At 50.7% G+C, this 57,671-nt stretch carries 44 protein-coding genes and 1 pseudogene (1 of these 45 running past the window's edge); 32 read left to right on the top strand and 13 right to left on the bottom strand.

The features are described 5' to 3' along the window. From ACFQ2I_RS07035 to ACFQ2I_RS06980, 12 genes are all read left to right on the top strand, one after another. Positions 1 to 763: the 3' portion of an IS110 family transposase gene (locus tag ACFQ2I_RS07035; RefSeq protein WP_377563084.1), read on the top strand. The gene continues 473 nt to the left of window position 1, outside the view; 763 of the gene's 1,236 nt are visible here — the last part of the coding sequence; the start codon falls outside the window, past its left edge; it ends in the stop codon at positions 761 to 763. Positions 764 to 899: 136 nt separating this feature from the next. Then, on the top strand, positions 900 to 1,589 hold the full coding sequence (locus ACFQ2I_RS07030; RefSeq protein ID WP_377563082.1) for a hypothetical protein: 690 nt from the start codon (positions 900 to 902) through the stop codon (positions 1,587 to 1,589). Positions 1,590 to 1,767: 178 nt separating this feature from the next. Further along, a complete protein-coding gene (locus ACFQ2I_RS07025) occupies positions 1,768 to 2,151 on the top strand; it encodes a hypothetical protein (RefSeq protein ID WP_377563080.1) in 384 nt (127 codons plus the stop codon). A 342-nt stretch (positions 2,152 to 2,493) separates the two neighbouring features. Further along, complete coding sequence (locus ACFQ2I_RS07020; protein WP_377563078.1) at positions 2,494 to 2,688, top strand: hypothetical protein; 195 nt, start codon at positions 2,494 to 2,496, stop codon at positions 2,686 to 2,688. Then, positions 2,685 to 2,912, top strand: a complete 228-nt coding sequence (locus ACFQ2I_RS07015; RefSeq protein ID WP_377563076.1) for a hypothetical protein — start codon at positions 2,685 to 2,687, stop codon at positions 2,910 to 2,912. Before ACFQ2I_RS07020 ends, ACFQ2I_RS07015 begins: the two co-directional genes overlap by 4 nt. A 495-nt stretch (positions 2,913 to 3,407) precedes the next feature. Then, positions 3,408 to 3,914, top strand: a complete 507-nt coding sequence (locus tag ACFQ2I_RS07010; protein ID WP_377563074.1) for a hypothetical protein — start codon at positions 3,408 to 3,410, stop codon at positions 3,912 to 3,914. Further along, positions 3,899 to 4,288, top strand: coding sequence for a hypothetical protein (locus tag ACFQ2I_RS07005; RefSeq protein ID WP_377563072.1), 390 nt, complete (start codon positions 3,899 to 3,901; stop codon positions 4,286 to 4,288). The genes ACFQ2I_RS07010 and ACFQ2I_RS07005 overlap by 16 nt, the downstream gene beginning before the upstream one ends. Before the next feature lie 274 nt (positions 4,289 to 4,562). After that, entirely contained in the window at positions 4,563 to 4,802 is a 240-nt protein-coding gene (locus tag ACFQ2I_RS07000; RefSeq protein WP_377563069.1) for a hypothetical protein, read from the top strand. Positions 4,803 to 4,902: 100 nt separating this feature from the next. Beyond that, positions 4,903 to 5,952, top strand: a complete 1,050-nt coding sequence (locus tag ACFQ2I_RS06995) for an RHS repeat-associated core domain-containing protein (RefSeq protein ID WP_377563067.1) — start codon at positions 4,903 to 4,905, stop codon at positions 5,950 to 5,952. A gap of 15 nt (positions 5,953 to 5,967) precedes the next feature. Then, the gene (locus ACFQ2I_RS06990; RefSeq protein ID WP_377563065.1) at positions 5,968 to 6,288 is read left to right on the top strand and encodes a hypothetical protein; all 321 of its coding nucleotides are present in this window, start codon (positions 5,968 to 5,970) and stop codon (positions 6,286 to 6,288) included. An 856-nt stretch (positions 6,289 to 7,144) separates the two neighbouring features. Beyond that, positions 7,145 to 7,528: a hypothetical protein gene (locus tag ACFQ2I_RS06985; RefSeq protein ID WP_377563063.1), complete on the top strand. Its 384-nt coding sequence runs from the start codon at positions 7,145 to 7,147 to the stop codon at positions 7,526 to 7,528. Positions 7,529 to 7,760: 232 nt separating this feature from the next. Next, on the top strand, positions 7,761 to 8,258 hold the full coding sequence (locus ACFQ2I_RS06980; protein ID WP_377563061.1) for an RNA-guided endonuclease InsQ/TnpB family protein: 498 nt from the start codon (positions 7,761 to 7,763) through the stop codon (positions 8,256 to 8,258). A 49-nt stretch (positions 8,259 to 8,307) separates the two neighbouring features. On the opposite strand, the gene ACFQ2I_RS06975 is transcribed toward ACFQ2I_RS06980, so the two are convergent. Continuing rightward, positions 8,308 to 9,576: a carboxylate--amine ligase gene (locus ACFQ2I_RS06975; RefSeq protein WP_377563059.1), complete on the bottom strand. Its 1,269-nt coding sequence runs from the start codon at positions 9,574 to 9,576 to the stop codon at positions 8,308 to 8,310. Between the two features lie 270 nt (positions 9,577 to 9,846). Here ACFQ2I_RS06975 and ACFQ2I_RS06970 point away from each other — a divergent pair, with 270 nt between their 5' ends. Further along, the gene (locus tag ACFQ2I_RS06970; protein WP_377563057.1) at positions 9,847 to 14,316 is read left to right on the top strand and encodes a LuxR C-terminal-related transcriptional regulator; all 4,470 of its coding nucleotides are present in this window, start codon (positions 9,847 to 9,849) and stop codon (positions 14,314 to 14,316) included. A 501-nt stretch (positions 14,317 to 14,817) separates the two neighbouring features. Further along, entirely contained in the window at positions 14,818 to 15,561 is a 744-nt protein-coding gene (locus ACFQ2I_RS06965) for a YggS family pyridoxal phosphate-dependent enzyme (RefSeq protein ID WP_377563055.1), read from the top strand. Between the two features lie 35 nt (positions 15,562 to 15,596). Here the strand turns inward: ACFQ2I_RS06965 and pdxR are convergent, their stop codons facing one another. After that, complete coding sequence (gene pdxR / locus ACFQ2I_RS06960) at positions 15,597 to 17,030, bottom strand: MocR-like pyridoxine biosynthesis transcription factor PdxR (protein WP_377563053.1); 1,434 nt, start codon at positions 17,028 to 17,030, stop codon at positions 15,597 to 15,599. 235 nt (positions 17,031 to 17,265) lie between these two features. Between pdxR and ACFQ2I_RS06955 the strand changes: the two genes are divergently transcribed. After that, on the top strand, positions 17,266 to 17,634 hold the full coding sequence (locus ACFQ2I_RS06955) for a CidA/LrgA family protein (protein ID WP_377563051.1): 369 nt from the start codon (positions 17,266 to 17,268) through the stop codon (positions 17,632 to 17,634). Continuing rightward, a complete protein-coding gene (locus tag ACFQ2I_RS06950; protein ID WP_377563049.1) occupies positions 17,609 to 18,304 on the top strand; it encodes an LrgB family protein in 696 nt (231 codons plus the stop codon). Before ACFQ2I_RS06955 ends, ACFQ2I_RS06950 begins: the two co-directional genes overlap by 26 nt. A 944-nt stretch (positions 18,305 to 19,248) precedes the next feature. Here ACFQ2I_RS06950 and ACFQ2I_RS06945 read toward each other — a convergent pair. From ACFQ2I_RS06945 to ACFQ2I_RS06935, 3 genes are read right to left on the bottom strand one after another with little or no spacing between them, the layout of a single operon-like run. Continuing rightward, entirely contained in the window at positions 19,249 to 20,334 is a 1,086-nt protein-coding gene (locus ACFQ2I_RS06945) for an acyl-CoA dehydrogenase (RefSeq protein WP_377563048.1), read from the bottom strand. A 41-nt stretch (positions 20,335 to 20,375) separates the two neighbouring features. After that, on the bottom strand, positions 20,376 to 21,665 hold the full coding sequence (locus tag ACFQ2I_RS06940; protein WP_377563046.1) for a response regulator: 1,290 nt from the start codon (positions 21,663 to 21,665) through the stop codon (positions 20,376 to 20,378). Next, the gene (locus tag ACFQ2I_RS06935) at positions 21,640 to 23,598 is read right to left on the bottom strand and encodes a sensor histidine kinase (RefSeq protein ID WP_377563044.1); all 1,959 of its coding nucleotides are present in this window, start codon (positions 23,596 to 23,598) and stop codon (positions 21,640 to 21,642) included. Before ACFQ2I_RS06935 ends, ACFQ2I_RS06940 begins: the two co-directional genes overlap by 26 nt. Positions 23,599 to 23,719: 121 nt before the next feature. On the opposite strand from ACFQ2I_RS06935, the gene ACFQ2I_RS06930 reads away from it, so the two are divergent. The 6 genes from ACFQ2I_RS06930 (at position 23,720) to ACFQ2I_RS06905 (ending at position 32,999) form a co-directional block, all read left to right on the top strand. After that, the gene (locus ACFQ2I_RS06930) at positions 23,720 to 24,616 is read left to right on the top strand and encodes an ABC transporter permease (protein ID WP_377563042.1); all 897 of its coding nucleotides are present in this window, start codon (positions 23,720 to 23,722) and stop codon (positions 24,614 to 24,616) included. Then, positions 24,613 to 25,533, top strand: a complete 921-nt coding sequence (locus ACFQ2I_RS06925; RefSeq protein ID WP_377563040.1) for a carbohydrate ABC transporter permease — start codon at positions 24,613 to 24,615, stop codon at positions 25,531 to 25,533. The genes ACFQ2I_RS06930 and ACFQ2I_RS06925 overlap by 4 nt, the downstream gene beginning before the upstream one ends. Before the next feature lie 119 nt (positions 25,534 to 25,652). Further along, positions 25,653 to 27,404 (top strand): extracellular solute-binding protein, encoded by a 1,752-nt coding sequence (locus ACFQ2I_RS06920; RefSeq protein ID WP_377563038.1) that lies wholly within the window; start codon positions 25,653 to 25,655, stop codon positions 27,402 to 27,404. A gap of 33 nt (positions 27,405 to 27,437) precedes the next feature. Beyond that, the gene (locus ACFQ2I_RS06915) at positions 27,438 to 30,449 is read left to right on the top strand and encodes a discoidin domain-containing protein (RefSeq protein ID WP_377563036.1); all 3,012 of its coding nucleotides are present in this window, start codon (positions 27,438 to 27,440) and stop codon (positions 30,447 to 30,449) included. 107 nt (positions 30,450 to 30,556) lie between these two features. Next, positions 30,557 to 31,828, top strand: a complete 1,272-nt coding sequence (locus ACFQ2I_RS06910) for a sialidase family protein (RefSeq protein ID WP_377563034.1) — start codon at positions 30,557 to 30,559, stop codon at positions 31,826 to 31,828. A gap of 79 nt (positions 31,829 to 31,907) precedes the next feature. Further along, a complete protein-coding gene (locus ACFQ2I_RS06905) occupies positions 31,908 to 32,999 on the top strand; it encodes a sialate O-acetylesterase (RefSeq protein ID WP_377563032.1) in 1,092 nt (363 codons plus the stop codon). Between the two features lie 201 nt (positions 33,000 to 33,200). Here ACFQ2I_RS06905 and ACFQ2I_RS06900 read toward each other — a convergent pair whose 3' ends face one another. Next, entirely contained in the window at positions 33,201 to 33,482 is a 282-nt protein-coding gene (locus tag ACFQ2I_RS06900; RefSeq protein ID WP_377563031.1) for an alpha/beta-type small acid-soluble spore protein, read from the bottom strand. A 161-nt stretch (positions 33,483 to 33,643) separates the two neighbouring features. On the opposite strand from ACFQ2I_RS06900, the gene ACFQ2I_RS06895 reads away from it, so the two are divergent. Further along, entirely contained in the window at positions 33,644 to 34,930 is a 1,287-nt protein-coding gene (locus ACFQ2I_RS06895; protein ID WP_377563029.1) for a mechanosensitive ion channel family protein, read from the top strand. Here the strand turns inward: ACFQ2I_RS06895 and ACFQ2I_RS06890 are convergent. Beyond that, positions 34,927 to 35,988: a YeiH family protein gene (locus ACFQ2I_RS06890; protein WP_377563027.1), complete on the bottom strand. Its 1,062-nt coding sequence runs from the start codon at positions 35,986 to 35,988 to the stop codon at positions 34,927 to 34,929. The two genes, ACFQ2I_RS06895 and ACFQ2I_RS06890, sit on opposite strands and share 4 nt — an antisense overlap. A 118-nt stretch (positions 35,989 to 36,106) precedes the next feature. Between ACFQ2I_RS06890 and ACFQ2I_RS06885 the strand changes: the two genes are divergently transcribed. Continuing rightward, positions 36,107 to 36,997 carry a LysR family transcriptional regulator gene (locus ACFQ2I_RS06885; protein WP_377563024.1) on the top strand — a complete coding sequence of 297 codons (891 nt, stop codon included), beginning with the start codon at positions 36,107 to 36,109 and terminating at the stop codon, positions 36,995 to 36,997. Positions 36,998 to 37,420: 423 nt separating this feature from the next. Further along, positions 37,421 to 38,371, top strand: coding sequence for an alpha/beta hydrolase (locus tag ACFQ2I_RS06880; protein ID WP_377563022.1), 951 nt, complete (start codon positions 37,421 to 37,423; stop codon positions 38,369 to 38,371). A gap of 199 nt (positions 38,372 to 38,570) precedes the next feature. On the opposite strand, the gene ACFQ2I_RS06875 is transcribed toward ACFQ2I_RS06880, so the two are convergent. From ACFQ2I_RS06875 to ACFQ2I_RS06850, 6 genes are all read right to left on the bottom strand, one after another. Beyond that, positions 38,571 to 40,322, bottom strand: coding sequence for a hypothetical protein (locus ACFQ2I_RS06875; protein ID WP_377563020.1), 1,752 nt, complete (start codon positions 40,320 to 40,322; stop codon positions 38,571 to 38,573). Positions 40,323 to 40,329: 7 nt separating this feature from the next. Beyond that, on the bottom strand, positions 40,330 to 41,946 hold the full coding sequence (locus tag ACFQ2I_RS06870; RefSeq protein ID WP_377563018.1) for an extracellular solute-binding protein: 1,617 nt from the start codon (positions 41,944 to 41,946) through the stop codon (positions 40,330 to 40,332). 68 nt (positions 41,947 to 42,014) lie between these two features. After that, the gene (locus ACFQ2I_RS06865; RefSeq protein WP_377563016.1) at positions 42,015 to 42,884 is read right to left on the bottom strand and encodes a carbohydrate ABC transporter permease; all 870 of its coding nucleotides are present in this window, start codon (positions 42,882 to 42,884) and stop codon (positions 42,015 to 42,017) included. A 24-nt stretch (positions 42,885 to 42,908) separates the two neighbouring features. Next, positions 42,909 to 43,778 (bottom strand): ABC transporter permease, encoded by an 870-nt coding sequence (locus ACFQ2I_RS06860; RefSeq protein ID WP_377563157.1) that lies wholly within the window; start codon positions 43,776 to 43,778, stop codon positions 42,909 to 42,911. Positions 43,779 to 44,070: 292 nt separating this feature from the next. Then, positions 44,071 to 46,392 (bottom strand): helix-turn-helix domain-containing protein, encoded by a 2,322-nt coding sequence (locus ACFQ2I_RS06855; RefSeq protein WP_377563014.1) that lies wholly within the window; start codon positions 46,390 to 46,392, stop codon positions 44,071 to 44,073. Positions 46,393 to 46,510: 118 nt separating this feature from the next. Continuing rightward, positions 46,511 to 47,092, bottom strand: coding sequence for a GNAT family N-acetyltransferase (locus tag ACFQ2I_RS06850; RefSeq protein WP_377563012.1), 582 nt, complete (start codon positions 47,090 to 47,092; stop codon positions 46,511 to 46,513). Positions 47,093 to 47,299: 207 nt separating this feature from the next. Here ACFQ2I_RS06850 and ACFQ2I_RS06845 point away from each other — a divergent pair, with 207 nt between their 5' ends. The 7 genes and pseudogenes from ACFQ2I_RS06845 to ACFQ2I_RS06815 all read left to right on the top strand — a co-directional run. Beyond that, positions 47,300 to 48,730 (top strand): AGE family epimerase/isomerase, encoded by a 1,431-nt coding sequence (locus ACFQ2I_RS06845; protein ID WP_377563009.1) that lies wholly within the window; start codon positions 47,300 to 47,302, stop codon positions 48,728 to 48,730. Between the two features lie 190 nt (positions 48,731 to 48,920). Further along, positions 48,921 to 49,934 (top strand): annotated as a pseudogene (locus ACFQ2I_RS06840) (leucine-rich repeat domain-containing protein); the annotation flags it as partial. A gap of 393 nt (positions 49,935 to 50,327) precedes the next feature. Then, the gene (locus ACFQ2I_RS06835) at positions 50,328 to 53,651 is read left to right on the top strand and encodes an immunoglobulin-like domain-containing protein (protein ID WP_377563155.1); all 3,324 of its coding nucleotides are present in this window, start codon (positions 50,328 to 50,330) and stop codon (positions 53,649 to 53,651) included. 177 nt (positions 53,652 to 53,828) lie between these two features. Beyond that, on the top strand, positions 53,829 to 55,058 hold the full coding sequence (locus ACFQ2I_RS06830) for a sensor histidine kinase (protein WP_377563007.1): 1,230 nt from the start codon (positions 53,829 to 53,831) through the stop codon (positions 55,056 to 55,058). Further along, a complete protein-coding gene (locus ACFQ2I_RS06825; protein ID WP_377563005.1) occupies positions 55,055 to 55,687 on the top strand; it encodes a response regulator transcription factor in 633 nt (210 codons plus the stop codon). Before ACFQ2I_RS06830 ends, ACFQ2I_RS06825 begins: the two co-directional genes overlap by 4 nt. A 114-nt stretch (positions 55,688 to 55,801) precedes the next feature. Then, on the top strand, positions 55,802 to 56,890 hold the full coding sequence (locus tag ACFQ2I_RS06820) for a DNA alkylation repair protein (RefSeq protein ID WP_377563003.1): 1,089 nt from the start codon (positions 55,802 to 55,804) through the stop codon (positions 56,888 to 56,890). Positions 56,891 to 57,428: 538 nt separating this feature from the next. Further along, on the top strand, positions 57,429 to 57,671 hold a 243-nt coding region (locus tag ACFQ2I_RS06815; protein ID WP_377563001.1), incomplete at its 3' end, for a DUF4372 domain-containing protein.

Below are 57,671 nucleotides of genomic sequence, written 5' to 3'. Positions count from 1 at the left end.
TCATCAGCAACTAGGCTACCATTACCCAAGCTACAAGAAGTTCTTCTCCGAGGTTGACGGTAAAACAGCATTAGCGTTTTGGCACAAGTATCCATCCCCCTCCCGTTTATCAGGCGTGGGGGTGGAGGAACTGGCAACGTATCTCCGCAAGCTGAGCAACTATGCTTTATCGACCAAGAAAGCTGAGCAGATACTAACGCTAATAGCGGAGGATGGCGATACAAGCCGAGATTTCCAAGACAAGCGTGATTTTATTGTCAGAGGGCTTGTTCGTAACATCCGATTCTATGAGCGTGAATTGAACCGTATCGAACGAGAAATCGAAAGCCTGATGAAACAGCTAGGCTTCCAATTGGAAACAATGACAGGCATAGAACTGGTTACAGCGGCGGAACTGGTGTCGGAGATTGGGGATATTCACCGTTTTGCTTCACCGGATAAACTGGCGCGATTTGCAGGAATTGCTCCAATAATGAAAGGTTCAGGTAACAAGGTAGGTTATTATAAAAGCAAGCAAGGCAACAGAGAACTACATGACATCTTCAAAGCCCTTGCCATTCGGCAAATCGCGGTTACTCGTACCAAGAAAGAGCCGCGCAATCCTTACTTCCATGCTTATTATGAGCAGAAGATGGCGGCAGGAAAGACCAAGCAACAAGCGATAGTCTGCATCATGCGGAAACTCGTCAATGTCGTGTACTTCCTGATGAAAACCAAGAAGGTATACGAAATTCCAGTAGTACCCAGTCAAGAAGCGGCATGATATAATCTTTCTAACGGGGCGGCGATTGTGCAAGAACAGTCTGCCGCCCATTTTATCGCCCATTGTACGGTTTATTAACTAGGATACGTATAAGGGAGATATTTGGAATCCTCAGAGTCAGAATGGATATGCTTATGTGCATAATAATCCGTTGATTTATACTGATCCTAGTGGGTATGTTGCTGAATCTCAGGAATTGTTTGATATTAACTTGAAAATAAATCAACACAAAACGAATTGGCACCATTATAATAGTCTCTATATAAATTCAGTCGGAAGTATTAAGAGTTACTACAAGAGTTTAATGGATGCTAATAGTGCAGCAGCTGATTTACTAAGAGAGGAAAACTCACATTTAGAAGGGATATTAAAAGCTACACAATCAGTTCAAACAGTTCAGATACTCACATATAGCAGGTATATAATTAGTGATGGAACCAAAGACTCAATAACTGTAAGGGTAGATGGTAATAATACCGTATACTATGCTTTACCGCGAGATTCTATTTCAACTGGTGAAAGTATACATGTTCAGAGTAAAGCTAATGAAGAGTATGGTAATCAATCTAAAAAAATTGCTGGTATTATGAAATTACCATCAGATGGGATGAAGAAAATTCCAATCATGACACCTGCCGATATTTTACTTCAAGTAGTAGGTACAGCAGAAGTTCCTACTGAAGGTACAACTACAACCATGGCGAGTATCGAACAGTTGAATGAAGATTACATTGCTACATTTGTAACTCAAGGTGGTAAAGTTGTAGATTTTGTGCCATGGAGAGACCAATATTTCGGAACTAAAAGACCTGCTGACATAAAGTGATACTTTCTGAAGAGAGCTTATGTTTCTCTTCAGCTTATTAAAAAATCATTGATTTGAGGTGGTTTTTATGAGAAGGACTCTCCTGAAACTATTCATAGTTTCATTATGGCTAATTACATTAAATGCATGTAGCTTCACTAATAGTCCAAGTAGCCAATATCGTGAAGTAACCTCAATTGTGAAACAAAAATATGTAACTGATGATGGAAAGTTAATTATAGTAGTGAAGAATAATACAGATGTTAAGAAAAAAAGATCTGTAGAAATAAATAATGAAGAGTTATGGCGTTCAATGAAAATAGATGATTACGTAACATTACGTCTTGACGATAAGATCTACTTGAAGTCTATTAATAGAAAATTAGTATACGATAAGTTGACTGGGGTTGTGTCTAAGAAGTTCAAGGACAACGGGAACTATTTTGTAGAGTTTCAATTTAATGAGATCGGTAGACATTTTCAAAACTATAGTTTAGAGAAATGGAGTACATTTAAAGAAAAACAACGAGTAGTGTTTAAAGTTAATAGTAATGGTGATCCTACTACTTTGATTATTCAATGAGTATGATTTTTACGAGCAGGTGGCGAACGGATCGGCAAGACGTATCTGCAGGCAAATGATCATGACAACGGTTGGAAACCCACGCCGGGCGCAGGCAGGACAGAACCGGGTGTGCAGCCGAAGACGCTAAGGTGAAGTCTCTGTCTCGGTTATAGGTTCTGCGAGCGCTCAAGCAATGATTCAGGGAGGCTATCTAGTCTTAACATTCAAAGCTGGTGCTAATGGGAAATTAGGAGCCCAAGCTACGCTTACCGCAGGTGTTCTGCAGGTGATGTTGGAAAAAGAACTGCAACTGCAAGCTATGCTAGACAGTTACCGTATTTCACTATTGCTGAAGGTGCATTGAGTTATGATGTTGATGAAGGCACACTTCAGGGAATGGTAGGTGGTGGGGTAGGTGTCGCTGCAGAAATTCCAATTTATACTGGAGACTATTTACTTGGATATGAAGTTGTCGAATTTAAATTTAAGCTACTCTCTCCATCATATCCAATGACTGTATCCGAATGGGAAGAGCATTTAGGAGGAAGCAGATGATGGGAAAAATTATAGCGGTTATGTTTGTAATACCATTCATCCTATTGTCTTTGCTGAGCATCTTTTTTCCTGAAATTGCAGTGCGGACTACTGCGTTAAATACATTGAAAAAGAAGCCTTCAAAAGGAGCGGTGAATCGTTATAAAAAATCTGGCTATGTGATGCTTATTGGTAGTATAGTTTTAATCGTGCTAATTATTATGGATAAAGTTAGATTGGGCTAAACAAGTATAAAATTAATAACCACATGTGTGAACTGTAACCCGTAAGATGGACGCCTTGAAAAAAAAAGCGACCTCTTACGGTTATTTGTTTTAATCTGAGTTACGAAAGCTCATAAAATTAGGCGCTGTGGTACCTAACCGACGCGCTGGGCTGTACACTTAGCATGATAGAGCAGAACGGACGGGTATTGTTATGTTATCGCTATGATGAATTCGGCATATGCTGGACGACAATAAATTCGACCCGAACTGGCTAGGTTTGGACAACCTGTTCGGCTACACCGGATTAGGGTATGATTATTCCAGCGGCCTCACGTATGCAAGAGCTCGGTATTACCAGCCGGAGATCGGGCGCGGTTTATTAGTGAGGATACGTATAAGGGGGAACTGACGAATCCGCTGAGTCAGAACCTGTATACTTATGTGCATAATAATCCATTGAGGTATGTTGATCCGAGTGGGCATAAGGTTGAGATGTACGTCGGAGATCATGAAGTGGCTGCAGGACGGTATCATTTAAGTATAATTATATTTATTGATGAAGAAAGTGAGTATTGGAATACTGCGAATTTTCAGGATAATTTTGATCAGGAAAGGGGTATGCAGTATATGACTATAGGAGCAGGGCAATCGAGGTTGCTAAATCCGAAACTAAAAGCTGATATTAATAGACCAAAGGATAAGGATCTTAGTATTAAAACGGATATGATAAAACTGGGTGAACAGGAAGATGACCAAGAATTAATATATTTCGTGGAACTTTTCGACAACTTCATCGAAAATTCAAAACTGAAACCAATTGACTATGATTTGTTCCCGAGAAGCGGAGGTAGTGGTTACAATTCAAATTCATTTGTAACTGGTTTCTTGCAAGCGGCAGGATACAAAATCGAAAAACCAGATAGGATTCTCCCTGGATTTGGAAAGCCTGTTCAGGTCGAATATTTCAGTGAACCAGAAGAACCAGAAGAACAAGAGAAACCTTGGTGGAAAATATGGTAAAGAAAATAATTTTTGTAATCGTTCTAATTCTAATTGCTGCCCTACTTATTGCAGGTATACGACTTGTATTCAACCCTTTAACACGATCAGAGGACACAATACGACAAAAAATGTTGTCTCAATTCCCAGTGGGAACACATATGGACGATATTATTCAATTCGCAAATCATAAGAAAGATTGGTCAGATGTTAAAATAAGTTATATAAATGGTTATAGCATCGATCGCGGAGAGGAAGTAGGTAAAAAGCGTATATCGGTTCATATTGGAGAATATCAGATTTTTTTTGTCACAGATGTAGAAGTCTTTTTTGGATTTAATGAAAACTCTGAATTAATTGATATTAGAGTTAGAAAAACAATAGATTCTTTATAAACAGAGGTGAGGCTGTCGTAATCATTACAAAATTGTATAGTTATTGATACTATTTGCCACATGTGAGCTTTGAGCTATAACCCGTAAAAGGTCATTTTTTAAAGTGTCCATCTTACGGGTTGTAGTTCATAACTCCATGTGGTTTCTTTGTGTAAAGAGAAGACAAAATGAAGACTACAAGTGGTGAACCAAGACATATATCCTTAACCTACGAGAATTAACGATCTTACAAATTAATTCAAAGAAGTTTCGCTTCGACGGCAACGGCAACCGAATGAGAATGACGATCGATTACGTCGCCGGTCCGAAAGGGAATAACGGGAACAGCAACGGCAATGGCAACGGTAATGGCCCAGCCAACTGCCATGTGGTGCCGCCGGGCTTCATACCGCCGGGTCTGGCGAAGAAATGCGGTCAAGTGGATGAGGAATATCCGGACATGCATCCGGGCGGACCGCGACGGCTGGGAGAAGCAGCACAAGAAGAAGCATTGGGAGCTGAACTTCACCAATGACGTAAGCCTGGCGCTGCCCGAGCCGATTCAAGTAACGGAAGCAGATGCGACGAAGTGGAAAGAAACGTATGTGTACGGTGCAGGCGGCGAACGACTGAGCATGACTTACCTGCCGGCGTATGATAGCAACAACGGCTGGGAGCCGACCCCTGGCGCGGGCGGCGCGGAAGTGGGCGTGCAGCCGAAGACGCTTTGGTACATGCAGGATGCCCTTGGCAGCGTCATCGGCCTTGCGGAGAAGGACGGACGCGTCTCGGCCCGTTATTACTACGATGAATTCGGTGTGATGCAAGGCAGCAAGAAGATGGATCTGAACTGGCCGGGCCCGGACAACCTGTTCGGGTACACCGGATTAGGGTATGATTATTCCAGCGGCCTCACGTATGCAAGAGCTCGGTATTACCAGCCGGAAATCGGGCGGTTTATTAGTGAGGATACGTATAAGGGAGATATTTGGAATCCTCAGAGTCAGAATGGTTATGCTTATGTGCATAATAATCCATTAATTTATACTGACCCAACTGGTCATTGGGCGACGGATCGGGCTGCTAACTGGACAATTAATGAAATGAAATGGAAGTGGGACGAGGCGCACCAAAAGAATGATACAAAGGGCATGGCGTATTGGTCTTCTGAAGCTGATAAGTTACGTAATCAAATGAGAAAGGCTGGATGGAGTGAGGCCGAGATCATGCAGTCGACCGATGCTATGATTCCTGAGGACATAGTAATGGAGATTGCTTGGGCTAGCACATTTAGCTGGATTGAAAATGATCCGTTAGGTTTTGGATTTCTTGTGTGGTCAGCAGATAAAATGGCATATTTATCTGGTGGGGGCGGGGCCGCACTATCTATCAAAAATGTAACAGATGGCTTTATCAAGCATTCTGTATACAATGAGGTTAGAAATAAAATTGGGAAAAAAGGCATTGGCGAATTCCTGAAAGCAATGGATAAGGGATTTGTTAGAGCAGAGGGAGAAGCGGGAATAAAAAGACTTACTGGCCAAGGATCAAAAATCAACGGTAATTGGTATCAGTATGAGCTGAAAAATATTTCTAAAGAGTTTGGTGATTATCGTATATACGGTAATTGGGATGATAAACTGGGCAAGGTTGTTTTCACTTACTTTGGGCGTCATAAAAAGTAGAAAGTAGGATAAAACATGGATGTCGAGGGATTAAAAAAGTTTGTCACGGAAAAAAGGTTGGAAGAACGAAGCGTCAAAAGTTTCTGGAACTATTTCAACAATTTTAAAAAAGAACATAATAAAGAGTTCCAAAAATCATTTCCGGACTTTAAGGCAAGTGAATTGGATTTATCCATCGGCACAGTTGCGTTGAGAATTACAAATTGGCCGGAGGATGGTTATAATCATGTGGTTGTTACTTTAGAACTGCATTATAAAAATTTGTATGCAGGACGGTACACGATAGAATTCTCTTTAATAGGAGAAGTGGAGGACGATAGTTTATCCATTTTTTAACCTTTCAAGAAATAATTTGAAGGTGCGTCGTGTAAACAACCCCTTATACAGAGTCTCAGATTAAATCAGTGACTTAGCCACATGCGGGTGTAACAACTCCATGTGGTTTTCTTTTTCTTGTAGCCCCCACCCAGTGCCGAATGAATCGGGCGGCTAGAACCGAAAGAACTTAACCCTCATCATACACGTATGAAATTCCCTAAATATGATTTTACGCACGTAAATGCTTTAATTTTATAACCTAATTAACGATTCAGCGTTACATCTCACAGGTTCATTATAGTCAGATACAACCATGATTGACCTGTTTTTTGTTATGTTCGCTTTCTTGCGTTTTTTCTAATTTGAGTTGCAACTGTACAATCCCCTGTCTCGATAGAGAGGGTGAAACGGTCAGATGTCGCATCTTTTTGTATGGATAGCACGACAATTCATAGTAGGGGCGGTGAAATCGAATCATTTAATTATTTTGACCGCAACAGAACTCACTCTTGTTGCGATTGTTACAGCGTAAGGAAGAAATCTGCTGACGAGCAGTTGACATATACAGGTATGGATGCGTTTTAGGCTAGCCGCCTTCCCTTCTTCATGGCCGCCATTGTGCGGAACATTTAATAGGGGGCAACGAAAATGAATGACCTTTGGTTGATAAAGAGCAACAAAGCCGCTAATACCTTCATGGACGAGGTATGTCAGGAAAGCCAATTCACGTCACAGCACAAGGGCTTTACCAAAGTGCCACATAAAATTCATCGGTACGATCTGAGTCCGTATAAGAAGTTGATTCTCATTGACCTCATCGCTTATATGAGCGATAAGAACCTTTGCTATCCGACCATCGAAGCGATTGCCCGAAATGTCAATAGCAGTTCAAAAATCCGTAGAGCGCCATATTACGGAACTGGCTAGCAAGAAGATGGTACACATCAGTCAGGGCAAGAACAATACGTATTACCTGCCAAACTATCTCCATTGCCACCCGTATTTGCTGATGAGCGAAAAGACCCATGAGTTTATCGGTAATGTAAGGAAGCAGGTCAATGAAAGAGAGTTGACGCTATGGGTTCAAGGGATAGTAAAGCGTGATGAGTACAAGGCATTTATCGCTAGACTTCAAAGACTTCATGAAAGATGCTTGCCAATGGACAAAAACGCTGAGAAAGAAATTCTCGACAGCTATGCTCAGTTCCTAAAATCGGAGTCGGCATTACGCTTTCCACCCGATATGAACGGTCAATAATGTCGAGTCTGTTGTCTCATCAGACTCTCTGTCCTAATTACCGTCATACAGTCTGTTGATGGTTAGAATACAGGGGCTGTAGACAATGTGTCCACTGATTTGACGCAGAGTCGGTTATGCAAGACTGGGGGTCTTAAAGGCAGACATAAAGTCTGTTGCAGACCGTCAGAGAGTCTCACTAATAATAATCATTAACAAGATTCAATTAAAGAAGAATCAAGCTAAGAATCACTTGAAAAAGAAACAGCAGACACGCCGAGCGGCGGTCTGCATTTCGGGGGGATTCTTGATTGGCATTGACCTTGGCGTGTCCCAGCTTGCGATAACCTCAGATGGTGATAGAATCGAGTCACCGAAATTTCTTCGTAAAAGCGAAGAAAAGCTGAAACGAAAGCAGCGTGCGGTTTCCAAGAAAAAGCACGGTTCAAATCGCCTCCGTAAAGCTGTGCGCGACCTAGCCAGACTTCATGAGAAAGTAGCGAATCAACGTAGGGATTATGCTCATAAAAAGTCGCGGGAACTGATCAATACCTATGGACTGATCGCCTTCGAAGACTTGAATATACAAGGGATGGTCAAGAATCGTCATCTTGTCAAAAGCATTGCAGATAGCGGATGGAATCAGCTTATTCAATTCGAGCCTTTCAGAGCGTATCGTAGCCACAGCAATCCAATCAGGCTAGGAACTAGCCTTCAAGGAGGGACGAGGTTACGAGTCCCGATGATTTGAGAAGCTCGTCAATGAATTGACGAGAGGTTCACCTCGAATGTGTATGTGTTTATCCTTCCAAGCCTTGAGGTTCAGCAAACGAAGCTTGTTCTTTATCAAAGTAATGGCGCCGATAGTTAGTGATGTGACCGAAGAAATAGCGCGATACGCGAATGAGCCGCTTCATGTTCAAATCTTTTTTATACCAGAGCGATCGAATCACTTTCTTCTGTCTGTATAATTGATCGATCTCGTTCGACAACGCTGGATCGGTGACGTAACGCTGTAATACCACTCTCGGTACATTCGACCATAGGGAGGTAGCTTGACCATATACGCAATCGTTGACTTTGCCATATACGACTTGATTGATGAGTGCCTCAACCATGTTCAATCCGGCTGCCCGGACGAATAAGCTACTTCTGCCTAGTCGTGGGTTGATTTCGAACATCATATATTTGCCCGTCCTGCTGTCAAACTTCATGTCAATGTTGGAAAAACCGACATAACCGATATTCTCCAAGAATGCCTTGACCTTCCTATAAATGTCCATGTCAGAGCGGCTGATGATCGCGGCGTAGTTGCCAAGCGTTTTCGGTGCGTATTCTTCGAGTACGGGCTGACCTAGACACATCATTTTCACATTCCCCTGATCATCGGAGTAGCTGTTGATCACGCGCATTGCACTGTCGCCGCCGGGAATGAACTCTTGTATGATCAATTTCCCGTTGTAATCGGATGTATTCATGTTGCGGATCATTGTCAGATAGTTTTCTCGATTGTTGAAGAAGAACACTTTTCTCTTGCCTTCGAAGTCACAATGCAGATATTCATAGGCATTGCTATTCTCAGGTTTTACGACAATCGGAAATTGAAAATCCATGCGTTCCAACGCGCTTTCCCGCTCATGAGGCTCGCATATGATTGTTTTCGGATAGTCCAAACCAAACCGTTCGCACAGTTCATAGAACTTATCCTTCGTATCGAGCGTATTCAGCAAGCTCTCCGATAGAAAATGATTGGCAATGAGTCCTTCGAATTGGCCATAATGACGCGACAACAACCCGGCATAGTAATCCGAGCAAGGAATGACGATCAGCTTCTTGTTCGGGGCAGCATGTTTCTTCAAGATGTGCAACAACGCACCGGGGAATACGTCTTCATGGTCGAATTGATCGATCTGGATGAGATCGAACAAGCTGCTGTACATGGTCGGGATCAACAGCCGAGTGCAGAGCAGAAGTGGCTTGATTCGGTAGGTTTCATGAATAAGTCTGACGTTGCCATAGGCGTTCTCATCGCTGCCAAGAATAATCGGTATAAAATCGTTACGATTCATTAGTTCTCCTCGTTCTACAAGTTCTTTGTTTTTGATTTTATTATAGCTTAATTTCATCATCAATGACTGTCTTGCATACAATCATTTCTGTATAGGTATCTGTATAGTTATTCATGCATCTTCATATTTCCAATTAATGTAAAATTATAATGGTATGATATAGGACTAACCTATCTAGACTAGGCGTACTATACGGATTACAATATATGTAATGGATTTGTCAATCCATACTACGATTGGAGTACACGACCCGGGAAGGTGTGCATATTTTTGGGCATCGAGAAGCGTCTGCAAGACTATGCAGCCCATACATCTCTATCACTAGATTCATTCTTCAAGTTGGCTATTCTATTGGCTGAAATGGTCTATCACGAGCATCAACAGAATGTCGTGAGTGGCAGTCTGAGCCCTGCCAATATATATATTAGAACGAATGGTCAAGCTGTGCGGTTATCCAGCAGTCCGGAAGATAATGAGGCTTACCGCTCTCCAGAGCAATCGGGCAAAATTAATCGTGTGCCGGACGAACGCAGCGACTTGTATGCGTTAGGCGTGATCTTGTACGAGCTGCTGGCTGGGCAGTTACCGCTGCAAGCGGAAGCCGGCGAGACATGGGATAATGTGCATATATCTCGTTCCCCTGTATCGTTAGCGGATATTCGCCCGGAAGCAGCGGGGATGCCGGAGGCTATTATTAGGAAGCTGCTGGCCAAAGCTCCCGAGGATCGCTACCAAAGCGCCTATGGCTTGTTGGAAGATTTACGGTATTGCAAGCGAATTGGACAAGCAAGATGGGGGCTTCCTTACGAGCTTGGTGGGAGGGATCGGCTTCGTTCATTGCAATTAGCCGATTCATGGCATGTACATCGCGCTACTATGGAACAACTGACAAGCGGGCTGGAGCAAGCGATAAAAGGCGGGCAAGCGAATCGGTGGGTGATCGGAGCCGCAGGCATGGGGAAGACAACACTCGTACAGAGGCTGCAATGGCAGGTTATGCGATGCGGGGGCTGGTTCATAGAAGGAAGCGGCGCGATGCGTCCCGCCCAACACGATGGAACGGCGCAGTCAACGGATATGCGCCAGTCGACTAGGCAGGCAGCGTCCATATTCGAACCGGTGCTACAAGCTTTACAGCAAGGAATTGAGCAATTATGGAGCGAACCGGCGGAGGTTGTCGCCTTGCTGCAGGCCAGATTGCAAGCCTCGTATAATCAAGATGAAGCCTTTGCCATGGGATCATTATTGCCTGAAGCTGCTCCATTGTTGGGAGTGCGTCGAACGGCCGACAACAATGGCGCAGCGGCAGGCGTCGCTCATGTTGCGCCGTTGCTGGCGGAACTGATCCGCTGTCTGGCGGCAAGCAAGCTGCCGTTAGTTCTGTTCGTTGACGCTCTAGAACAGAGTGACACAGGTACGCATGAGGTGCTTAGGCTGCTGACAACGGGTGTGGAGATACCCGGCTTGCTCCTGATTGGAGCATATCGGGCTGAACTCGCACAAGACAATGAGCCGGGATTCGATGAGGGCTTTCCATTCAGCTGGCTATCCAATAGATGGCAGACGCAACCACTGGAACGGGTGACGTTGCCGCCGCTAGGCTATGAGGAGCTTAGGGAAGCGCTCGCTGAAGCCATGTCTGAATCGCCAGCCCGATTAAGCCTGCTTATTCAAGCGATACATGAACGTACTGCCGGCAATCTGCAAGCCATATATTCCTTGTTGAAGACTTGGACACAGAAGAAGCTGCTTGTGTATGACGAGCAGCGTCACCGCTGGGTATGGGATCAGGAATTGACCGGGCATATGAACGAATCGGAGCTGCAACGGAAGCATTTCGCGGAAAGTCTGGCGAAGCTTTCCAAGGAGACGAGGGAAGTGCTTCTTATTGCGGCTGTTATGGGCTTGAGCTTTCAGCCTTCGTTCCTGGCGCAAGTGTGCGGCAGGCGGCCGGAGCAGGTGATGCCCATGCTGCAAGAAGCGGAAGAGCAGGGAATTGTGTTCCCGGAAGGCAACACGCAGTCTGGCTTTGCTGAAGAGAGCAATTATTCGTTCCAAAGCAATGTTGTCCATCAAGCAATGTACGCCACTGGCGGGGAGCGTAATGTACATTGGCATCGTCAGATCGGACTGATGCTGCAACAGCGGCACGGGGCGGAAGGTCTTGAGCTTGAAGCAAGAGCCGCTATTCCCTGGCAGGCGATTGATCATTTGAATTTGGCGGCGGAAGCGATGAATGCGCTGGAAGTGCAGCAGTTGACTGAAAGCAACCTGCATGCAGGAAGACAGGCGATTATGGATGGGCGGTTTGTCAAAGCGAAGCAATATGCGGAAGCCGGACTGCGGGTGATGAAGCGGCAAGAAACGCCTGGAGCACAAGCCCGTTCGCTTTATGTGCAAATCATGCTCGTATTGGTATGGTCAGAATATATGCTGGGCAACATGGAGCAGGCGCTGAAGCTGCTGCATGACCTGAACGAGCTGGGAAGCGAGCTGGATAAAGGAGATCGCACACAAATTTTGGCGGCGCTGATTCGGTTTCATACGACAAAAGATAATGAAGCGGCGATTCAATATGGCAAAATAGCTTTGGCGGAATATAATTGGAAGTTTAATGAGCAGCCGGCGAAGCTAACTCTCCTAAAAGAAGTGGCGCATACTCGACTGATGCTGTACCAGTATCGCAACAAAATCGAGCATATGCCGATTAACCGCGATGGAGAATATGCGGCGTTGTGCGGACTGATGGAGCAGTTTTTTTTCTCATTGTTGATTAGTAATGCGGAGGCGTCCATTGAGCTATATGCCCGATTCATTCGTTATGGCCTGCGTCAAGGGATGAATGAAATGCTGGCTTGTATAATTGGCAGCTATGAGCAAATATTGTGCAGGGTCATACCCCATTACACACCGGCTGTTCCATTCACCGTGTTGGCATCGCTTCAGTACCTGGATGGGACCAGCCCGTCGTTCGTACATCAGATCGAGTTTATTGGCGCATTGTGGAAGCAACTGCACGATCCGAAGGAAGCAAGCGTTCATATCGTCAAATCGTTGCGGCGCGGATTGGAAGTAAACGACAACGATTTCGCCAATCTGGCCATGCTTACGTTCCTCGTCACTTACAGCGGGGATATACAGTCTTTATGGCATGTGTTGGAATTCTATGACACGCATATGAGAAGAGTAACGAGCGATACGTTGCTACAACTCGTCGAAGTCACGAGAAGGTATGCACAGGCATTGCAGGATGAGTCCAATCTTCGTCATTTCATTGCCATTCCTGAGCCGAATCGTCGAGATTCAGCGTTGAACGATGAGGACAACTACAGTTGCGGCTGTAAGCTGGAGGCCGCTTTCTTGTCCGGACACTACCGGGAAGCGTTATATTGGGCAGAACGAGGCAGGAGAACCGAACTGAAGGCGGATTGGATTAGAACTCGCAAGCAGCGTTTCTATGAAATGTTGACGCTGGTTTCCTTGTATCCGGAGAGGAATGCAGCGGAACAGAAACGCATTTGTAAAGGTTTGCGCGCGCAATTGGACAAGATGAAGGGTTGGAAAGGATTCCTGGGGTATAACTCCGCTGCGTATTTATTGCTGATGGCGGAGTGGAAACGAATAACCGCCCCTCCGATGGACGCTCTGCGCGAGTATACGGCGGCAATCAAGCAAGCGCGGGATGAGAAGTATGGATTAATGGAGGGAATCGCGTGCGAACGATTGGCACTTTGTTATCAGCATGATCTGGTTAGCCGTTCCGGTGCGATGATTGCGATGATGGATGCATGCGCCGCGTATTCCCTATGGGGGATGTCGTTGAAAGCGACTCAGATTCGAGAACAGCATCCCGACTTGCTGCGGCCAATGTCCAAGCTATATGGCGATTATATGCTGGAGAGCAAGCCGACGTATGAGCATGCGCTGTTGCAGGTGCCCGATATTGTGGAGGAAGTGGAGACATCGGCAGGCGGAGACCTACCAGTGCGTAACGCCGATTCCATATGGCCGATTATCGATGCGATCGGCAAGCAGGAGAAGCGCAATTGGCAGGAGAGCTTGTTGGAGGCGGCGTTACGGCATTCAGGCGCCGATCGGGCGTTCTTATTGCGCAACACCGAAGACAGGTTTCATCTTGAAGCGCAATTGGACATGACCGTGCAACAGGAGACGGATTGGTCATCGGCGCTTCCATACGCAGACAGCGTTCTTCGTCACACAGCGGTGACGAACAAAGCGATCGTGCTTGACGACGCTTTGCAAAGTTATTTTTGGAAGGATGCACATATTCAAATGCGGCGTCCCAGGTCCATCTTATGCATGCCGATTGCGATCCCTGGAGATCAGTCAGTCGTATGGCTTTATTTGGAGAATGGCAGCATTCCGGGCGTGTTCACAGAGCAGGATATACAAATATTGGAGCTGATTGCAGCCCGAGTTATTTACGGCATGCTGCTTGAACAAATGGCAGAGGAAGCGCCGGACGAAGCGGCTGCGGCAATTGAACGGCAGCCTGGGCAGCGGAGGGAACAGCAGCCATTCGTAGAGGCATTGACCGGGCGAGAACTGGAGATTCTGACGGCGCTTGCGGAAGGGCTGTCCAATCGCGATATTGCGGAACGGTTCGGCATTGCGGAATCAACGGTGAAGACACATGCGACCCGCATATTCGGTAAACTGGGTGTGAAACGGCGCGGGCAAGCGGTAGCCAAGGCGAAGGCGATGCATTTGTTCGACTAAATCTTGTAGAAGAATAAGAAAAACCAATTATAAATAGCCTATAAAATTCGAATTGAATTCCTGAAGCGCCGAAAAGGGGTGTTCGAGCAAAAAAGAGTAAATTATGATCTTCAAAGGACGCCGCTAGGCGTCTTTTTTTTGGTAATAGAATTTATATAATTTTGGGATTGTAGTTGTCTTTCAACTCGACTTATTTTGGGTGAAGTGTGCGAATGGTGAACTGTAGACGGTGTGACCTCAGTTGGAGATAGGAAAGCGGGCGAGTGGTGGGCTGCGGAGGATGTGACCTCGGTAGGAGTACGGAAAGTAGCTAGTTGTCTGGTTGCAAGGGATGTAGCCTCAGTTGGAACGCGAACACTCATCTTCGAAAGGCCTCGATTGAGTCTTTCTTATGGACTGCTCAATATCTTATTTTTGGATGTGTTTGACCAATCCAACTGTTGGTATACTAGCTTAATAGTTTGGTTTGACTAAATTTTGATTTGAAAGAGGGTAGCATCCATGGAGCAGTTAGTGGAGGAAAACCTCCAAACCGTTAGGCGGGAGATGGAGTTGGCTTGCCGCGACTCTGGTCGCCGTATAGAAGATGTGAAATTGCTACTTGCCACCAAAACCGTTCCGCTTGAAAAATTGCACAGCGCTATGCAAGCGGGCGAGACTTTATTCGGTGAAAATAAAGCGCAAGAGCTACGGTACAAATTTCCGCTCATGCAGCAGCATAAACAGGCAGAATGGCATTTTATCGGACATTTGCAAACGAATAAAGTGAAGGATGTTGTGAAATATGTGACACTCATTCATTCGGTGGATCGTCTGAAACTGGGACAGGCATTGCATCATCATCTCATGAAAGAGAATAAGACCATGGATATTCTGTTGCAAATCAACACGTCCTATGAGGAAAGTAAATTTGGTGCGTCCCCGGAAACAGCGATAGAGCTGGCAGAACAATTGTCCCAATTCGATACATTAAACATGAAAGGCTTGATGACAATTGGCAAACTCAATGCAACAAACGAAGAAACGCGACATTGTTTTCGATTGTTGAAAGATATTCAAGCGCAAATCAAAAAAAAGAATATTCCGCATGTGGAAATGGACGTTCTCTCCATGGGGATGTCCGGTGATTTCAAAGTAGCTATTGAAGAAGGAGCGACGATCATCCGGGTAGGGACGAGCGTTTTCGGGCAGCGGTATTTGCCGGATAGCTACTACTGGAATGAAAACATGCGCGGAAACGATTAAGAGAGAGAATCAAGCTCGGTGACAAGACAAGGCGCTTATTTCATTAGTATCCTTGACAAGCGTTCAATGCCTTGCTCGATGGCGGCTTCATTTACTTTAGCGAATCCCAGCACCCATCCCTTTCGATCACTTTCCAAACCATATTTGCTGAGCGGATAGATGCGAATCCCTTGTTCAAAGGCGGTCTTAGTCACTGCTTTATCATCGTACGATGAAACAGCCTCAAGAAGCATATGCAATCCGGTCTCGACACCGCTTAATGTAAAGCGTTCACTCAGACCGCTTGCAGTAATCGCCTTCGTCATGGCTTCGTGCCTGCGCCGATAGACATTGCGCACTCGCCTCATATGGCGCATAAAATGGCCATGTTCAATAAAATGTGCCAGCGTTAATTGTTCCATAATCGGGAGATGACGATAGGTCAATTCCTGAACCCGTGCAAGCCGATGAATCGCCTCATGCGAGCCGATGATGGCTGATAACCGAATGCCGGGTGCGATCATCTTGGAAAAGCTCATCATATACAACGTATTCTGAGGCCGCTGGCTGAACAAGGTAGGAAGAGGAGCTCCGCGGTACCGGAATTCGCTGTCGTAATCATCCTCTACAATCCAAAATTGAGATTGTGCAGCCAGGTGCAACAATTGTTGCCGACGTGGTTCCGACATGATCACACCTGTTGCACACTGATGGGATGGTGTGACATACACAAGCCTGGATAGCGGGTGAATGCGGTCAACGCAAAGGCCGAATGCATCGACTGGAGCCGACGAAACTTGCATCTTCCGATAGCTCATCGCCATCCACGCAGCAGGGAATCCAGGATCTTCAACTGTGACGGTGTCGCCTTCCTGCAAGAGGGCTTGGGCGATCAGATCGATGCTGTGCTGTGCGCCGGATGTCAACAGAATTTGATCGACGTGCACATGAACGCCTCGTTCAAGTGACAAGTATCGCTGAATTTGTTCCCGAAGCGGCAGAAAACCCATGGCATCGCCGTATGCCCAATGAGTCAAATCGGCGCCTGTTGAAGCCTGGAAGAAGGAATGCCTCCATTTTTGCTGAAATTGTTCATCCAAATAAGGCTCGTGAGGACTGAAGTCTATTTCCGGCGTCCCCTCTTCCTTATTGCCGAACCAACTGTGCAAATGACCAACGGAAGCATTCAGCAAGGGCACATGGGGGAGAGCGGGTCCTTTCAAGTGCTCAATCTCGGATGAAGGTGCCGCACAGATGACGTGATTAACCCTTGTCCCGCCCCGACGTGAAGTTACCGTATATCCACGGCTGAATAACTCTTCGTAAACAACCTGTATGGTAGAACGCGAGACGCCAATTAGTAAAGCGAGCTCACGAGACGGAAGCAGCAATTCGCCCGGCGGCCAATTTCCGGTCGTAATATGATGGATCGCTTGATCCAGAAGCTGCTGCCAGATGGGACGATCGTCATTACGGTCTACCTTGAGCATACTTTTTCACCGCCTATGTTGTCTTGTGGATTTATGGATTGGTAGAATAATTGAATATGAGAGAAAAAGGTCAGTCCATTGGTTGCAATACTAGCATAGCAGTCATTCTTTTAGCAACACTGCATAGGAACTTGCAGGAAGCACTCCTGTGATGAATATTGTCGGCAGCTTTCTGCCGGCCCCCCTTTCGCTTATAATAATCCCATAAGCTCGGGAGGAAAGCAGGGATTGCGATATGCTAGGATTCATTATTTTTATTTTATTTCATTTGGCGGGCATCGCGCTGGAGAGGTGGCTGCACATCCCGTTGCCGGCCAACGTCATCGGCATGGCGTTGCTTGCAACGGCGTTGTTCACGAAGGTCATCAAGCTGGAATGGGTGGAGAGCAGCTCGCAGTTTCTGATGAAGCATATGGGTTTCTTTTTTATCCCTGCTATTGTCGGCACGATTGCGTTCGCGGATCGTCTTCAATCATACTGGTTATCCATTGCCGCAAGCATAGTCGTCAGCACTTTAATGACGATGCTGGCTACGGGATTGGTCGTGAAGTTGTGGCACAGGAAGGGGAGCGAGAAGGATGTCTCTGAATCACATTCTGCATAGTCCCGCATTAGGCCTCCTTCTTACTTTGCTCTGTTATACAGCGTTTGTTTGGTTGAAGGGGAGATGGAAATGGCGCTTTATTCATCCGCTTATGTATGCCTCCGGCGCCATTATGCTCATCCTATTGCTTAGCGGTATAGACAGCGAAGCCTACAAAATAGGGGGAGACTGGATTAGCTGGGGGCTGGGTCCCGCTACGGTGGCGTTGGCCGTGCCATTATACAAGCACGCTCCCGTTATCCGCAGCAAGCTGGGGGCTGTTCTGACCGGCATTACGGTCGGTTCTGTTCTGTCTGCGGCGGCCACGGCCTATCTGCTTGCGTCTGCTGGTGCATCGGCGGATATCGTCTACTCCGCGATCGCCAAGTCTTCATCGGCGCCGTTCTCGATCGAGATTGCGAGCAGGCTTGGCGGCATTCCGGAGCTGGCGGCAGCCTTCTCGGTGCTGACAGGGCTGTTCGGCAGTCTGGCCGGCCCTGCCTTCCTGCGATTATGCGGCATCAAGAGCGATATTCCGATCGGCGCCGCCGTCGGAACGGGCTCCCATGGCATCGGTACGGCCCGCCTTATGGCCGATTCGGAGCTGCAAGGTAGCGTCAGCGGCTTTTCCATGGCGTTTGCCGGAATTGTCACTTCCATTATGATGATTCCGATTTATTGGATTCAGTGAATACTCCCGCTACTTCCCGATGCTATCGCCTCGGTTGAAGTGGGGAGGGCTGATGTTTCTGGTGAAGGAGCGGGTTAGGGGATGATTATAAGTATGGAAGTTTGGAAAGAAAGGGCGCTTTCAACATCTGATAGCGCCCTTTCTTACATATTTAGAAATTATAAGTTCCGGGGTCCCCGCATCCCCGCAAAGTACCCCAGTAAGCTTTGAAGCGGAGCCCCACTTTGTAGGGATTTTATGATAGAGAGTTTATAAATTCGAGTTCAATACTCTAAGCATGTGGATAGACTTGTGCGAATCATATGAGTGCATGAATGAATCCTACACTAGAGCGCCGAAAAGGGGCGTACGAGCCATATGAGTGTATGAATCCTACACTGGAGCGCCGAAAAGGGGCGTACGAGCCATATGAGTGTATGAATCCTACACTGGAGCGCCGAAAAGGGGCGTACGAGCCATATGAGTGTATGAATCCTACACTAGAGTGCCGAAAAGGGGCGTACGAGCCATATGAGTGTATGAATCCTACACTAGAGTGCCGAAAAGGGGCGTACGAGCCATATGAGTGTATGAATCCTACACTGGAGCGCCGAAAAGGGGCGTACGAGCCATATGAGTGTATGAATCCTACACTGGAGCGCCGAAAAGGGGCGTACGAGCCATATGAGTGTATGAATCCTACACTAGAGTGCCGCAAAGGAGCGTACGAGCCATATGAGTGTATGAATCCTACACTAGAGTGCCGCAAAGGAGCGTACGAGCCATATGAGTGTATGAATCCTACACTGGAGCGCCGAAAAGGGGCGTACGAGCCATATGAGTGTATGAATCCTACACTAGAATGCCGAAAAGGGGGCGTGTGGAACTACCTTTAAACGCGGTCGCTCATCTTCGAAAGGCCTCGATAGAGGTTTTCTCATTTTCATCGCGTCATACGCTTTGTACTATTCCTCTTCGAATGAGACGAGCACGCTATGCTGGCATGCCACTTGCAGATCGCGCCAAGTCTGATTGAGCGGTTCATTCTCCATGACGGCCGCTATTCCCATCTTCGGAATGAGCATCTCTCCGCACGCCAGTGCCGCTCTGGCGGTTCGCTTGCAGCACTGGCCGACTTCGGCCAGCTCTTCATCTGTAATCGGCTGTCCTTGCACATGATCGCTCCATGAGCGTTCCATCGTGTCATAGAAGGCCGCCGTCTCGCTATTCAACCGATCCTCCGCTTGTCCGATCAGGCGCATCACGTATTCGTATCGTCCCGCCTTCGACGCTTGCCATGTCTCTTGCTTCCTCTCTGCCAGCGACCTGGCTTCATCCAGCAGGTGACTGGCGATACCGATGGCGACGGCGCAGAATGTCGCTTGCGCGAACGGCAAGAACGGGTAGTTGAAGAGGGCTTCGTCGTGATAGGCGAGCTGCTCCAGGAAGCTGAACGTTCTTGCCTCCGGGACGAATGCATTGCGCACGACGATGGAGTGGCTGCCCGTTGCTTTCAACCCGAACGCTCTCCAATCCCGGTCAATCTCCACCTGATGGGGGAAGAAGGCGAATGCGCGAATGGCCGGATTGGTGGCGGGTTCGCTGTTGTCCCCATGATCGATGATGCAATTAGCCGTGAACGTCGTTGCATGATCAGCTCCGCTGCAGAAGCTCCACTTGCCGTTGACGATATAACCGCCGTCGGTGCGAACGGCCGTGCCGGTCGGAGCGCCGCTGCCCGCGATGACCGCCTCCGGAGAAGCGAATACCTGTTCCGCCGTTTCCGATTGCATGAAGGCGGCGAAGTATCCGCCTCCTGCGCCGATCGTGGTCAGCCATCCGAAGCTGCCATCCACCCACGACGCATACTGATAGAGACGAAGCGCTTCCGGCAGGGACAACATGGCTCCGCCGAACTCCTTCGGCACGAACACCTTGAACCAGCCGCGTTCCATAATGCATTGCAAGGCTTCCGAAGACAGCTTGCCTTCATGCTCCGAATGTAAGGATAAGCTGCGAATGTGATCGATCGTGCGTTGTTCCAGTACCATCTGTGTCTCTCCTTACTATAGCTATCTTTTAACATTCCTCCTCACATTGTACCGCGAATGCCCTCGTTCCAGCCAGTCGTAACGGCGCCGTCGGCTGTGCCGGCCCATTTTTTGTAATCGGTGGGATAGATCCCTGTCAATTTATGGAACACGTTCGAGAAATACTGGACGTTGCTGAATCCGACCTTCAGGGCGATATCGCCCGCCTTCATCTGCGTATCGGCGAGCAGCCGCTTGGCGTTCTCGATGCGCACGCGGTTCAAGTAAGCGGAGAACATCTCGCCCGTCGTCTTCTTGAACAATTGCCCCAGATACGCGGCGTTGAAGTGGAACTGATGGGACAGCGTTTTCAGCGACATCTCCTCCTCATAATGCTCGTCGATATACTTGATGATTCTGGCCATCATAGGGTGGACGTTCCCGTCCGCCACAGCCTGCGGCAGCACGCGCTCTTGCGTCCGGCAAGCCTCGCGATAGCTCAGATGTACGGATTGGTAGTCATGTACAGTAGCGCCGAGCGAGACGGCAATATCGAGCTTGAGATAGGTCTTTACGTTCATGACGCATGCCTCAAGCAGCTCCTCCAGCCGCTTCCGCTCCAGCGCGTCATGGCCGCTCCAGGAGAACAGCAGAATAGGATCGCCGTTCAAGCTGCTGAACAGCATGCAATTGCCGTATCCCCCGATCGTCTCCGCACACACGTTCAGAACGGCGAACGAGAGCGGACCTCGCTTGGGCGTTCCATCCGCAGCTTCGGTCGGCGCCGGAGAAGCGACTTGCCGCGGAGCGATATGGACATGGCCCGCCATATAGCAGTCGCAGCCGAGGTCGATATGGAGGAATTCGGCGCGGCTCTGCAGCTCGTCGTTCCCGATATGCCCGCTCACCCAGCGGTACAGAATGTTCTCTTTCACGATGCTGTAGTTCTGTCTGTTCTGAATGGACAGATGCAGTTCATGCTCCAGCTTGTCAATCGTGTTCAACAGTGTGCTTGATAATTCATCTTCTTCAAGAGGCTTGAGCAGATAGTTCTCGACGCCATGCAAGACCGCTTTCTTGACCAGCTCGAATTCGTCATAGCCGCTCAGCACGATGAACTTGAGCTTCATGTCATGGCTCTTGGCCCGTTCGATCAATTGCAAGCCGTCCATTACCGGCATCTTGATATCGGTGATGACGATATGGATCGTCTGCTGCTCCAAGAGAGTGAGAGCCTCCTCGCCGTTGCTGGCTCTTGCGACAATCTCGGCGCCATGCTCTTCCCAATCGATGACATATTGCAGACCTTCCAGTATAAGAGGCTCATCATCCACGATCAGTATTTTGTACATAGTCCTTGATCTCCTCCTTCGATAAAGCCTTGATCGTTACCGTAACCTCGGTCCCGATTCCTCTTCGGCTCGCAATGGCGAGCCCGCAATCCTCCCCGAACAGCAGCTTGATGCGCGATGCGACGTTGAGCAGGCCGATGCTGCTGGCGGAGCCATAGGCATGAGGCTGCTTCAATTGCTCCGTTACGGCAGCTAGCCGCTCCTCGTCCATGCCTTGTCCGTTATCCGAGACGGTGATGACGATGTATGCATCCCATTTGCGGCCTTTGACGGTGATGACGTTGCTGTCCTTGCTCAGGTCGTTGCCGTGGGCGATCGAATTCTCGATGATCGGCTGCAGTATATGCCGGAAGACGGCGTAATTCAGTATCGCTTCCTCCACGTCGAAGACGATGTGGAGCCGCCCTTGGAACCGGATATAATACAGCTCCAGCAGCGACTGGCAATAATTCATTTCCTCGCGGATCGTAATCATCATTTCGTCCTTAATGCTGCTTCGGAACAGCTTGGCCAGTATTTTAATCATTTGGCCGGTCTCGGTATCTCGCGAGCTAAGCGCTTTCATTCGAATCGCTTCCAGCGTGTTGTACAGGAAGTGAGGATTGATCTGGGACTGCAAGGCGTACAGCTCGGACGTCTTCTGCTTCAGCTCGGAATCCTTGCGGCGCAGCTCCAGCACGAACTCGCGCTTGATATATTCATCCAGCCGCTTGCTCATCAGATTCAGATTCCGTGCGATGAGCGCAACTTCGTCATTGTGGCCCGTCACCGGCTGGATGGCGAGATTGCCGCTCTGAATCTCCTTAATGCGTCGCTGCACATCCTTCAGCCGCTTCGAGAAGCGGTTCGTGCTCAGCACCGACAGCAGAATCGTAACCAGGAGACAGATCGAAGCGGCTGTGAGTACCATCCGGGTAATGCGGTTAATGCCCTCGTGCAGCTCGTCCAGCGGTATGATGCCGACGGTAATGAAGCCGTAATCGTCATCCTTGCTGACGTTGACAATGGAACGCTTATGATCGATGACCGCCTTGTCCGACGATTGCTGTACTTGCTCCCAATAGGGGAACGGCGCTGCGTAATAGGTTCCGGAGGAATCATAGATGACACCGCCGTCAGGCGTCAAGACGAGCAGGGTGCCGATCAAGTATTTTCGGTAGGTCTCGTATGCGCGCCGGAACGATTCCGTATCGTACGTCAAGAACATGTAGCCCGCATAGTCGGACGGGTCGTCCGCATGCCGAATGTAGTCGTATATGCCGTATAAATTCATAGTGCTGTTGTTATTCGATGCCGAGAAAGCGGGCAGAAAGTACGTCTTACTCTCGTTAATGTTCGAAGGAACGTTGGTTTTCAGAAGATGGCGAATTTGTTCGAAGTAATTGTCCAGTCTGACGCCTGACGCATACCGGGTGGTGTTCAGTTCGTAGTCGAACGCACGGTTCGACATGACCATCTCCAGAATGTCGGGATCGTACGGAAGGGCGGTGTTCATCATATAGCGATTAAGATAAGCCGCCCTTTCGCGCTGCTCGTCCATGCTTCCGGAGGAGGAGGACGAAGTAGTCCCGTCCGTGCTAAGCGCATGGAATGCCTCGTACAGCGTCTCTGTTTTGACGAAGCCGTTTTTGAGATAGAGGTCAGTCATCATCTTCTTCAAATATTTGTTCTGGTCGTGGAAGTGATCGCTTACAAGCTGCAGCACCTGATTGTTGTACGTAATCGCCTGCTCCCGGAGCAAGCCGGTTATGCTGTTCACAATGATGGCAATAAGAATGCCGACCGTCACAATAATAATGACGGAATACATGAGTAGCAGTTTGTTGAAGAAACGGTTTTGTATGTATTTGTTGAACAAGGAGCGCACCGTTTTTGCCACCATCCGTTCTTGATAGAAATTGGAATCGCCATGATGTAGAAGTTTGACAAGCAAGCTCGCATTCCTGCTCTTTTCCGGAGCGTCCTATAGTTTTTATAAAGGAACTGAAATCTTTACAATTGTAAGCGTTATCCGAACACTCCTATAATGTGAGACATAGAAAGGAGCACCGCTGATGAACATGAAAAATCGAGTCAACATGCTATTGCTGGTCTTGCCGTTTATCGTTCTGGTCTTCGTCTTCAACTACTTGCCGTTGTTCGGATGGTCGTACGCCTTCGTCGATTATGCGCCCGGCGTGCCTCTGCTGGAGCAGGAGTTCGTCGGCCTCAAGTATTTCAAGCTTCTTACGGAAGGGGGCAACGACTTCGGCATCGTCATGCGGAATACGCTCGTCATGAGCTTCCTAAGCATTCTGACCTCTCCGCTGCCGATTATATTCGCGATTATGCTGGCGGAGATGCGAAGCCGCATCGTATCCAAGTGGGTGCAGACGGTTACCGCGATCCCTCACTTTATATCCTGGGTGCTTGTGTATGCCATCTTCTTCACGTTCTTCTCACTAGAGGACGGGGTTGTCAACAAGCTGCTGCTGGGGATGGGGGTCATCGAGACAGGCACCAATATTCTCGGCAGCGACGGATACGCCTGGTTCTTCCAACTGATGGTGTCCACCTGGAAAGGAACGGGATGGGGAGCAATCATCTACTTGGCTGCCATCGCAAGCATCGACCCGGAATTGTATCATGCAGCCGATATCGACGGCGCCGGACGGTTCCAGAAGATCTTGTACATTACCGTTCCCAGTCTGATGCCGACCTACTTCGTCCTGCTCCTCCTGTCCATCTCGGGCATGCTGAGCAACGGATTCGAGCAGTATTACGTATTCCAGAATCCGCTTAACATCGACAAGCTGGAAGTGCTCGATACGTACATCTACAGTCTGGGCATCGCGCGTGCCGAATACGCCTTCTCGACCGCGATCGGCATATTCAAGTCTATCGTCAGCATTATTCTGCTGCTGTCTGCCAATTGGCTGTCGAAGGTGGTACGGAAGGAGAGCATCATTTGAGCGGAAGGGGATCGACAAGCGACATGGTCAATAAGTGGAAGGAACATCTGTATTCATTTCTCAATTCGGGAACGCTGCTCGTATGCGCATTCCTGTGCGCGTATCCGTTCTATTATATTATCGTCAATTCGTTCAGCGACCCGGCCGAGAGCGCCAAAGGCGTCTACTTCTGGCCGCGAGGAATTACGTTCTCCTCATACGAGCAGCTGCTGCAGATTCCGAGCATCTTCCAGAGTGTCTTCATCTCTGTGGCGCGAACGGTCGTCGGTACGATTATTACCGTGTTCTGCAGCGCGTTTCTTGGGTACATGGTGACGAAGAAGGAGCTGTTGTTCCGCAGCGGTATTTACCGCTTGATTATTATAACGATGTTTTTCAACTCGGGTCTGATCCCGTGGTACATGCTGATGAAGACGCTGCATCTGAAGAACAACTTCCTGTTGTACGTACTGCCCGGAGCGGTATCCGCCTTCTTTATTATATTGGTGAAGACGTATATCGAATCGCTGCCGGCTTCTCTGGAGGAATCGGCGCAGATCGACGGGGCCGGCGTCTGGACGATTTTCGTGAAGATTATATTCCCGCTGTCGCTTCCCATTATCGCCTGCATCGCCGTATTCACCGCCGTAGGGCAGTGGAATTCGTGGGCCGACAACTTCTATCTGGTCACCGACAGCAATCTGAATACGCTGCAGTACTTGCTGTACACGAACCTGAAGTCGAATATGGCCGACATCATGCGGACGAGCGCTTCCGGCACGACGCAAGGGGCGGCGCTGGCGAGCAGCGGCAGGGTGACGCCGATGTCGATCAGGTACGCGATGACGGTCATCACGGTCATTCCGATTATGCTCGTGTATCCGTTCATGCAGAAGTATTTCGTCAAGGGCATCATGCTGGGAGCCGTGAAAGGCTGAGGAAAGGAAATGCCGAGTTGAGCGCATGCTTTGAACGCGGCCATGCATCGTTGAGTTGCCTCTGGGAGGGGTTTTCTCATATAACTTAAAATTATCGACAAGAGAGAGGGGTATTGAGCATGAAGAAGAAGTTGATAGCGGGATTAGCCGTTATGCTGGCATTGACAGCGGTAGTAGGTTGCTCCAATGGAAACGGGGGCAATGCGACTCCGGCTACCGGTACGAACGAGACTGGAGAAGAGAAGAAGGAGACCGTTACACTCAAGATCGCAGCAAGTATTGCTGCAGCGGAACCGAATGGGGTGATGCAGAATCCGGTCGCGAAGCAGATCGAGAAGGAACTGGGCATCAAGATGGACATGACCGCTGTCGGGGCGGACTTCGGCGAGAAGCTGAACACGATGATCGCGAGCAACGATCTGCCGGATCTGTTCTGGGTACCGGACCCCAGCAAGCAAATTCCGATGATGGTGAAGGCGGGGCAAATTCTGGAGCTGGACGACTTGCTTGCTGAATACGGCGACAACTTCACATCCGATCCAAGCGGTCAGGCCATGATTGAGCTGCAGAAGAAAACGGTCAGCCCGGACGGCAAGCTGTATACGATCGGCATGCTGAGAGGGGCGACGACGGGGGGCACCCAGCCGCTGGGAGCCAACTTCATCCGCTGGGATCTGTACAAGCAGCTGGGCTATCCGAAGCTTGAGAATTTCGATACCGACCTGTTGAACGTATTGGCCGAGATGCAGAAGCTGGAGCCGACGAACAAAGACGGACAGAAGGTATACGCGATTGGCGGCTGGTTCGCGGACGGTCAAGGCTGGGGAGACTGGCCGATCACCTATACCTTGACGTTCACGGAGGGCAAAGGTTATCTGACGAGCGACCGAACGGTATACTACGATATCGCGACGAACGAAATCTCGCCGAACAACGACTTGAAGGACAAGGATGGCATGTTCTGGCGCACTGTGAAATTCTACAATAAGGCGAACCAGATGGGTATTCTCGATCCGGAGTCGTTCACGCAGAAGTCGGACAAGTATGAAGAGAAGGTGAAGTCTGGCCGCTATCTGTATAATGTGCCGGGCTGGCTTGTGACGGACATCAACAACAACTTCGAGAAGGCCGACATGCCGGATAAGGGAATGGTGGCGCTGCCTCCGATGAATACGGACGGATTCATGCTCATCAACAATCTGGCTCCCGGCGGTCGGACATTTGCTATCTCCAAGAATGCCAAGCATCCGGAGAAGGCGATGGAGCTGCTGAACTGGCTGTCCTCCTACGAGAATGCGCGTACGGTCTGGAACGGACTGGAGGGCGAGAACTGGACGATGGAGCAAGGCAAGCCGGTGCCGACGGACGAATACCTGCAGCAGAGCGCGAGCGATCTGGCGTTCAACAAGCGGACGGGCGCGCTGATGTATCACCACTTCGTGGGATTCGGCGCGGGCGTCGTGGACCCCGAGACGGGCGTACCAGTTAATCTGTATGAATGGTCGGATAAGGCGGTCAGCCGTCAATTGAAGCCGGTTCATCAGGACATGCTTGAGCACTATAACGCCGACAGCCTGTTCAATCTGTACTCCTCCAAGGTGAAGGTGTACCAGGAGAATGCGCTTTACCGGCTGGGAGAGCTTCCGGACGATCTGAAGACGCAAGGCACGAACTTGCAGGGCTACACGTTCAAGAACATATTCAAGCTGGTGCTTGCGAAGGACGATGCTGAATTCGCCAAGATGCAGGACGAGTTCATTCAGGGACTGGACGACTTCAAGATCGACGAGATTTTCGCTTACTGGCATGCCAAGGCCAAGGAGCAGCAACAAGAGCTTGCGCCAATCTTCGACTTGCTTCAGCAGAAATAATGGAATCATTCTAATCGAAAGGGGAAAAGGAAAATGAGAAAATCGCTAACCACCTTGTGTTGCGCGCTCGTTGTATCCGGTTCGACGCTTATGGCAGTTTCCCCGCAAGACAAAGCTTACGCCGACGGAGGACCCATGTTGTCGTTCGATCTGTCGGCTCAGGGGCAATTGATTGAGAACAAGTTCTCCGATATCAACGCTTGGGACTATGAGATCGACTGGACGACGAAGGCTGACGGCCAACCTTCCAATTACTTCGCGACGAATTATCCCTTCGTGGAGAACGTGCAGTTCATGACGGCGACCGGCGGCTGCTACATTGGCTTCCCGGGCTGCTATACGAACCGTGATCTGTTCGTCGACCCATCCGACGTGTCGAATAAGACAGACTACGACTTCTCACGGCTGATCGGCGCGCTTCATCACGTCGTCGACCAAGGGCTGAAGCCGCATATTAAGACGGGCAACATTCCCATTAAATATTCGGATAATCCGGAAGTAGGCGTCATGGAGACCAATCTGAGACCTCCTAGCGACTACGATGCGTACTACAATTATATAAAGGCGCTTGCGGATGCGCTTATTGCCGAATTCGGCCTGAACGAAGTGAAGAATTGGACATGGGGCGTGTTCACTGAATACGAGAATCCGGAATGGTTCGATGACGACGTGAGCGCTGAATCGACGGCGATCGCTTTCTTCAAAACCTACGATTATACCGTCGCAGCATTGGAGGAGGCAATCGGAGCCGCCAACTTGACCGTAGGCGCGCACAGCATGACGGTCACGGAAGGCTTGTGGGACGAGCTCTCCTTCATCGACCATGTCGCTGGAGTGGGGCCGAACGGAACCAACTACAAGACAGGAGGCAACGGCACGCAGATCGATTTCCTGACCGCATCCTTCTATGATCTGAAGCCAGGCATCACGATGCCTGGCGGGAAGAGCCTGATCGATACGATCGCCACGCTGCGCAATCGGGCCGTGGCGAACGGCTTGACGAACCTGAAGTACGGGATTGACGAAGGACGCATCAATTCCGGAGCGGATTCCAAAGCGTTGTATTCACGGATTGTGGCTCATTCCTTTCAAGCCTCCTCAGACGCCAAGCATTTCCAGACGATGCTCGACTGGAATATCGATTGGTTCTCCTCTTGGGGACTGAGTACGGAAGGCTTGTGGGGCGGCGTTCCCGCCGTAAGCACGCATATCGCCAATCTGGGTTACCGGATGGTTGGCGACAAGCGGCTGTATGGCACGCTCTCAGGGACATCCAGCGATCCATCTAACGAAGTGGATGGCATTGCAGGATACGACGAAGCAACCGACACCGTTCATGTCATGGCCTATAACCACAATAACGATATGAACAGCGTAACGGGGGAGACGCCCGCTATTACGATCCGCAATATTGAGCCTGTAAGCGGCAATACCGTCACCGTTAAGAAGTGGGTGGTAGATGATACGCACGGCAACTTCTGGCCGACGTGGTGGAGCGACAAGGCGAACCGCGGGTTGACGGACGCTTCCTATTCCTGGTCGAAATATACGATGGAGGTGCCACGCAGCTTGAAGCAGCAAGCGGACCGGGATTACTGGTATTCCCGTGAAGCGGCTTATCAGGCGCTGGCCGAGCTGACGCCGGTGACGACGACGGCTACCGTGACGGGCAACATGCTTACGCTGACTCCAACACTGGAGCATCATGGCGTCGTCTTCTATGAGATCACGAACGCCAGGAGTGTCGGGACGACGATGACGGATGAATTGAACGATTGGAGCATGATGAGCTCGTACAGCACTGGTCTGGCGATCGACAAGTCGAACGCTGCCGCGCTCGGCGATGCGAGCCGCGTGATGCGGAAGAGTACAAGCATGGCGGCCCAATCGGTCGTGTATTGGTTGAATGGTGTGACACGCGCGAAGCTGACGGGATTGTTCGCCACGGATACCGATCCGGTCATCGACAATTTCCAATTCTATACGTCGGCGGACGGTACGACCTGGTCGCCTCATGACGGCTGGAGTTATGCGGATTCCCCGATTAACGGCGGTTATTGGACCAAGCGCGAGTATACATTGACACAGCTTCCGGCCGGCACGAACTATGTGAAGATCAAGTTCCCGACCGGCGGGGCGGTATCGTATAGCCCGCAGCTGGGCAAGGTGCAGCTATCCGATGTGCCTTGGCATTCAGCTACGGTCATCGATGAACTGAACGATTGGTCGAAGGTTAGCTCGCATAGCGCGGGTCTGTACTTCGATACGGCGCACGGCGCTGCGCTCGGTGATTCCAGCCGTGCGACCAGGAACAATACGAACGCAGAACGGGAGTACGTCGTCTATCGCAGCGAAGCGACCGATATCCAGTTGTCAGCTCTATATGCGACGGATAATGAGCCGGGCATCGCCAACTTCTCGATCTATACGGCGCCGGACGGCGTCACCTGGGAGCTGCAGCAGGGCTGGCATTATACGGATTCTCCGATTAACGAAGGCGCATGGACGAAGCGTACGTACACGCTCAGCAAGCTGCCGGTCGGCACGCAGTTCGTCAAGGTGGAGTTCCCCGCTGGAGGAACACTTACGTACAGCCCGCAGCTTAGCCAGGTGAAGCTGAATACGGCATCCATCGTCAATTTAGCGAGGGAGGCGACGGCTTCCGCATCCAATACGGATACGGCCAACGGTTATTCCGCCGATAAGGTGAATGACGGCGCTGCGACGACGGATTGGAGCGGCTGGGCGACCGACGGCACTGCGCTGCCGGAATGGATACAGCTGGACTTCGGCTCGGAGCAGACGTTCAGCAGAGTGGAGTTGTACACAACGACAAGTTATGCGATTAAGGACTACGTCATACAATATTGGAACGGCTCGGCCTGGGTTGATTGCCTGCCTGCGATCGTCGGCAATACGTTCGATCATCGCACTCATACGTTCCCTGCTGTCACCGGCTCGAAGCTGCGAATCCTCGGCACAAGCGGACCCGCAGTGCAACCGGATTATATTCGCGTGAATGAGATTGAGGTCTATAGCGAGTGACTAGCGAGTGATAGCGCGAGAAGCCTCCCCAAGCCGACAGGCTGCGGGGGAGGCTTGTCGGCTGTTCTGTCGGTAATCATGCTAGGAGAGAGGATGTTGAGTGAATAATGCACCCGTATAAAGTGAAAGAGCTTGCTCCCGACTATGTGAAGGTATACGAGTCTCCCGATCCGGCGGCCGTCTATGCGTACAGCCCGGGGATTGCGGCGCTTCCGGGCGGTCGGCTGATCGCAACGCTGGATATAAGCGGTCCGGGCATGCATGCGATGCCTGGACCGAAGCGCGTAATTGAAGGGGGAGCGTTATGGTACGGCAAAGTATTCACGTCCGACGACGATGGGCGGACATGGACGCACCGCGCCGACTTCCCCTTCATGCATGCCCGCCCGTTCGCCGCCGGCAACCGCGTCTACGTCATCGGACATTGCAACGACCTGACCATTATGTACTCCGACGACAACGGCGACAGCTGGAGCGATCCCACCGTATTGACGGAAGGAGAGGTGTGGCATCAAGCTCCGGCCAATGTGCATTACGCGAAAGGAAACGTATACTTGGTCATGGAGCATATTACGAAGCCTGACGTCCAAGGCTGGCCGGTCAGCGTCATCGCGCCGGTGCTGCTGCGCGGCAAGGCTGACAGCGATCTGTCCCGCAGGGAGAACTGGACGTTCGCTTCGGAGCTAATATTCCAGCAGGCGATACCGGAGGAGGAGCTGGACTACTTCGGCGTCCCGTTCTATCCGGTTGAAGCGGGTGGTGCGAACGAAGTGGCTCCTGGGAGGGTCTGCTACCGCATGGGATGGCTCGAGACGAATGTCGTGCAGTTCGTCGACGAGAACCATTACTTGCATGACCCGTCGGGCGCCACCTTTCATCTGTGGATGCGGGCCCATACGGGCGGAACGGGATTCGCTGCCGTTGCCAAGGCGGTGGAGCAGTCGGACGGCAGCATCCTGACGATGCTGGAGAAGGCGCCGTCGGGCAGGAAGATTGCCTATGTGCCTTGTCCGGGCGGCCAGATGAAATTTCATATCCTGTACGATGAGCCGACCCGTCTGTACTGGCTGCTCAGCACGCAGGCCACCGACAGCATGACGCATGCGGAGCGTCTGCCTTCCGGCCGATTCAATCTGCCGAACAATGAGCGGAACCGGTTGCAGCTGCACTTCTCGCGCAACGGCTTCGATTGGTGCTTCGCGGGGCTCGTCGCCAAGACGGATTCTGATACGGAAGCTCGCCACTACGCCAGCATGGTCATAGCGGGAGACGACCTGCTAATATTGAGCCGGTCCGGCGATGGGAACGCGCCATGCGCGCATAACGGCAACATCATATCCTTGCATCGAGTAAGCCGCTTCCGGGAGCTTGTCTATTAAGCTATGACAATGACGATTCACTGCTACCGCCCTTTTCAACCCTCTTCAACCTATTATATGAGAGGAAGTTGGATATGCGATGATGCAGAATGAAAAGCTCGTATTACCAAAAATATTCGCCGACCATATGGTACTTCAGCGGCACAAGCCCATACCGGTCTGGGGGAACGCGCGTGACGGCGAAGAGGTCTCGGTCGAATTCATGGGACGGCGGAAGACAGTGAATGCTGTGTCCGGCAGATGGAGAATAGAACTGGACCCCGCTCCGGCTGGAGGTCCGTATGGGATGACCATTTCCTGCGGAGACAGCAAGTTCGCGATAAGTGACATCATGATCGGTGAAGTGTGGATTGCCGGCGGCCAATCTAATATGGGGTATTCGTTCGGGGAAATCTATGGAGAAGAGACGGCGTGGATGGCGGATTCGTTCAACGAGGACGATTTCGAAGGCGCTCTCTCGGTCATTCGTCTGTTCAAGGCGGAGGAATATGCTGCCGATGAACCCGCGGACGATGTGCGGGACGGACAATGGCGCGAAGTATCGCGGGAGCGCATGCTGCCGTTGGCGGCAGTGCCGGTTTTTTTCGCTTGTGCGCTGAAGCGGCGTTTGAACATACCGGTTGGAATTGTTCAGGTATCGCGCTCGGGTACGAAGGCTTCGTGCTGGATTCCGCGAAGCGCGGCTTGCAGCGACCCGGCTATAGCGATGTATGGGGAAGACTTCGCGGAGGAAGGAGAGCGTCTGGGACAAGCTGATCTTCGCCGCCCGTTCGGCTTATATAACGGGATGGTATCTCCCATACAGCCGTATGCGATGTGCGGCGTCATCTGGTACCAGGGGGAGAGCGATGCGCTTGAACAAAAGGGGCGGCGATACGGCGCTTTGTTCCCGGCATTGATCCAGGCTTGGCGCAGCGGCTGGGGAGGCGAAGCATTCCCATTTCTCTACGTTGAGCTGCCGGATTACGTTGATGGACTGGACGAATGGGAGCTTGTACGTACGGCGCAGAACCGCACGTTGGAGCTTGTGCCGAATACCGGGATGATTGCGACGAGGGACTTGGGCGAGGTGGACAATCTTCATCCACGGAACAAGCGTCCGGTAGGGGAGCGGCTGGCGGCTCTGGCTTTGAAGCAGGTATATGGAGTAGAGACGGCTGGGAAAGAGTGACATGTCTACTCTTTTCCAGCCGTCTCGTTCGGCACCCCCCAAGTGTGCTCTATCGCTCATTATGCTCACATAGCCCCGGAAACGGGCCTAAAAGTATGCGCTATCGCTCAAAATGCTCACATAGCCCCGCCAAGAGTACCACGTCCGCCCTCGTCCACCCCAAAAGTAGCTCATCCACCAGGAAACGAAGCAGTTACGTCTCTACTCGCGCTTCGTCAGCTCTTCCTGAGCCAGTCGAATGAGCTCGCGAACCATCGGCCCGCCTATTTTGCCGCCAACATGGCCGACCGACTCCGTAGACAACTCGCCATTGTTGCCTTCCTGCAAAGGTACGCCTATCTCTTTCGCCACTTCGTATTTCACATCATCCGGACGACTGGGATTTACGGCATACCCTTCGTTTTTCATCACATTCGCTTTGAATGTCTGCATCCCTTGCTCAACTCCGGGCACTGCGTATTTTCTGCTCCTTCTTCTAGCCATGCCAATCACTCCATTCATGTACTTTTTAATAAAGTGCCCCGAACACGAATATTCATCCTGAGAATCATGGATACGGCTGGGGTGCACTTGCCTAGCAGGGGCTTTTCGTACATGCGGAATGAAGTGTATAATGTGATCTAACACATCAAGAGGAGGTATGTATGGATTTATTGAAAGAATGGATCGCAGACTTTGGCCTTAATGAACAGATGTCCCTTTATCTGGCCAATGCGATTATAATTGTCGTCATTATCGGTCTAAGCGTGGCTGCCAACTTCATCGCCAAGAGCATCGTGCTAAGAGTAGTTTCCTACTACATTAAAAATAGCAAGGTCAAATGGGACGATTACTTGCTGGAGCGCCAAGTGTTTCATAAACTCTCACATGTGGTGCCTGCAATCATTATTTACTCTTCTTCTTCCTTATTCCCGAAGTTCCAGCATCTGATTGAGCAAGGCACAGCCATCTATATTATTATTGTCGCTCTCATGGTTATTAACGCATTTCTCAATGCCATCAATGATATTTATGTGACGTATGAGATCTCGAAGGCGAGACCGATTCGGGGCTACATTCAGGTCATTAAAATCTTCGTCTTCACAATCGGCGGCATTCTGATCGTCTCCAATCTAATTGGACAGAGCCCGCTTATTCTGCTAAGCGGAATTGGCGCGCTGTCAGCGGTGACGATGCTGGTGTTCAAGGACTCCATCCTGGGCCTTGTAGCTGGTGTGCAGCTGACCTCCAACGATATGGTGCGGGTCGGCGACTGGATCGAGATGCCGAAGTATGGCGCGGACGGCGACGTGGTGGATATCTCGCTGCATACAGTCAAGGTTCAGAATTGGGACAAGACATACACGACTATTCCGTCTTACGCGCTCATCTCCGATTCGTTCAAAAACTGGCGGGGCATGCAAACCTCGGGCGGACGTCGCATCATGAGGTCGCTCTCTATCGATACGACAAGCATCACCATCTGCAGTCCCGAGATGATCGAAAAGTTGAAGAAAGTCCATGTCCTGAAAGCATACATTGCGCAAAAGGAATTGGATATCGAGCGTTATCATGTGGAGCATAAAATTGACCGGTCCAGCAGAGTGAACGGCAGGGCGCTCACGAATATCGGCATGTTCAGAGCTTATATCCAGAGCTATCTCAATAATCATCCCGGCATTCATAAAGAGATGACATGCATGGTTCGGCAGCTGCAGCCGGATGGAACGGGATTGCCGCTGCAAATCTATGCATTCGTGAATGATATAAGATGGGAAGTATTCGAAGGCGTGCAGTCCGATATATTCGATCATCTGCTGGCTGTCGCGCCGGAATTCGGTATTCGCGTATTCCAGAATCCGTCTGGACATGATCTGAAGAGCGCGTTCCATCAAGAGGGAGAACTGCACGAAGGATCGCGCGACAGAGTCATGGTATCGGAGTCGGACTAAGCAAGGACGGTCAGGTAAGTCAGCACGGATAGCAGAAGCGAGGTGATCGACATGGCGACGACGGGTCTTAGCGCTTTGGAGCGGAGCTGCTTCATATTGACGTTCAGGCCGAGGCCAACCATCGCCATGGACAGCAGGAACGAGGTAGCTGTAGCCAGTCCATTCATAGCGGATGCAGGAACGTCAATGTAGGTGCCGAAGCCATAGCTTCCTATTACACTGGCTGCGATGAATCCCACAAGGAACCATGGGAATTCCAGCTTCGCGTCCGGCTGCGCAGCCCCGCCGCTCCGCTTCTTCCAGAGAAGCAGTAGCAGGCAGAACGGAACCAGCAACAGCACACGGCTCAGCTTGGCCAGCAGCCCTGCCGCAAGCGCATCCCCTCCGGCCGGGGCGGATGCCAGCGCGACATGAGCGATCTCGTGCAAGCTGATGCCCGACCAGGTGCCGTAGTCGATCCCGGTAAGCGGGAGTATGGGACGCAGCAGCGTATAGCCGACTGCGAACACCGTGCCCACCAAGGCGATCATGCCAGCTCCTATCGCTGTATCCTCATCCTTCGTACGCAGAATCGGAGCGACAGCTGCGATTGCGGCAGCGCCGCAGATGCCGGTACCGATCGCGAGCAGCAGCGTGATCGCGGGGTCGGCTTTCAGACGCTTGCCGAGCGATACGGTGAGCAAGACGGCGAAGGCAATGACAAGCGCAGCCTGCAGTAGCAAGCCGGGCCCATCATGCAGTACAAGCTGTATATCCAGCCTTAGTCCGAACAAGACGATGGCTAATCGCAGCAGCGTGCGGCTACAGAACTGAATGCCCTTGCGCAGCGGCTCGGGGTAGTCTCTATAGTGCCGGTAAGCAACAGCCAGCGCGATGGAGCAGCCGAGTGGTCCGAGCCGGTCCAGCACCGGAAGGGCGCTTGCGGCCCAGCCGAGCAACGCGATACATAATGTGAAGCCGACGCCAAGCAGCCAGGTGTGAGATTCTTCGATCCCACGCTTGGCTGTCTTTCTTGTGCTAGCCGCCAAGTCATCTGTTGGTTCAGTATGAATCGTCATCGTGTACACCCCCGTGAAGTATGCATCTCCAGCATACGTCTCCCATTGCTATAAGTAAAATAAATCATTAATATGGATATAATAATCATATACTTATGATACGTGAGAGGTGATAGACGTGACCTTGCGGCACTTGCAAATATTCATAGCCGTATGCGACAAGATGAACATGACTGCCGCGGCGAATACGTTGTATGTATCCCAGTCCGCAGTAAGCCAGGCGATAGCGGAGCTTGAGGCGCATTATGGCATTCGATTATTCGAGCGACTGTCGAGGAAGCTGTACCTGACAAGGGCCGGTGAGAAGCTTCTGAGCTACGCGCGACATATTCTTCGTATGTACAGCGATGCGGAGAGTGAGATGCGCACTATGCAAGAGACCGGAATGATACGCATCGGTGCGAGCGTTACGATCGGCGCCACCGTATTACCCAAGCTGGCAGCGGCATTTCAAATGCAGACTCCCGGTGCGAGGATGGAAGTGGTCGAAGACAATACGACGAAAATTGAAGGGATGCTGTTGGGCGACCAATTGGACTTGGGACTTGTGGAGGGAGAAGTGACACAAGCCGATTTGATAAGCCGACCGTTCGCGGAGGATACGCTCGTCTGCATATGCGGCCAAGGACACCCCTTTTGGAAGCGGGAATCGGTTGGGGCGAAAGAGCTGGAGGGGGAGAATTTCATCCTGCGGGAAGCGGGAAGCGGTACCAGGAATACGTTCGAAGAGGTCATGTCCGAGCATGGATTATCGTGGACGGCGACATGGACTTGCAACAATGCCGACACGATCAAGATGGCCGTAGCGGAGGGACTCGGCATATCCGTCATCTCGCAGCGGGCCGTTCATATGGAAGTATCTGCAGGCTTCTTGCGTACGGTGAAGGTGGAAGGACTATCATTCAACCGTCAGTTCAAGCTGGCCTATCACAAGCATAAATACTTGACGGATGCGATGGAGAGCTTCATTCGTTATTGCTTTGCGCATAGCGTGCACACAATAAGTTAACAAAGGATGGCCAAGATATCCATCAGTGAATCATGCCGATAGCGCGTGGTCAAGCCGTCGATTTCTTCTGATATGATAACCGAGATTGAGAGAACGTTAACATTCACTCCACTTTATGGTGATTTATGCTTTCAGGTGGATCTACCTGTATTTTCTGTCTTTAGTTTTAGGCATATCGGGGAATTGGAAGAGCCTAACTGTAAAATCTACAGTTATATGAGGATTAATCGAGAAGGATCGTCAATCACCTGACATTTTAATGGAGGAAATACAGCTAATTACTCATGAAGCGTGATGGGGAGAGAACTAGCTGTAGGAAATACAGTTAGCATAACGAAGGCTAACACAGCCGCGGCGCCTATTTCCGATCAATCGCTCAGGATATATAATAGAAGTATTAGGAAAGGAAGCGGAGGTGAGGGCGTGGGTGTTAAGAAGTCTGAGCTCGCATTGCTGGAGGGAGCTATTCGCGTCTACAAATGGGAGCGGGAAGAGAGTGGCGGCGTCCCAGCATCGGTGCGAGGCGTCTTACAGCTGGTTCATGGCTCATGCGAGCATGCACAGCGATACGATCGATTCGCCTGTTATCTGGCTGAGCAGGGATGGATCGTGTATGCCAGCGATCTGAGAGGACACGGGCAGTCGATTCCACAGGAGGATCTGGGCTACTTCGGCGAGACGGGCGGCTGGGACGGTATGGTTGATGAGTTGCATGAGGTAAGGACGTTCATCGGCAATCGGCATCCCGGGCTGAAGGTTGTTCTGTTCGGACATAGCATGGGCTCGTTCCTGGCTCGGCATTATGCGATCGTCCATGGCTCCGGGCTGTCAGGACTGATCCTGTCTGGTACGGCGCACTATGTCAGAGCTTCTCTAAAGCTAGGCAAGCTGCTCGCCCAGCGTGAAATCAGGAGGAAAGGGATTAGGCATCGCAGCGCTACCTTGTATAATCTGACTTACCGCACGTTCAACAAGCGGTTCAGACCGAATCGGACGGCTCAGGACTGGCTGTCCCGTGACGAGGCTGAGGTGGATCGCTTCCTGCAGGATGAGCGCTGCGGCTTCGTATTCACCTCAGGAGGATTCCGGGATATGTTCGAAGGCTTGCTGTTCATGACGGATAAGAAGCATATCGCGATGACTCCGAAGGAGCTGCCTGTGTTGTTCCTATCCGGCAAGGACGATCCTGTCGGCAACTTCGGCACAACCGTTCGGCAGGCGTATAGCTTATACCGTGCTGCAGGAATGACTAACGTCACGCTGAAGTTGTACGAGGGAATGCGGCACGAATTATTGAACGAGCTGGGTAGGGAGGAAGTGTACCGGGATATTGTGGCGTGGCTGGAGGGCGAATGGCCGGTGGAGCCTAAGTGAGCGACGACTGGCTGCTGGCTGGCTCATGATTATAGTGGGGCTAGTGTCTGGGCAAAGGCAACTGGCTATATGGGAGCTTGACTTTCGGGGCTGTCTCAGGTCCATATCTGGACTCGACACAGCCCCGCTGCTATGCCAACAGATCAATCGATAGATTTATCGCCAGATCTATTCTATTGCGACGATATTTGAAAGCATCTTATACGATGGCGCAGGAAGTCTCCCACTCGATTACAGAATCAGCAGCTAGCGATTCAGCTATGTGGATACAGACTTGAGCAGAGGCACCGCTGGCCGAGAGCAGTGAACGATTCAACTCCATGCGGATGGATGAAGCGTCGTCGCAGCGCAGCTCATAGCTTCGATTATCGTGCTGCATGAGCAGCAAGCATTCCTCCTTCGCCATGACTCGCAAGGGATGTCGTCCGTCGTGCACCACCAGAGGGATGACATGCTGGCATGACGTGATTGGCCGCTTCATGATAAGCTGATACCTCCATCGAAGGACGCCGTTCCGCATGGTAATGGTCTTCGAGCAGCGCACCCACTCTCCCTCCGATATCAGCGTCAGACCATCTTCTGCGGGAACGGCTTCAGCATTAGAGAGAGCATTCGGATAATGGACGTTGCCTTCCTGATCAAGCAGCAGGAAGCCTTCCCATACCCCATCCTGAACCGCGCGCTCCGCGGAAGCCGTCGAGCCGGGCAGACGCGGCTCTGCAATAGGCATCTTCTGTCCGGCCAACCGGAAGTGGAAGCCTTGTATGGCCGGCGTGTATCTACGATTATGCATGCGCAGCGTGCAGCCGAAGAAGTCGTCGCCTTGGCGATAGAAGGCATATCCGCTCCCGTAATCAATGTACGCATGCGAAGCCCCTGCGGGATGATGCTGAAGCTTCTCGCTTCCCGCTTCCAATAGCGAATCGCCAAGCCGTATTCTTCGTTCCAGCAGCCGCGCAGCTATCGCAATCCCGCTTAAGCCCAGCAGATTGTACATATTGAGATGCGTATATTGCTCGTAACCGGCTCGCAGCGAATGCGGAAGATGATTGGCCGTGCAACTATAAGTCCCGTCGTCATGACGATAAGACAGCCATGAACGGAACGATTCGGACATGAGCGATTCGTCGTTCCTGTCCTGAATGGTAGCGGCCAGCAAGGCGGTGACCGCTCCCCAGACGAACATCTGGTAGCCGCTTCGTTCCACCATGGCGAATGTTCCGTCGGGGGCGATGGCCTGACGCAGCCATGCTGTCCCTCGGAGCACGATGCGCTCAGCCTCTGCCTTGGAGGCCTTCAACGAAGATGGCCATTGCTCGATGACGGCGAACGCGCTTGTCAGCAGGAACAATGTGAAGGCATGGTAGGCGATCGGCATGCCGTCCAGCGACTCCTCCTCATTCACCTCGTCGTTGATGAACCCGGAATGAAGCTGAGCCCGCTCGATGAATTGCAGTCTGTGCCGCAGTAGCTGTTCGTTGGCGAGGCGCAAGCCGAGCGCATCCGCGAACAGCTCCATGCTCCATTGCAAGGCAGCGCAATTCGTGTTGACGACGGGACAGTCATCCTCATAAGCGGCAAGAGCGCTGCCATAACGCTGAAGCAATCGGGAGCGCTCAGCCTCAGGTGCAAGAAGAAGCGCCAACAAGCTGTAGTGATACAAGAACACGCGGCAGAACGGATTCACATTTTGTTTATCCTCAAGCAGTTCTACGGTCCGGCTCAGCATCCGATCCAGCAACTCGCCGGCCCCGAGGTCTCCCCCGGAGTGGCATACGCTTGCGAGAACGGCGGCTGCGTTGGCGGGAGCGTAGTTCTCGCTATAGGTGGTCTCGTAAGGATCAGGAAGATGTCCGTCCTCCGTCACCCATGACTGAATGACAGGGACATATTGCTGTAGCACTTCCTGCATAGCCGTTAATGTATTGTGATCGGCTTGTTCCTTTCTCATTTCCGAATCACTCCCTCGCCGCTTTAATCCCCTCGTTAATCTCAGTCATCAATTGATCACCGCCGCGTGATTTCCATTCTTCGATCATTTTATCCCATTCTGCAATCGGTCTCTGTCCCGAGATCATTTTCGTCTGCTCCCCGATCAGATAGAGATTCAGCTCGCTGCCCTTCGCCGCATTGGTTTCGGAGTAGACCAGATAGGAAGGATCGTCGTAAGGGGTTTTATTGTATTCTTTTTCCATCTGCTCAATTTTTCCGATAAAATCTTGCATTTCCTGCGAGTTGTACAAGGCTTTCGAGTATTCGTTCGCCTCGTCGTTCGGAGCCCATGGCTTCCAGAATTCGTGACGCTGCATCATATACTGGATCGGCGTCTGTGATTCCTGGCCTGTGATCGGCACCGCCTTATCGTTCACCATCTCATAGCCGACGTCTAGTCCGCCCATCATCCAGTCGTATTGTTCATTGTCGGCATTACGCTCGTCGACCGGAATGAACTGACGGCCGTAATCCAGGATTTCCAATATTCTCTCCACTTTGTCTGGATCGTTTTTCAGCTTCGCGGACAGTGTCGTTAAGCCGAAGAAGCCGCGTCCTTTTGGGTTGCCCTGAGAGCCGTCCGGCGCTATGAAGAACGGAATCGGGTTAACGACCGCTTCCGGGTTGACCTTCAGCAGGCCCAGATAATAATCCTCGATCATGCCGTTTGGAACGCCGATGAAGATGCCCGCTTTGCCGGAGTAGAACTCCTTATTGGCTTGAGCCCAGTTCAGAACGGCGAAGTCCTTCGTCACAGCGTCTTCCTTGTAAGCCGCTGCCAGTGTCTCAATGACTTCCTTGCGGCCGGGACCGATTAAGCCGGGTATGAAGTTGCCCTCTTCATCCTTGTGATACCAGGCCGGCGACCAGTATGCCCCCATCGCATGTGTGGGAGAAATATTCTCTCCCAATGCGAACCCGTACGTATCCGCCTTGCCGTTCTGATCCGGATCGTCCTTCGTAAAGGCGATGGCCACATCAAGCAGCTCCTGATAATTGGTCGGCATGCTCAGCCCCAGATTGTCCAGCCAGTCTTGGCGGATCGTTCCGGAGAATGTATAGGTTGGCGCGTACATCGGAATGCTGTATGTTTTGCCGTTGACCCTGAATTGATCATAGATGCTGTCCGGCACGGTTTTGAACGTCTCGTAGTTGTCCAGATAGTCGTCAAGCGGCAGGAAGGCGCCTTGCTTCGCCCATTTGTAGTAGTTGGCGTCCAGATCCTTGATGGCCACGACGTCAGGCATATCGCCCGAAGCCATAATGACATTCAGCTTTTCCTTGTAGTCCGACTGCAGGACGAATTGCGCTTTGACGTTGGCGTTGAATTTCTCCCGAATGGCTTCCACGCCCTTGCCGTTCGGATCCGGGAAGATCGTATAGGCGAAATTCATAAAGCTGATATCGTGCGTCTTGTCTGTTTTCGGACTATTTGTAGCGCTTCCGGAAGCGGGCTTGGAAGTCGATGTTGTGGATTGGCTCTTGTTGCTAGTCGGTGACGGCTCGTTGCTTCCAGAGCAGGCTGTCAGGCCCGCTGCCATTGTGGATACGATCAAGAGACTGGCGAGTTTTGTACCTTTCATAACTAGACACCTCCATAGATTCATGGTTCAGATCGGAATGAACACCCCATTATAGACAGTTGTACAATTTACCCTTTCACCGAGCCGATCATCACCCCCTTGGCGAAGTGCTTCTGCAGGAACGGATAAACGATTAATATCGGCAGCGTCGCCAGCAGAATGGCGGCCATCTGGATGGTCTCGGCAGGGGGCGGGTCGGTCAGCACCTGCTCCGTAATGAGCGAGCTTGTATCGTTGATGACGACGATCTGCCGCAGCAGCAATTGAATCGGCCATAGATTGGGATTGCTAATGTAGAGGATGCCAGTGAAGTAGGAATTCCAATGCGTAACGGCGTAGAATAGGCCGAATGTAGCCAGAGCCGGCTTGGAGAGCGGCAGGATGATGCTCCAGAATACTCGGAGCTCGCCTGCTCCATCAATTAACGCAGCTTCGTTCAGCTCTTCCGGGATGCTCTTGAAGAATTGGGAGAACACGATCAGATTCCAGGGGCTGATCAGAACCGGAATAATGAGCGCCCATATCGTGTTGAGCAAGCCGGTCTCCTTCACGACCAGATAGGTCGGAATGATGCCTGCGCTGAACAGGAACGTGAACAGCACCATGAACAAGAAGAGCCGTTGTCCATAGAATTTCTTGGACAAGCCGTAGGCCATCGTCGATGTGAACGCCAAATTCAGTAGAGTGCCGACCGTCGTAATGAGTATCGTAACGAACACTGACTTGATAAACTTGTCATTCGCCAGAATATACTCATAAGCACCTGTGACCCAGACTTTCGGCCATAAGATGAAATCACTGCTCAAATACTCCTCCATCGAAGAAAACGATACCGAAAAAATGTACAAAAAAGGGATAATCATTGCGATTGAAATGAATAGCAGAACCGCAATGTTAATCCAATCCGTCACCCGGTCAAGCCATGTCCGATGCAGCATGGCGACTCACCTCCCTTGGTGTGATTAATAAATGCCGTCTTCGCCGAACTTCTTGGCCAGCTTGTTGGCCGTAATGACCAGGATGAGACCGACGACAGACTTGAACAAGCCGACAGCGGTGGCGAAGCTGAAATCAGATTGCAGAATGCCCTTGTAATAGACATAGGTATCCAGTACTTCTCCGACTTCCCTGACATAGGGATTCAACATCAGGAATATTTGCTCGAATCCATTGTCCAGCACTGTGCCGAGCCGCAATATAAGCAGAATGACGACGGTGCTGCGTATAGCGGGAAGCGTGATGTGCCATATGCGTCTCCAGCGGCTGGCGCCGTCTACGGTGGCCGCCTCGTACAGCTCCGTATTCACGCCTGCCAGAGCAGCGAGGAAGACGATCGTTCCCCAGCCGGATTCCTTCCAAATAATCTCCAGCACAATCAGCGGTTTAAACAGGAACGGCTCCTGAAGAAACAGGATGGCCTCCATGCCGAAGACATGCTTCAGCAGGCTGTTGACAACGCCATCGCTCTGCAGAAATATGGTGACGATGCCGATTACGACGACCCAAGACAGAAAGTGAGGCAGGTAAACGAGCGATTGAATGAAGCGCTTGAACCAGTCGTGACGAATTTCGTTCAGCATAAGCGCCAGGATGATCGGCACGGGGAACGCGAAGGCAATTTGCAGAAAGGATAAAGTCAGCGTATTGATCAATACTTGAATGACTTCCGGGCTATCGAAGATGCGCGCGAAGTGGGCGAATCCGACCCAATCGCTGTGCAGGAACCCCTGGAATGGACTGAACTCCTGGAAAGCTATGACCGAGCCTAGCAGAGGGATGTATTTGTATAAGATGAAATACAAGGTGCCGGGAAGGATGAAGGCGTACATCATGCGGCTCTTCCAGAGCTTCCTTCTTACCCCATTCCATTGGAGATTTCGCGGCGTTTTAGATGATAGTGTCGATTCTGTAATCGTTTTCAAATGAGGATTCCCCCTTTCCGTTTTTGACATCCTTTACATAGTTACCAGCATAGAGAACAAATGATTTTCCTGTAAACGTTCCTTTTTTGCTGCCTTCATGGCAAATGATGATACCTCCTGCAAATGATGAAACTTGTCCTATATCAAGGAATGGAAGTGTGCAGAACCGCAGCTTTCGCAGAGCTGAATAGAGGCAAGCCGATCAAGCTTGCTCGGATGCTTGGATGTCCTGTTGCTGCTGCTGTCTGGCTGATTCACGGAATTGTCCTGGGGACATGCCGGCAGCTTGCTTGAAGGCGCGCGAGAAGTTTTGTGGCGTCGTATAGTTCAGCTTTTCGGCAATTTCCTTAATCGTCCAGTCGGAGTGGACGAGCCATTTTTTAGCTCGGGACATGCGAGTGTCGAGTACATAATCGATGAAGTTGACATTCATCACTTCCTTGAACATTCGACTTAATTGGGAGACGGACAGGTTATAGCTGTCGGCTGCCTGCTGCAGAGACAATTCGCCGGCTTCGTCGCTACGGATTGTCTCCGCGATCTGCTTGACGATTCTCGTCTGATCAGGTACGGACATTTGACCGAATTGCTGCTGCAGGGTTGGCAGGAAATCATCAATGAACCAGAGCTTCATTCGCTCCAGAGAATCCGCTTCATGAATGCGAGTATAGACATTGTATTCGAACATCTGAGACATTTCGTAACCGAGCTGTTCGATAAGATGGTCGATCTCACCGATCAAATGGGTGAAGATGCCGGTAACCGACTTGGAGTTGGGAAGCGACTTCGGAAATTCTCGAAGCATGTCCTCGAATTCGGCATGAACGGCGGCTATGTCGCCTTCTGCGAACCGTTCCACGATTGCTTTCTGCCGTTTGATCAATGCGCGCGCTGAGTGCTTGACGATATGGTGCTCTTCAGCCATCAAGTGGCTGATCGTCAAGTTCCGGCCCATAAGCAGCCGGAAGTCGAGCAGCTCAAGCGCCTCCAGATAGCTTTCATGGATGCTGCTTGCACGGGGCCTGACCGGACTGATGCCGACCGATACTGTAAAGCCGAACAGCTCTTGTGTCTTTAGCCGGATCTTGCTGCATAATGCTCCCAGCTCCTCGGCCAGGGAATCACTTGCTTCATCCGCCCCGACGATCAGCGAGACCTGTCCCATTGCGGAGCAGACGGCGGCGGAAGGGTGGTCGGGCATGGCCATCTCTTCCACAAGCTTGGTTAATGCATACATCATAAGCGATCGGTCTCTTCCAATGAAGCGGCTGCGGAATGCCATCATACTGTCAATCTCGAAGACGCATACGGCGAATGAATCTCCATGCAGCGCAAGGGAATACCGCTGTCGCTGTAGAGCGAATTCCTTGTCGTTCACTTCTCCGTGAAGCAGCTTAAGTAGCATTCTGTCACGCAACTGAGGCAGCTGCGCCCGCATCTCGCTGTCCAGCCGCTGATTCGCTTCAGTCACCTGTTCGATGAAAGCGTCTATTCGTTGCAAGCCGTCCTGAGAATGCTTCGTTCGGGAATTCGGAATTTTTATAAGCAGCGCTCGTATAGGATTGTACAGCCGGTTGGAAGCGAACCATGCCATTAATCCCCAGATGAGGATCAGAGAGCCAGCCATGAACCAAGTAACCTTCTTGATCAGGTTGGAATGAGCAGTCCGTTCGCTTGAAGGAGCGATGATGACATATGACCAATCGTTGAATCTGGAGTGATGAGTAGAGACGTGGAAGGATTCGTCCCCATAAGCCACTGCTTCGGTAGACTCTGGAGGGTTTCTTCTCCCCAGCTTAGCGGCGAACGGTGCCGGAAGAAGAGCACCGATCTCTTGCCGACTTTGACTTAAGACGATGCGGTTGGCGCTATCGACGACCAGCAGTTGCCCGCCTTCGCCCAGTTGGACCGTCTGCAGCAGCTCGTAGATGCGGGTGGGGTCGATCTCCATGAACAGAATCCCGTCCACGGTCGAAGAGTTGCCGATGGGACGTGCGAGCAGGATGTCATGCTGATTTGGATAGGTATTGGCGGGGATGATCAGAGAGCTGGTGAAGCTGGGTTCATATCGGCGAAGCGCCTCGTAATAGGGGAACTCCTCTCGTTTCAACAGGCCGTATTTATTGGAATAGACAATGCCGTAGTTGTTGTAGATGATATAGGCTTGGAATGAAATGGGGGAAGCCGTACGGTATTTCCGAATCGTCTGAACCATATTCAGTGTCGTGTCCAGTGTCTCGCGGTCATCCATGGAGATGCCGAGTCGTGCGGAGTCCTCAATGGTCAAATCTCCTGCAATTTGAATGGACAGATAGTCCAGTTGCTTCAACAAGGTGTCAATTTGTTGCTTGATCTGATTAAGCGTCGCCTCATGCTTCGCATTGGCCTCCTTCTGAATAGCGCTGGAAGCGATGTAGGCCGCTCCGCTGCCAAGCAGCAGCAGAGGAATGACACTGAGCAGCAACGAGGTCATCAGCAGCTTGGTATGGAACGTAAGTCGGGATAACGACAACTTCGAACGCATAACAATCATTCTCCTTCGCATGTAATACGTCAAGCGTCTATATTGGTATAAGGCCCCCTTTAAATCGCCAAGAAGCGATAGCTTAAGTAGGTTCGCCTCAAGCAGATCGCTTCTGTGATTAGTATTGGAATTCAATCCCGCGGACCTTCGAGAAGACCATCGTGTCCCGCAGCGTCCCGTCCACTGCCCGTTCCTGCTGGCGGAGCACGCCTTCCAAAGTAAAGTCTGCCCGCTCGGCTACCCGCTTGCTGGCTGTGTTGCGGGAATCGCAGCGGATTTCGAGACGATTGGCTTTCAGTTCTGTGACCGCCCATTCCGTGATTGCTTGAACAGCCTCGTGCATGTGGCCTTGACCGGTGCAGGAGGTGCGCAGCCAATATCCGATCTCGAATGCTCCGGCTGACCAGTTGATGCGGTGCAAGCCGCTGCTGCCCACAAGCTTACCCGACGTCCTGTCGAACAGCAGCAGGCGCAGGTCGGAGCGCTCCATATACCTTATAATCGCTCCCCGCAGCTCTGCTTCGGACTCTTCCGGAGTGGGTGCTGAGTCGGCCCAAGGCATCCATGGACGCAGCTCCTCTATACTTTCTTTGATCGCTTCGTTCACCATTGCGCCATCCCCGCGCCGAGGCGCGCGGATGAGCAGTCTTTCACTCTCGAAGCTTTCCGGCACATCCATCATTAACCTGTCTGTAGACATGCTCCGTTCCCCCCTCTGCCTTTTCAGAAAAAGATTTCTAATCAATATAGCATGCTATATACTGGATGGACAAGTCGTTTTTGGAATAGTCAGACATTTCGAGCGAGCTAAGAGTGCAAGAGGATAGGTGAACAATACTGCTTGTGACATTGCGAGATTACTACTTTGTGGTTATGATAGCTTTAACTAATTATGGGAGTGAGAGAGATGGAGAAAATGGTATGTTTACTGCAGTCAGCGGAACAATTGAAAGCGTTCTATTGGAAGCATATGAGGGAGCAATTGCTCCCGTTCTGGCTGGAGCGAGGCATCGATGAAGAGTTCGGCGGCTACTTCACCTGCTTCGACAATAGCGGCAGCACGCTTGTTAGTACGGACAAGTATACGTGGTCGCAGGGGAGGATGGTATGGCTGCTTGCCAAGCTGTCGGGAATGGACGGCTTCACGCAGGAGGAGCGCGAACAGCTGCTGGCCTTAAGCGGCAACGGCGCGCGCTTCATGATGCGGCATGCCATCATGGCGGATGGCAGCTGCACGTTCGTCACAGACCGGGAAGGGATGGCGAAGCGCTTGTCGCCGGATCACGATTACGCCGCCAGCATCTATGCGGATTGCTTCGTGCTGCTCGGCTTGTCCCGCTATGCGCGTGAGAGCGGCGATGCGGAGTCGCTGCGCGCAGCGAAGAGACTCTATGCATCTATTCGTTCGCGGCTTGCTTCGGGGACATATCGCACGGAGCCGTATCCTATTCCGTCAGGGTATCGCACGCATGGCATCCCGATGATTATGCTGAACGTGTCGCATGAGCTGGCGGAGGCGCTTCAAGCTGCAGAAGAGGAAGGAATCGCTGAAGGCGGTGGCCAAATGGAGTATGCTAACGGGGCCAGGGGGAATGACGGCGACATTGATGGGGAAGCTGTCAGTGTGGGAGAAGCCGGCAGCGGGGACAGGGTTGCTGCTCATGCCATTCATGCTGCCGAAGTGTGGGATGCTGCGCGCGCTTATATGATGGAGATTATGGATGACTTCGTAGCGGAAGATGATACGTTGCTGGAGATGATCCCTCTTGGGGGAACGGCAGGAGATGCGGCTGGCGGTGGGGCGCGTGGCGAGGAGACGTTGCTTGACCGCTACGTGAATCCCGGTCATACGATCGAGGATATGTGGTTCGTCATGGAGCTGGCCCGCCAATTGGAAGACGATGCGACTATCCGGAAGGCGGTACGCGTATTGAAGCGTGCGCTGCAGCTGGGCTGGGATAAGGAGTACGGCGGTATATTGCTGTTCGTGGATCGTGATGGGGGACAGCCGAAGGGCAGCATGAACGGCATCTCCGACGACGCCATGGCGAAGAAGGTGTCGAACGATTGGGGAAGCAAGCTGTGGTGGCCTCATTCGGAGGCGCTGTATTCGACGGTGTTGGCCTATAAGCTGACTGGCGATGAGGAGCTGCTGGCCTGGCATGATCGCGTGCATGCGTATACCTTCCGCATCTTCCCTAATCCCGACAGCAGCGTCGGCGAGTGGATACAGATCCGGGACCGGGAGGGTAATCCGGAGTCGAAGACAGTGGCGTTGCCCGTGAAGGACCCGTTCCATATTATTCGGAACTTGATTCAGCTGGTAGAGGAACTATAGAGATGAGGCTCGCCTTGTGGCGGGCCTCTTGTTTTTGTTCCTTTCATAAGTCAAGTAGACAAAAAAATGTCCACTTATTCCGTGTCGAAATTTGCAATACAATTGATAAATGAATCATTTTGGTAAACGGATTGTTACGTTATCAGAAATGGCTCTAACTAAATAAGATGAAGAAGGCGGGGAGAGCCGGGTGACAGGTATAAGAAATGAAGAGAAAAAGGGTTTGAACAGCCTTTTTTGGCTTGCATTAGGCTGCTTGATCATTACTGTTGGTATTTTGGCGTGGAACATAGAAGTACAAAGGGCTAGCGCGGCAGTAGCCGGCGACTTTGAGTACGAGATCAGAGGGGACGGGCAAAGTATTGTCATTACCGGGTATAACGGACCGGCAGGGGATATCGATATCCCTGAAACGCTCGAAGGATTACCGGTTACACATATAGGGGATAATGCGTTTAAGGAAAAGCATATAACTGCTATCCAGTTTCCAGCAACACTAACTACAGTAGGAAAATATGCATTTTCTTATAACTACGGTGATATTCAAAATTTGGTCATCCCCAATACAATATTACATATTGAAGAGGGAGCTTTTTCTGGAGCGAGAATCGTGAACCTACTATTAAACGACTCTACAGAATTGTCAAATGGCTCATTCAGCTATAACTTGTTGACGAATTTGACTATTCCGGAAGGGATCACATCTATCCCAGCGTGGGCTTTCGGTTCAAACTGTATACGAAATCTCAGCTTGCCAGATAGTTTGACAACAATAGAATACAGCGCATTTAGAAGTAATTGTTTAACTAGTGTTACTTTACCACACCAATTAAACTATTTGGGAGATCATTCGTTCGCAAATAACACACTGACTTCCATTGTTCTACCAGAATCATTAACGTATTTTGGGAAAAGAGCGTTCTCTACTAACCACATAACACAGATTACATTTCCTTCAACAATCGAAGCAATTCCAGAAGGTGCGTTTGAGATTAATCGGTTGGCTCAATTAACACTTCCAGAATCCGTGAGAACAATTGGTAATAGCGCATTTGGATATAATAAATTCACGGAGCTTGTTATTCCAAGACATATCGCGTCAATAGGGGCATATGCATTCACTAGTAATTTATTAAACAAAGTAACGGTATTAAATGCCGATACGCAAATTCATATTCTCGCGTTCGATACAAACTCATCTTTAACGGAAATTTACGGTTGGAAACGTTCTACAGCACACAACTATGCCAATGAAAAAACAATCCCGTTTGTTAGTTTGGTCGAATTTAGGCCTGACGGAGATGCAGGCGAGGAACAAAATCTGGATGGAGTAACGGTACAGGTACATCTTCCTGCACCTTTAGATTTTCATTACAACTGGACCCAAACAACCGCAGTTCCTGATCCTAACGATCCTCAGTGGACAATTTTCCAGAGTGGTGAAAAAATTAATCTGCCGAATACGAATGGCCATTGGTATTTGCATGTAAAAGCAAGGGAAACATCCGGTTTCGAATATAAGACGGTTTCGGATGTTTTCATCATAGAGGTTTATGACGAGGAGCCGCCAGCGATCACTTTAATAGCAAGCTCGCAGATGCCTACGAACGGCGATGTGATCGTTGAAGCGGTAATCACAGACGATAAGAGCGGTGTCGTCGAGATGAAGTGGGCGCAGGGCCAGCGCGACGCTGCATACTTTACGGGAACCGGGGGTGCGGGAACAGCTGAAGGAGAAGTGATCCCAGGCAGCCCGGGGAGCATCACGGTGACGGAGAACGGCTGGATTAGCGTATATGCGCGAGACCTGGCGGGGAACGCGACGGTGGAGCAACTGCAGATCAGCAACATCGACCGCGAAGCTCCGGTGATAACGCTGCAAGGTGAAGCGGTTGTGAAGGTGACGATAGGCACGGCGTACACCGAGCCAGGCTATGCCGCTCAGGACAACATAGACGGCGATGTAACGGTTGACGTCGTGGTAACTGGCACAGTCGACAGTAGTCGGTTAGGCGAGTACATGCTGATCTACGACGTAACGGACAGTGCAGGCAACGCAGCGGTGCAGGTGACGCGTACGGTGAGAGTGGTCGATGAGGTGTCGCCGACGATCACGCTGAGCGCGAGCCCGACCGTGCTGACGAACGGCGATGTGACCGTTGAGGCCGTGATGGCAGACAACGAGAGCGGCATTGTCGAGATGAAGTGGGCGCAAGGCGAGCGCGATGCGGTATACTTTGCCAGCGAGGGCACGGTTATTGCAAGCAGCCCGGGGAGCATCACAGTGACGGAGAACGGCTGGATCAGCGTGTATGCACGAGATCTGGCGGGGAATATGACGGTGGAGAAGTTGCAGATCAGCAACATCGACCGCGAAGCGCCGGTGATCACGCTGCAAGGTGAAGCGGTTGTGAAGTTGATGATTGGCACGGCGTATACTGAGCCAGGCTATGCCGCTCAGGACAACATGGACGGCGATGTAACGGTTGACGTCGTGGTGACTGGCACAGTCGACAGTAGTCGGCTAGGCGAGTACATGCTGATCTACGACGTAACGGACAGTGCAGGCAACGCAGCGGTGCAGGTGACGCGTACGGTGAGAGTGGTCGATGAGGTGTCGCCGACGATTACACTGAGCGCGAGTCCAACAGTGCTGACGAACGGCAATGTGACCGTAGAGGCCGTGATGGCAGACAACGAGAGCGGTGTCGTCGAGATGAAGTGGTCGCAGGGCCAGCGCGACGCTGCATACTTTACGGGAACCGGGGGTGCGGGAACAGCGGAAGGAGAAGTGATCCCAGGCAGCCCGGGGAGCATCACAGTGACGGAGAACGGCTGGATCAGCGTGTATGCGCGAGATCTGACGGGGAACGCGACGGTGGAGCAACTGCAGATCAGCAACATCGACCGCGAAGCGCCGGTGATCACGCTGCAAGGTGAAGCGGTTGTGAAGGTGATGATTGGCACGGCGTACACCGAGCCAGGCTATGCCGCTCAGGACAACATGGACGGCGATGTAACGGCTGACGTGGTGGTGACTGGCACCGTCGACAGCAGTCAGTTAGGCGAGTACATGCTGATCTACGAAGTAACGGACAGTGCAGGCAACGCAGCGGTGCAGGTGACGCGTACGGTGAGAGTGGTCGATGAGGTGTCGCCGACGATCACGCTGAGCGCGAGCCCGACCGTGCTGACGAACGGCGATGTGACCGTTGAGGCCGTGATGGCAGACAACGAGAGCGGCATTGTCGAGATGAAGTGGGCGCAAGGCGAGCGCGATACGGTATACTTTGCCAGCGAGGGCACGGTTATTGCAAGCAGCCCGGGGAGTATCACGGTGACGGAGAACGGCTGGATCAGCGTGTATGCGCGAGACCTGGCGGGGAATATGACGGTGGAGCAACTGCAGATCAGCAACATCGACCGCGAAGCGCCGGTGATCACGCTGCAAGGTGAAGCGGTTGTGAAGGTGACGATAGGCAAGTCGTATACAGAGCCTGGCTTCACTGCCCGGGACGACCGGGATGGAGACATTAGCGGCAACGTCGTCATCACCGGTACAGTCGACAGCAGTCGGTTAGGCGAGTACATGCTGATCTACAACGTAACGGATCGTGCAGGCAACGCAGCGGTGCAGGTGACGCGTACGGTGAGAGTGGTCGATGAGGTGTCGCCTACGATTACGCTGAGCGCGAGCCCAACCGTGCTGACGAACGACGATGTGACCGTTGAGGCGGTAATCACGGACCATGAGAGCGGCGTTGTCGAGATGAAGTGGGCGCAGGGCCTGCGCGACGTTGCATACTTTACGGGAGCCGGGGGTGCGGGAACAGCGGAAGGAGAAGTGATCCCAGGCAGCCCGGGGAGTATCACGGTGACGGAGAACGGCTGGATCAGCGTGTATGCGCGAGATCTGGCGGGGAACGCGACGGTGGAGCAACTGCAGATCAGCAACATCGACCGCGAAGCGCCGGTGATCACGCTGCAAGGTGAAGCGGTTGTGAAGGTGACGATAGGCAAGTCGTATACAGAGCCTGGCTTCACTGCCCAGGACGACCGGGATGGAGACATTAGCGGCAACGTCGTCATCACCGGTACAGTCGACAGTAGTCGGTTAGGCGAGTACATGCTGATCTACGACGTAACGGACAGTGCAGGGAACGCTGCGGTGCAGGTGACAAGGACAATAAGGGTAGTCGCTGGCCCGCCAATATATATTGAAGATGGTGGCAACATGGGCAGCCCCGATTCAGAAGAGCCTGGAGCTTCGGAGTCAACACCTTTAGAACCGGCAACCCCAGGGCAGCAGCCTGGAACCGATGAGGAGAACGAGGGGCAAGGATTAGAAGCTGAAGGGAATTATCCCGATGTGGAATTCATGGATACTCATGACCACTGGGCCCATGCATCTATTGCGCAGGCAGTGAAAGAAGGAATCGTGAGCGGGTATCCAGATGGCACTTTCAAGCCGAACACTCCGATCACCCGTGCCGAATTTACGATTATGCTGATCCGTGCCTTGAAGCTCGAAGGTGAAGGCTCGGCGGGACGCTTCACCGATGAGTCCTCTATTGGGCAGTGGGCTCAAAGCGCAATAGCCATAGCAGTAGAACGAGACATCATCAGCGGATTACCGGATGGCAGCTTCCGTCCGAATGAACCTATTTCAAGGGTGCAGATGGCAGTGATGCTTGCCAAGGTATTAGGAACTGCAGGGAATAGTCACGCTGTATCTATTGTATTTGCTGATGGCGAGGCCATTCCCGCCTGGGCCGCAGACGCTGTACGAACAGTTGCTGACCATGAAGTCATGAACGGTCGTTCGGATAACGAATTTGCTCCAAATGAACACGCAACACGGGCAGAAGCCATTACAGTGATCCTGAGAATGCTGCACGCTTTACAGCTTATAGAGACCTAATAAAAATATCCATAGTAAATTAGAACATGTATACTATACTTAATGAAATCTCGGATTAAGGTGGTAGACATGTTCTTTCTCCCTCTATTTTCGTTATTATTTATTAGTTTATTGATATTTGCCTTCTATATGGGATGGAAACACAAAGGGAATCGTCTAATCTTTTGGGCGGCTATTATGGCTCTATGCGGGAGTTTATTCGGGCTACAGATCGTGCTTGAGAAGAGCTGGGTTCCTTACACGTTAGAGAGGGCAATGGCTGCGGAGATCACCCAGATTTCCATCGTAATAACGGCGATTTTGAACGTGACTATCCACTCGGTTCCTTATTATGCAGTGCTTATTTTTTTTCTAATCTATAATGGCTATCTCCACTCCAACAGATGGATTCCACTCGTACTGAGCCTGCCGGTTATCGTCGCTTTTTTTCAAGCAGATCTGTCTCAGAACTGGGTAGATAAGCAGTTTATTATCTATTGGGGATTTCTCTATTTAATGACTGCGCTATGGCTGGCTGTTCGTTGCATCTGGTTGGAGAGGGATGGGAGGCAGAGGCTGCATCACGCAGCTATCGCTCTTATTTTTATTATTCCAGTAGCGGCCCTGAATGTTTATCAGATCGCATCTTTTCCCTTAAGTGATCAGTTGATTACGCTCATTCCTTATCTATGCGTGGTCGGCTTGGCTTTTAGCTCTATTTTATACTTGCGGGACGCTTTTTTGGGGGTACAACGGAAGTCGGTGCAGACGGTTCATGCCGGAACTGCATTAATTCATCATTCTCTTAAGAACTCCATTAGCAAAATCAAATTGAATGCCTTAAATATTCGCAGAAGCATACATAAGGGCAAATATGAGGAGATCGAAACGTACGTTAGTAATCTGCTAAAAACCCACGAGGCGATGAATGAAACGTTATCCGTCATTGCACACGCGGTTAGTAATAAAATGGAACCTCAGATGGAAGTGGCGGACATTTCCGATCTTCTGGATGAAGTGCTGGAAGCTGTGGAAGCTTATCCTCACATAAAAGTTGAAAAGCAATATGAGTCTCTATCGTGGTGGCTTGATCCGATTATGATGAAAGAATGTTGGCATAATATTTGCATTAATGCTGTCGATGCGATGGGGGAGAGAGGTGTTTTCCGGGTTGCTGTGGTCCATCGGAAATCAACGGTTCAAATTTCCTTTAGAGACACGGGTCCAGGAATGAGCAGCTTGGAAGTGCAGAATATATTTGAGCCATTTTACTCTACGAAGCATAGGACAGGAAGGAACTTCGGGATGGGGATGTATCAGGTGAAAAAGGTCGTAGCGGCGCATAAAGGCATGATAGAGGTGAAAAGCAAGCCAGGTCAAGGAACGACTGTAACGATGATATTACGCAAAGGAAGGAAAACTCCATGAATAAAATCAGAGTGCTCTATGTGGAGGATGATGAGGAATGGAGAAGTGGGCTTGCTGATTTTTTCTCGGAGCATCAAGAGATAGATTTGTTTGCCAAGGTGGCGACGATTCAGGAATGTTTTTCTATTCTGAGCCGGGAGTCGACCGATATTGTTATTCTGGACATTCTGTTGAACGATCCTAAGCTCACCGGTCTAGATGCAGCCCTGGATATTACGGTTCAATATCCTGAAGTGAAGATTATTATGTTCAGTTCTCTGCAAGATGACGATGAGATTTTTAACGAGGCTTTTTTGAATGGGGCTTACGATTATCTCTATAAAGATGATTTTGAGAAGCTGCTTGAAACCATACAGGATGCTGTCAATAACAAAACATCCAAATATGGAACACGACTAAAAAAACTGGTGTACGAAAAGAAAAGCAATTTGCTCAGCGCCCATGATCGCATTTTGCTGCTGCTGATTGCCGAAGGCCAGACTCAGACTCAAATTGCAAACGAATTAAATGTGAGTTTGGCGGCTGTGAAAAAACAAATAGGTCGTGTAATGAAAAAGTTCAACTGGAAAGGCACAAGTCTCGAACTTGCTGACAAATGTCGTAAATGGGGGCTGCTTGAGTCGGACTGACTTTTCGTTAATCCCGCTCTTACAGCACCGCATTGTCCGAGTAGACTGTGGTGGAGCGCCGGGATGATGCGAATTAGTCACTCTTGAATAGAAAGATCGGGAAGGATGGAGACAATGGCAGAGACGTTTGCAGGCAGGTATACGGAGCACTTTTTGCGTCAGTTCGCGCTTAGAGTGAAAGGAAGTTATGCTGCGTTCGATGAGGAGCGGTTCATGCGTCTCGTACAGGATGAAAACTGGGAGCAGAAACAGTTGAAGCAGCGTATTCGGCACATTAGCGTAGCGCTCCGGGCGATCTTGCCCAAGGCTTATCGGGAAGCCGTGGATGTGTTGGATGACATCGCCCCTCAGTGCACGGGAATAGAGTATCTCTTTTTTCCGGACTTCGTGGAAGTGTTCGGATTGGATGACTGGGAGGCATCCATCACGGCGTTGGAGCGATTCACGCCTTATTCCACCTCAGAGTTCGCCGTCAGATCGTTCATCCTCTCTGATCCCGATAGAATGATGAGCCAGATGCTGGAATGGACAAGCCACCCCGATCATCATGTGAGGCGGCTGGCGAGCGAGGGTTGCCGACCGAGATTGCCTTGGGGGATAGCGCTTCATCCGTTCAAGGCTGATCCTTCTCCGATTCTGCCGATCCTGGAGCGTCTGAAGACAGACGACTCGGAATATGTGAGGAAGAGCGTAGCGAATAACTTGAACGATATCTCCAAGGATCATCCCGAAGTCGTGAAGGGTATCGCACGAAGCTGGCATGGCAAGCATGCCGGGACGGACTGGATTGTGAAGCACGGCTGTCGCGGGCTGCTGCGGAAGGCAGATCCCGATGTTCTGTCCCTGTTCGGCTTTCCGGACAAGCCGGATGTGACAGTGACAGAGCTGGCGCTCGGTGAACCGTCTGTTGAGATCGGGGAGACGCTGAACTTCACGTTCACGATCCGATCCACGAATATCTCTGGGCCTCAACGGCTGAGGATCGAATATGGCATAGACTTCGTGAAGGCGAACGGCAAGACGTCGCGGAAGCTGTTCAAAGTGGCGGAGCGGGATATCGGTAGTGCAGAGCTGCAATACGCCAGAGCGCACAGCTTCAAAGACTTGACGACCCGCAAGCATTATCCCGGCAAGCACCGGCTAACAATCGTAATTAACGGTGTGGAGCTGAGGGGAGTGGACTTTTGTGTGAATGGTCGTTAACCTTATGCCGCAAGATGGAAATTAACATTTGTGGAGAACGGCAAGCTTGGAGATAAGCCGGTCATGGGTTGGCGCTGCGTTGCCTGCAGTGGCCTCTGTTACGTCGAACTGGGTGTGTTAAATGGAATTTGTGTAGTTGTTTCAGTTTAATTCGTCGTTCTCGCATGTTGGTAATGGAAAAAGTACATTTAAATTGAAGTGAATAGCACAATATCTCATTAAACGATCAAATTAGTATCAAGAATTCCAGTTGATTGCGCAGGTTCGGTGCATATTGGAAGGCTAATGTCATGGAATCCAGTTAGTTGAGTTGGAGTAACAGCTAGCGTGATATAGTTGGTAAAGTTGGAGTAACAGCTAGCGTGATATAGTCGGTATCAGTAGCGTTGCATTAAACTTGACATGGATTGTGCCTCTAATAAGTCGTTCTAAATTGTGCTAAATATGTTAAATATATGTGATGCATGACAGAAAAAAAGCTCCTAAAATTAGAGGTGCAGGTAGCCCTGTCCAAATCTCTAACTTAGGAGACAATCGCATGGACAAGGATACACTAATCTCGTCATTTGGTAAATGGGTTGCACCCATAAATTCAGAAATTATTCAAGATTGGCAGCATTTCGGCACGCTCGATCGCTATACGAAAAAATTAAGCACGATGGTATTTCTTCTCCTATTCGTGGAAGCCCAGCTTCAGAAACGCAAGGGATTACGATCCATTATGAGAGAGATTCAGGCCAACGAGGAGTTTCAGCAAGCAATTGGCATCGATTCAATCAGC

Origin of the sequence: Paenibacillus chungangensis (assembly GCF_042675905.1) — a bacterium.
Classification (GTDB): Bacteria; Bacillota; Bacilli; order Paenibacillales; family Paenibacillaceae; genus Pristimantibacillus; species Pristimantibacillus chungangensis.
The sequence above is the reverse complement of the archived record's forward strand: the minus strand, read 5'-3'. Positions and strand labels throughout refer to the sequence as shown.

Bases quoted from the DNA above. Each gene is read 5' to 3' on its own strand.
- ACFQ2I_RS06950 (WP_377563049.1), top strand. From the start codon at position 17,609: ATGTCTCTGAATCACATTCTGCATAGTCCCGCATTAGGCCTCCTTCTT.
- pdxR (WP_377563053.1), bottom strand. From the start codon at position 17,030: ATGCTCAAGGTAGACCGTAATGACGATCGTCCCATCTGGCAGCAGCTT.
- ACFQ2I_RS06855 (WP_377563014.1), bottom strand. From the start codon at position 46,392: ATGCGTTCGAAGTTGTCGTTATCCCGACTTACGTTCCATACCAAGCTG.
- ACFQ2I_RS06895 (WP_377563029.1), top strand. From the start codon at position 33,644: ATGGATTTATTGAAAGAATGGATCGCAGACTTTGGCCTTAATGAACAG.
- ACFQ2I_RS06825 (WP_377563005.1), top strand. From the start codon at position 55,055: ATGAATAAAATCAGAGTGCTCTATGTGGAGGATGATGAGGAATGGAGA.
- ACFQ2I_RS06860 (WP_377563157.1), bottom strand. From the start codon at position 43,778: ATGATGTACGCCTTCATCCTTCCCGGCACCTTGTATTTCATCTTATAC.
- ACFQ2I_RS06965 (WP_377563055.1), top strand. From the start codon at position 14,818: ATGGAGCAGTTAGTGGAGGAAAACCTCCAAACCGTTAGGCGGGAGATG.
- ACFQ2I_RS06915 (WP_377563036.1), top strand. From the start codon at position 27,438: ATGAGAAAATCGCTAACCACCTTGTGTTGCGCGCTCGTTGTATCCGGT.
- ACFQ2I_RS06940 (WP_377563046.1), bottom strand. From the start codon at position 21,665: ATGTACAAAATACTGATCGTGGATGATGAGCCTCTTATACTGGAAGGT.
- ACFQ2I_RS06955 (WP_377563051.1), top strand. From the start codon at position 17,266: ATGCTAGGATTCATTATTTTTATTTTATTTCATTTGGCGGGCATCGCG.
- ACFQ2I_RS06995 (WP_377563067.1), top strand. From the start codon at position 4,903: ATGACTTACCTGCCGGCGTATGATAGCAACAACGGCTGGGAGCCGACC.
- ACFQ2I_RS06900 (WP_377563031.1), bottom strand. From the start codon at position 33,482: ATGGCTAGAAGAAGGAGCAGAAAATACGCAGTGCCCGGAGTTGAGCAA.
- ACFQ2I_RS06835 (WP_377563155.1), top strand. From the start codon at position 50,328: ATGCCTACGAACGGCGATGTGATCGTTGAAGCGGTAATCACAGACGAT.
- ACFQ2I_RS06985 (WP_377563063.1), top strand. From the start codon at position 7,145: ATGTCAATAGCAGTTCAAAAATCCGTAGAGCGCCATATTACGGAACTG.
- ACFQ2I_RS06865 (WP_377563016.1), bottom strand. From the start codon at position 42,884: ATGCTGCATCGGACATGGCTTGACCGGGTGACGGATTGGATTAACATT.
- ACFQ2I_RS06945 (WP_377563048.1), bottom strand. From the start codon at position 20,334: ATGGTACTGGAACAACGCACGATCGATCACATTCGCAGCTTATCCTTA.
- ACFQ2I_RS06870 (WP_377563018.1), bottom strand. From the start codon at position 41,946: ATGAAAGGTACAAAACTCGCCAGTCTCTTGATCGTATCCACAATGGCA.
- ACFQ2I_RS06875 (WP_377563020.1), bottom strand. From the start codon at position 40,322: ATGAGAAAGGAACAAGCCGATCACAATACATTAACGGCTATGCAGGAA.
- ACFQ2I_RS06850 (WP_377563012.1), bottom strand. From the start codon at position 47,092: ATGTCTACAGACAGGTTAATGATGGATGTGCCGGAAAGCTTCGAGAGT.
- ACFQ2I_RS07000 (WP_377563069.1), top strand. From the start codon at position 4,563: ATGAGAATGACGATCGATTACGTCGCCGGTCCGAAAGGGAATAACGGG.
- ACFQ2I_RS06920 (WP_377563038.1), top strand. From the start codon at position 25,653: ATGAAGAAGAAGTTGATAGCGGGATTAGCCGTTATGCTGGCATTGACA.
- ACFQ2I_RS06930 (WP_377563042.1), top strand. From the start codon at position 23,720: ATGAACATGAAAAATCGAGTCAACATGCTATTGCTGGTCTTGCCGTTT.
- ACFQ2I_RS07015 (WP_377563076.1), top strand. From the start codon at position 2,685: ATGATGGGAAAAATTATAGCGGTTATGTTTGTAATACCATTCATCCTA.
- ACFQ2I_RS06990 (WP_377563065.1), top strand. From the start codon at position 5,968: ATGGATGTCGAGGGATTAAAAAAGTTTGTCACGGAAAAAAGGTTGGAA.
- ACFQ2I_RS06905 (WP_377563032.1), top strand. From the start codon at position 31,908: ATGATGCAGAATGAAAAGCTCGTATTACCAAAAATATTCGCCGACCAT.
- ACFQ2I_RS06910 (WP_377563034.1), top strand. From the start codon at position 30,557: ATGCACCCGTATAAAGTGAAAGAGCTTGCTCCCGACTATGTGAAGGTA.
- ACFQ2I_RS06975 (WP_377563059.1), bottom strand. From the start codon at position 9,576: ATGAATCGTAACGATTTTATACCGATTATTCTTGGCAGCGATGAGAAC.
- ACFQ2I_RS06845 (WP_377563009.1), top strand. From the start codon at position 47,300: ATGGAGAAAATGGTATGTTTACTGCAGTCAGCGGAACAATTGAAAGCG.
- ACFQ2I_RS06830 (WP_377563007.1), top strand. From the start codon at position 53,829: ATGGCTCTATGCGGGAGTTTATTCGGGCTACAGATCGTGCTTGAGAAG.
- ACFQ2I_RS06890 (WP_377563027.1), bottom strand. From the start codon at position 35,988: ATGACGATTCATACTGAACCAACAGATGACTTGGCGGCTAGCACAAGA.
- ACFQ2I_RS06820 (WP_377563003.1), top strand. From the start codon at position 55,802: ATGGCAGAGACGTTTGCAGGCAGGTATACGGAGCACTTTTTGCGTCAG.